General features: G+C 61.2%; 49 protein-coding genes and 8 pseudogenes. 25 read left to right on the forward strand and 32 right to left on the reverse strand.

Annotated features, from left to right (window positions below):
* Positions 1-62: 62 nt before the first annotated feature.
* A pseudogene (locus KHC19_RS07895) lies at positions 63-628 on the reverse strand (IS21 family transposase); the annotation flags it as partial.
* 1,034 nt (positions 629-1,662) lie between these two features.
* Between KHC19_RS07895 and KHC19_RS07900 the strand changes: the two are divergent.
* Entirely contained in the window at positions 1,663-2,427 is a 765-nt protein-coding gene (locus KHC19_RS07900; protein WP_213351824.1) for an acyltransferase, read from the forward strand.
* Positions 2,428-2,616: 189 nt separating this feature from the next.
* Here the strand turns inward: KHC19_RS07900 and KHC19_RS07905 are convergent.
* The 3 genes and pseudogenes from KHC19_RS07905 to KHC19_RS07915 form a co-directional block, all read right to left on the reverse strand.
* Positions 2,617-3,426: pseudogene (locus KHC19_RS07905) on the reverse strand (IS5 family transposase).
* 58 nt (positions 3,427-3,484) lie between these two features.
* Positions 3,485-4,472: pseudogene (istA, locus tag KHC19_RS07910) on the reverse strand (IS21 family transposase); the annotation flags it as partial.
* 549 nt (positions 4,473-5,021) lie between these two features.
* Positions 5,022-7,544 (reverse strand): glycosyltransferase, encoded by a 2,523-nt coding sequence (locus KHC19_RS07915; protein WP_213351825.1) that lies wholly within the window; start codon positions 7,542-7,544, stop codon positions 5,022-5,024.
* An 889-nt stretch (positions 7,545-8,433) separates the two neighbouring features.
* On the opposite strand from KHC19_RS07915, the gene KHC19_RS26430 reads away from it, so the two are divergent.
* The 5 genes from KHC19_RS26430 (at position 8,434) to KHC19_RS07935 (ending at position 11,458) form a co-directional block, all read left to right on the forward strand.
* A complete protein-coding gene (locus tag KHC19_RS26430; RefSeq protein WP_378297332.1) occupies positions 8,434-8,589 on the forward strand; it encodes a transposase in 156 nt (51 codons plus the stop codon).
* 272 nt (positions 8,590-8,861) lie between these two features.
* Positions 8,862-8,996: an IS66 family insertion sequence element accessory protein TnpB gene (gene tnpB / locus KHC19_RS26330; RefSeq protein WP_343207673.1), complete on the forward strand. Its 135-nt coding sequence runs from the start codon at positions 8,862-8,864 to the stop codon at positions 8,994-8,996.
* Between the two features lie 2 nt (positions 8,997-8,998).
* Positions 8,999-9,181 carry an IS66 family insertion sequence element accessory protein TnpB gene (gene tnpB / locus KHC19_RS26335; protein ID WP_343207675.1) on the forward strand — a complete coding sequence of 61 codons (183 nt, stop codon included), beginning with the start codon at positions 8,999-9,001 and terminating at the stop codon, positions 9,179-9,181.
* Positions 9,182-9,275: 94 nt separating this feature from the next.
* Complete coding sequence (gene tnpC / locus KHC19_RS07930) at positions 9,276-10,844, forward strand: IS66 family transposase (RefSeq protein WP_246548474.1); 1,569 nt, start codon at positions 9,276-9,278, stop codon at positions 10,842-10,844.
* Positions 10,841-11,458: a plasmid pRiA4b ORF-3 family protein gene (locus tag KHC19_RS07935; protein WP_213351828.1), complete on the forward strand. Its 618-nt coding sequence runs from the start codon at positions 10,841-10,843 to the stop codon at positions 11,456-11,458. Before tnpC ends, KHC19_RS07935 begins: the two co-directional genes overlap by 4 nt.
* Before the next feature lie 693 nt (positions 11,459-12,151).
* On the opposite strand, the gene KHC19_RS07940 is transcribed toward KHC19_RS07935, so the two are convergent.
* From KHC19_RS07940 to KHC19_RS07955, 4 genes and pseudogenes are all read right to left on the reverse strand, one after another.
* Positions 12,152-12,772 (reverse strand): Ros/MucR family transcriptional regulator, encoded by a 621-nt coding sequence (locus KHC19_RS07940; RefSeq protein ID WP_213351829.1) that lies wholly within the window; start codon positions 12,770-12,772, stop codon positions 12,152-12,154.
* Between the two features lie 881 nt (positions 12,773-13,653).
* Positions 13,654-14,355 (reverse strand): annotated as a pseudogene (locus tag KHC19_RS07945) (ATPase, T2SS/T4P/T4SS family); the annotation flags it as partial.
* Between the two features lie 1,058 nt (positions 14,356-15,413).
* Positions 15,414-15,683: a hypothetical protein gene (locus KHC19_RS07950; protein ID WP_213351830.1), complete on the reverse strand. Its 270-nt coding sequence runs from the start codon at positions 15,681-15,683 to the stop codon at positions 15,414-15,416.
* A gap of 104 nt (positions 15,684-15,787) precedes the next feature.
* Entirely contained in the window at positions 15,788-16,717 is a 930-nt protein-coding gene (locus tag KHC19_RS07955) for a LysR family transcriptional regulator (protein ID WP_246548493.1), read from the reverse strand.
* Between KHC19_RS07955 and KHC19_RS07960 the strand changes: the two genes are divergently transcribed.
* Positions 16,716-17,510 (forward strand): NADPH-dependent F420 reductase, encoded by a 795-nt coding sequence (locus KHC19_RS07960; protein ID WP_246548475.1) that lies wholly within the window; start codon positions 16,716-16,718, stop codon positions 17,508-17,510. The genes KHC19_RS07955 and KHC19_RS07960 overlap by 2 nt on opposite strands.
* 44 nt (positions 17,511-17,554) lie before the next feature.
* Positions 17,555-18,493 (forward strand): SDR family NAD(P)-dependent oxidoreductase, encoded by a 939-nt coding sequence (locus tag KHC19_RS07965; protein WP_213351832.1) that lies wholly within the window; start codon positions 17,555-17,557, stop codon positions 18,491-18,493.
* On the opposite strand, the gene KHC19_RS07970 is transcribed toward KHC19_RS07965, so the two are convergent.
* Complete coding sequence (locus KHC19_RS07970; RefSeq protein ID WP_213351833.1) at positions 18,440-20,164, reverse strand: M10 family metallopeptidase C-terminal domain-containing protein; 1,725 nt, start codon at positions 20,162-20,164, stop codon at positions 18,440-18,442. The two genes, KHC19_RS07965 and KHC19_RS07970, sit on opposite strands and share 54 nt — an antisense overlap.
* A gap of 729 nt (positions 20,165-20,893) precedes the next feature.
* On the opposite strand from KHC19_RS07970, the gene KHC19_RS07975 reads away from it, so the two are divergent.
* Together KHC19_RS07975 and KHC19_RS07980 are read left to right on the forward strand one after the other, a co-directional pair.
* A complete protein-coding gene (locus KHC19_RS07975) occupies positions 20,894-21,292 on the forward strand; it encodes a hypothetical protein (protein ID WP_213351834.1) in 399 nt (132 codons plus the stop codon).
* Positions 21,293-21,743: 451 nt separating this feature from the next.
* The gene (locus tag KHC19_RS07980; protein ID WP_213351835.1) at positions 21,744-22,058 is read left to right on the forward strand and encodes a WGR domain-containing protein; all 315 of its coding nucleotides are present in this window, start codon (positions 21,744-21,746) and stop codon (positions 22,056-22,058) included.
* 71 nt (positions 22,059-22,129) lie between these two features.
* Here the strand turns inward: KHC19_RS07980 and KHC19_RS07985 are convergent, their stop codons facing one another.
* The 4 genes and pseudogenes from KHC19_RS07985 to KHC19_RS08000 all read right to left on the reverse strand — a co-directional run bounded on the left by KHC19_RS07985 (position 22,130) and on the right by KHC19_RS08000 (position 24,124).
* On the reverse strand, positions 22,130-22,285 hold the full coding sequence (locus tag KHC19_RS07985) for a DUF736 family protein (RefSeq protein ID WP_213351865.1): 156 nt from the start codon (positions 22,283-22,285) through the stop codon (positions 22,130-22,132).
* Positions 22,286-22,483: 198 nt separating this feature from the next.
* Positions 22,484-22,883, reverse strand: a pseudogene (locus KHC19_RS07990) (HipA N-terminal domain-containing protein); the annotation flags it as partial.
* Positions 22,876-23,466 carry a helix-turn-helix domain-containing protein gene (locus KHC19_RS07995; protein WP_213351836.1) on the reverse strand — a complete coding sequence of 197 codons (591 nt, stop codon included), beginning with the start codon at positions 23,464-23,466 and terminating at the stop codon, positions 22,876-22,878. The gene KHC19_RS07995 and the pseudogene KHC19_RS07990, both read right to left, overlap by 8 nt.
* 238 nt (positions 23,467-23,704) lie before the next feature.
* Entirely contained in the window at positions 23,705-24,124 is a 420-nt protein-coding gene (locus KHC19_RS08000) for a hypothetical protein (protein WP_213351837.1), read from the reverse strand.
* 611 nt (positions 24,125-24,735) lie between these two features.
* Between KHC19_RS08000 and KHC19_RS08005 the strand changes: the two genes are divergently transcribed.
* The 5 genes from KHC19_RS08005 to KHC19_RS08025 are packed head-to-tail and all read left to right on the forward strand — an operon-like array spanning position 24,736 to position 29,245.
* Positions 24,736-26,055, forward strand: a complete 1,320-nt coding sequence (locus KHC19_RS08005; RefSeq protein WP_213351838.1) for an NtaA/DmoA family FMN-dependent monooxygenase — start codon at positions 24,736-24,738, stop codon at positions 26,053-26,055.
* Positions 26,056-26,102: 47 nt separating this feature from the next.
* Entirely contained in the window at positions 26,103-26,954 is an 852-nt protein-coding gene (locus KHC19_RS08010) for a transporter substrate-binding domain-containing protein (protein ID WP_213351839.1), read from the forward strand.
* Between the two features lie 25 nt (positions 26,955-26,979).
* Positions 26,980-27,711 (forward strand): ABC transporter permease, encoded by a 732-nt coding sequence (locus tag KHC19_RS08015; RefSeq protein ID WP_213351840.1) that lies wholly within the window; start codon positions 26,980-26,982, stop codon positions 27,709-27,711.
* Positions 27,708-28,484, forward strand: coding sequence for an ABC transporter permease (locus tag KHC19_RS08020; protein WP_213351841.1), 777 nt, complete (start codon positions 27,708-27,710; stop codon positions 28,482-28,484). Before KHC19_RS08015 ends, KHC19_RS08020 begins: the two co-directional genes overlap by 4 nt.
* Positions 28,481-29,245, forward strand: coding sequence for an amino acid ABC transporter ATP-binding protein (locus KHC19_RS08025; protein ID WP_246548477.1), 765 nt, complete (start codon positions 28,481-28,483; stop codon positions 29,243-29,245). The genes KHC19_RS08020 and KHC19_RS08025 overlap by 4 nt, the downstream gene beginning before the upstream one ends.
* Positions 29,246-29,263: 18 nt before the next feature.
* Here KHC19_RS08025 and KHC19_RS08030 read toward each other — a convergent pair whose 3' ends face one another.
* Both KHC19_RS08030 and KHC19_RS08035 read right to left on the reverse strand, forming a co-directional pair.
* Complete coding sequence (locus tag KHC19_RS08030) at positions 29,264-29,800, reverse strand: flavin reductase (RefSeq protein WP_213351842.1); 537 nt, start codon at positions 29,798-29,800, stop codon at positions 29,264-29,266.
* A 36-nt stretch (positions 29,801-29,836) separates the two neighbouring features.
* The gene (locus tag KHC19_RS08035; RefSeq protein WP_213351843.1) at positions 29,837-31,147 is read right to left on the reverse strand and encodes an NtaA/DmoA family FMN-dependent monooxygenase; all 1,311 of its coding nucleotides are present in this window, start codon (positions 31,145-31,147) and stop codon (positions 29,837-29,839) included.
* A 296-nt stretch (positions 31,148-31,443) separates the two neighbouring features.
* On the opposite strand from KHC19_RS08035, the gene KHC19_RS08040 reads away from it, so the two are divergent.
* Entirely contained in the window at positions 31,444-32,550 is a 1,107-nt protein-coding gene (locus tag KHC19_RS08040; RefSeq protein ID WP_213351844.1) for a LysR family transcriptional regulator, read from the forward strand.
* Between the two features lie 445 nt (positions 32,551-32,995).
* Here the strand turns inward: KHC19_RS08040 and KHC19_RS08045 are convergent.
* From KHC19_RS08045 to htpG, 5 genes and pseudogenes are all read right to left on the reverse strand, one after another.
* Positions 32,996-33,382, reverse strand: a pseudogene (locus KHC19_RS08045) (type II toxin-antitoxin system VapC family toxin).
* Positions 33,379-33,627, reverse strand: a complete 249-nt coding sequence (locus tag KHC19_RS08050) for a type II toxin-antitoxin system VapB family antitoxin (protein WP_213351845.1) — start codon at positions 33,625-33,627, stop codon at positions 33,379-33,381. Before KHC19_RS08050 ends, KHC19_RS08045 begins: the two are co-directional and overlap by 4 nt.
* A gap of 86 nt (positions 33,628-33,713) precedes the next feature.
* Positions 33,714-34,205 carry a DUF3363 domain-containing protein gene (locus KHC19_RS26435; RefSeq protein ID WP_213351867.1) on the reverse strand — a complete coding sequence of 164 codons (492 nt, stop codon included), beginning with the start codon at positions 34,203-34,205 and terminating at the stop codon, positions 33,714-33,716.
* Positions 34,136-34,573, reverse strand: a complete 438-nt coding sequence (locus KHC19_RS08060) for a DUF3363 domain-containing protein (RefSeq protein WP_213351868.1) — start codon at positions 34,571-34,573, stop codon at positions 34,136-34,138. Before KHC19_RS08060 ends, KHC19_RS26435 begins: the two co-directional genes overlap by 70 nt.
* 265 nt (positions 34,574-34,838) lie before the next feature.
* Positions 34,839-36,716 (reverse strand): molecular chaperone HtpG, encoded by a 1,878-nt coding sequence (htpG, locus tag KHC19_RS08065; protein WP_213351846.1) that lies wholly within the window; start codon positions 36,714-36,716, stop codon positions 34,839-34,841.
* A gap of 38 nt (positions 36,717-36,754) precedes the next feature.
* On the opposite strand from htpG, the gene KHC19_RS08070 reads away from it, so the two are divergent.
* A complete protein-coding gene (locus KHC19_RS08070) occupies positions 36,755-36,955 on the forward strand; it encodes a hypothetical protein (RefSeq protein WP_213351847.1) in 201 nt (66 codons plus the stop codon).
* A gap of 8 nt (positions 36,956-36,963) precedes the next feature.
* Positions 36,964-37,101 (forward strand): SDR family oxidoreductase, encoded by a 138-nt coding sequence (locus tag KHC19_RS08075; RefSeq protein WP_213351848.1) that lies wholly within the window; start codon positions 36,964-36,966, stop codon positions 37,099-37,101.
* A 241-nt stretch (positions 37,102-37,342) separates the two neighbouring features.
* On the opposite strand, the gene KHC19_RS08080 is transcribed toward KHC19_RS08075, so the two are convergent.
* Positions 37,343-38,296, reverse strand: coding sequence for a lipase family protein (locus KHC19_RS08080; RefSeq protein ID WP_343207674.1), 954 nt, complete (start codon positions 38,294-38,296; stop codon positions 37,343-37,345).
* A 558-nt stretch (positions 38,297-38,854) separates the two neighbouring features.
* On the opposite strand from KHC19_RS08080, the pseudogene KHC19_RS08085 reads away from it, so the two are divergent.
* Positions 38,855-40,027 (forward strand): annotated as a pseudogene (locus KHC19_RS08085) (IS3 family transposase).
* 50 nt (positions 40,028-40,077) lie between these two features.
* Here the strand turns inward: KHC19_RS08085 and KHC19_RS08090 are convergent.
* Positions 40,078-43,260, reverse strand: a complete 3,183-nt coding sequence (locus tag KHC19_RS08090; RefSeq protein WP_213351850.1) for an efflux RND transporter permease subunit — start codon at positions 43,258-43,260, stop codon at positions 40,078-40,080.
* The gene (locus KHC19_RS08095; RefSeq protein ID WP_213351851.1) at positions 43,257-44,483 is read right to left on the reverse strand and encodes an efflux RND transporter periplasmic adaptor subunit; all 1,227 of its coding nucleotides are present in this window, start codon (positions 44,481-44,483) and stop codon (positions 43,257-43,259) included. The genes KHC19_RS08090 and KHC19_RS08095 overlap by 4 nt, the downstream gene beginning before the upstream one ends.
* Before the next feature lie 649 nt (positions 44,484-45,132).
* Between KHC19_RS08095 and KHC19_RS08100 the strand changes: the two genes are divergently transcribed.
* Complete coding sequence (locus tag KHC19_RS08100) at positions 45,133-45,420, forward strand: FCD domain-containing protein (protein WP_213351852.1); 288 nt, start codon at positions 45,133-45,135, stop codon at positions 45,418-45,420.
* A gap of 145 nt (positions 45,421-45,565) precedes the next feature.
* Here the strand turns inward: KHC19_RS08100 and KHC19_RS25855 are convergent.
* Positions 45,566-45,753, reverse strand: a pseudogene (locus KHC19_RS25855) (LysR family transcriptional regulator); the annotation flags it as partial.
* 259 nt (positions 45,754-46,012) lie between these two features.
* Between KHC19_RS25855 and KHC19_RS08105 the strand changes: the two are divergent.
* The 3 genes from KHC19_RS08105 (at position 46,013) to KHC19_RS08115 (ending at position 47,847) form a co-directional block, all read left to right on the forward strand.
* Positions 46,013-46,276 carry a Rossmann-fold NAD(P)-binding domain-containing protein gene (locus KHC19_RS08105; protein ID WP_246548487.1) on the forward strand — a complete coding sequence of 88 codons (264 nt, stop codon included), beginning with the start codon at positions 46,013-46,015 and terminating at the stop codon, positions 46,274-46,276.
* Positions 46,277-46,417: 141 nt separating this feature from the next.
* Positions 46,418-47,266: an alpha/beta fold hydrolase gene (locus tag KHC19_RS08110; protein ID WP_213351853.1), complete on the forward strand. Its 849-nt coding sequence runs from the start codon at positions 46,418-46,420 to the stop codon at positions 47,264-47,266.
* 50 nt (positions 47,267-47,316) lie between these two features.
* Complete coding sequence (locus tag KHC19_RS08115; RefSeq protein ID WP_213351854.1) at positions 47,317-47,847, forward strand: VOC family protein; 531 nt, start codon at positions 47,317-47,319, stop codon at positions 47,845-47,847.
* A 148-nt stretch (positions 47,848-47,995) separates the two neighbouring features.
* On the opposite strand, the gene KHC19_RS08120 is transcribed toward KHC19_RS08115, so the two are convergent.
* The 5 genes from KHC19_RS08120 to KHC19_RS08140 form a co-directional block, all read right to left on the reverse strand.
* Positions 47,996-48,385 carry an acyl-CoA thioesterase gene (locus KHC19_RS08120; protein ID WP_246548489.1) on the reverse strand — a complete coding sequence of 130 codons (390 nt, stop codon included), beginning with the start codon at positions 48,383-48,385 and terminating at the stop codon, positions 47,996-47,998.
* Positions 48,386-48,457: 72 nt separating this feature from the next.
* Positions 48,458-49,960 carry a tripartite tricarboxylate transporter permease gene (locus KHC19_RS08125; RefSeq protein ID WP_213351856.1) on the reverse strand — a complete coding sequence of 501 codons (1,503 nt, stop codon included), beginning with the start codon at positions 49,958-49,960 and terminating at the stop codon, positions 48,458-48,460.
* Between the two features lie 3 nt (positions 49,961-49,963).
* Entirely contained in the window at positions 49,964-50,644 is a 681-nt protein-coding gene (locus KHC19_RS08130) for a tripartite tricarboxylate transporter TctB family protein (protein WP_213351857.1), read from the reverse strand.
* Positions 50,645-50,804: 160 nt separating this feature from the next.
* On the reverse strand, positions 50,805-51,785 hold the full coding sequence (locus KHC19_RS08135; protein ID WP_213351858.1) for a Bug family tripartite tricarboxylate transporter substrate binding protein: 981 nt from the start codon (positions 51,783-51,785) through the stop codon (positions 50,805-50,807).
* 47 nt (positions 51,786-51,832) lie between these two features.
* Complete coding sequence (locus KHC19_RS08140; RefSeq protein ID WP_246548491.1) at positions 51,833-52,948, reverse strand: 4-oxalomesaconate tautomerase; 1,116 nt, start codon at positions 52,946-52,948, stop codon at positions 51,833-51,835.
* A 93-nt stretch (positions 52,949-53,041) separates the two neighbouring features.
* Between KHC19_RS08140 and KHC19_RS08145 the strand changes: the two genes are divergently transcribed.
* Positions 53,042-53,944 carry a LysR family transcriptional regulator gene (locus tag KHC19_RS08145; RefSeq protein WP_213351859.1) on the forward strand — a complete coding sequence of 301 codons (903 nt, stop codon included), beginning with the start codon at positions 53,042-53,044 and terminating at the stop codon, positions 53,942-53,944.
* Positions 53,945-54,328: 384 nt separating this feature from the next.
* Positions 54,329-54,835: a DUF1993 domain-containing protein gene (locus KHC19_RS08150; RefSeq protein WP_213351870.1), complete on the forward strand. Its 507-nt coding sequence runs from the start codon at positions 54,329-54,331 to the stop codon at positions 54,833-54,835.
* Between the two features lie 138 nt (positions 54,836-54,973).
* On the opposite strand, the gene KHC19_RS08155 is transcribed toward KHC19_RS08150, so the two are convergent.
* From KHC19_RS08155 to KHC19_RS26175, 3 genes are all read right to left on the reverse strand, one after another.
* Positions 54,974-56,362, reverse strand: a complete 1,389-nt coding sequence (locus KHC19_RS08155) for an FAD-containing oxidoreductase (protein ID WP_213351860.1) — start codon at positions 56,360-56,362, stop codon at positions 54,974-54,976.
* The gene (locus KHC19_RS08160) at positions 56,359-56,820 is read right to left on the reverse strand and encodes a DUF4126 domain-containing protein (RefSeq protein WP_213351861.1); all 462 of its coding nucleotides are present in this window, start codon (positions 56,818-56,820) and stop codon (positions 56,359-56,361) included. The genes KHC19_RS08155 and KHC19_RS08160 overlap by 4 nt, the downstream gene beginning before the upstream one ends.
* Before the next feature lie 269 nt (positions 56,821-57,089).
* A complete protein-coding gene (locus KHC19_RS26175; RefSeq protein WP_281418554.1) occupies positions 57,090-57,221 on the reverse strand; it encodes a hypothetical protein in 132 nt (43 codons plus the stop codon).
* Between the last annotated feature and the right edge of the window lie 126 nt (positions 57,222-57,347).

Consider the following 57,347-nt stretch of genomic DNA (forward strand, 5'->3'; position numbering starts at 1 on the left):
TCGTCCGTCTCCATGATCGACGGACTCTACCTAAATCTGGAGGAAGATCAGGGTCTCAGGTCACCCGGTACCCGGAAGGCGTGGTTATGGGCGTCGAACAGCATCTCGTGGGTCTGCAGCGGGTGGGCTCGCAGAGTGAAGGCGCAGCTGCAGGACAGCTTGACGTGGGCGACCTGCAGCTTGGTGCGCTCGCCGGCGATGATCGCCCAGTCCTCAGACCAGTCGAATGGAACGCCTCTCCGGGCACAAAGGCCAGCGGCACGAAGGTGCCGCGGCCGCTGGTCTGCTGCTCGCGCAACCGGACAGCCTTCCAGTCGCGGGCAAAGAAGGCCGCCACCCTATTATACGACCCCTCATAGCCCAACGTCACGAGATCGGCGTGCAGCTGCTTGACGGTGCGCTTGTGCTTGCGGGACTTGCCGGCCTCGACCCGCAGCATCGCCGCGAGCTTGTCGGCATAGGGATCGAGCTTGCTCGGCCGGTCCGGAACGTGAAACCGGGGTTCGACGCTGTCCGCTCGCAGGTACTTACGCACGGTGTTCCGTGAGAGGCCGGTGCGGCGGGATATCTCCCGGATCGAGCTACGATCCCGATGATGCCAGCGTCGGATGACGCTCAATAACTCCATGTCGATCACTCCGCTGTCCCCCGCGTATGCCGCGTGAGACGTGGTGAAAACATGGGTCACTTCTCGATGGAAAAATCCGCTCCTGCAGGGTCAGATCTCAGTGGAAATCAACAGGTAGCTGTCATACGGCGTTTCCCAAATTTGCCCATCTGAGCACGATTTCGACAGAGGTCCGCTCGTCCTCTATCGCCTCGGCAGGCTTGTATCCACGTTCGCCAATAGGGACGAGCTCACAAAGAAACCTCCGCCATCAAGCCACGACGAGCAAATCATATTGAAGCGTGACGCTAGGTGAGACGCACCACAAGAATATGACCATCCCAACACGCGATGAGCGGCGAGCGGTGACGTAGCCGCTCCTCACTTTCCTGAACTCCACCGGGTACAGACATCCGCAAATTAGAAACTGGGTGCGAGCGCCGAATTGCGTTAACGTGCAATCTGCCCCCCGCTTCCCTCCAATAATGTCGAAAAATCTGTGTTGCTGAGTGTGTGAAGTCCTGATTCGGTCGTCCCTAGGATCGAGGACATGCTGGTGATAGGCAAACCGAACGGTGATCCAAGAGGCACTTTCCTACGAGTTCGATAGCGCCCCATGGAGCCCGAGATCGGGTCGGATGTAAGTGAGCAATCGCGAGCGCCACACGTCCGATCACTCGAAGCCAGCGAGCCAGACGACAAGCGGCGGAAAGCCGAATTTTCTTCATTACGGATGGCTGATCAGTGCCTTATTTCGTCATTCCATGTGGGGCTTTGCGAGCCCGACATGGCACCTGCTGGCTGTTCCGATGATCGTGCGTCATTCGCGGCCCCGCGGCATATGGCATTATGTTCGTCTAGGAATTTCACCCGCTACGGAACAGCTTATCCCTTTAATCCCCCGATAAGGATCGGGAAGCTCAGCTTTTTGTTTGTGGTATTGAAGCGAAAATTTTACATTTAACCCAATTGGATAGGTCCCGCGCGATACCGACTGGCCCGTGCGAGACGATCTGACTTGCGTTAATATAATCTTGAATAGGATATCGCACTGCATGACAGGCAATATAAAAACAGCAGAATTTATCGATAATAAGAATATGGGAAAGGAGCGGCCTATCTTCCGGAGATCAATACTACACGAATTTCCAGACATACCCCTATATGCAGCAAACTTATATAATATATATAAAAAATACGGAAACTCGAATGGCTTAAATTACGTATCAGAGGTCGGAAATAAAATTATTGTTAGTGGAAAGATTGATATCGACTCACTCAAAAGGACAACTATTTATTTAAATGGCAATAACAATTCAATGACATTTGATGACCTACGTAATGTTTTTAAATTAGACGTCGCATGCGTAAAAGAGTCAAATATTACTATAAACTCTCCAAACACAATCCGTGGGCTTACCATATTTTGCTCTCATGGCAGTAGCGTTGCTATGAGAGCCAATTGCATGGTAGCACGAGACGTACTTATATACTCGTCTAAAGCTCACGGACTATATAGCGTTGTAGATGGCTCCAGGCGCTTTAAGCAAGGAGTAGATATAGGCCAACGTGTTTGGCTCGGACAGGGAGCACGAATTCTAGCTGGAGCTAGGGTTGGAAATGGGTCAGTCATCGGCTCGTATAGTGTATTGGCCGGCCGCATCCCAAACAACTGCGCCGCAGCGGGGAACCCTTGCCGGGTTACAACAAAAGATATTTTCTGGACCGGAAAAGCCGTTCCGAACGACGGAAATTATTTTGAAATGCTCAAACAAATAAATAAAGAAATGCCGGAATTTATTAAAATGACCGAAGATTAAACATGTATAAACTTATAATGCAGCAAAATAGACATTTGTATACTATTTTCTTTAAAAATCGCATAATACCACCTATTAGACTGAACAATCATTCCCCGTCCATGAACGTTGGAGTAATTATTTATGCTATTCTCTACGAATTGACCGCTCAACTCACGGTCAATCATCGATGAGTTCCACCATCATCGGTCACCTTGTCTGGCACCATGATACAAATTGAGCGAGCATGAAATTGGTGAGCGCGTATTTCGCTAGGCAGCGGACCCATAACGCCTTGATCCAGATGCGTGTTGCGGCGAGCTTGAGGGGCGATCGTAGCGCGTGGCGAGCCCTCGCATCTGCTTGATGCGGTTGAAGAAGCGCTCGATCTGGTTCCTCTGGCGGTAGAGCCATGGGCTGAAGGCGAAGGTCCGCCTGCGGATGACACGTGGCGGCACATTGGCGAAGGCGCCACGTTCCGCCGTCTCGGCGCGGATGGCGTCGGTGTCGTAGGCCTTGTCGGCGAGAAGGATGCCTCCCGGGGCGAGACCGGCCAGCAGTTCCTGCCCTACAGGTACGTCGCCCGCCTGTCCGGCGGTCAGGGCGAGATGGTGGGCCTGCCGTCAGCATCAACCAAGGCATGAATCTTGGTGGTCAGGCCGCCCCGGGAGCGTCCCATGCAACGATCGTCGTCGCCCCCTTTTTGATCGCGGCACCGTGCTGGTGCACGCGAACGCAGGATGGGTCGATCATGATAATGTCGCCGTCATAGGCGGCCGGGACCACTTCCAACAGCCGGTCCCAGACCCCGGCGGCGCGCCAGCGCGCAAAGCGGTTGTAGAGGGTTGTGCGCGGGCCATAGCGCTCCGGCACATCCCGCCACGGCGCCCCGGTCCGAAAGCGCCAGAGGATGCCGGTGATCACCCGGCAGTCGTCCACCCGCGCCACGCCGCGCACCTTGTTCGGCAACAGTGGCGCGATGATCGCCCATTCTTCGTCAGTCAGCTCATGGCGGCGCATCTCTCGGGCGCCCGGTTCGGGAGCTTGAATCACGACACGCTCAGATGCGCAAATTTATACGTCGCCTGGTGGCGTCGGGTACTCTGTAGGCATTGCCGCCGACGCTGACCATGCCTTTCCGGGAGATGCGGCGCTCCAGGCGCAGCACGGCGCGGAATGGCGCCGTCGGTAGGGCCCGCAGATACGGCCGCTCCTCGACGAAGGCCTCGTTCACGATGTACTGGGTCGTGGCGTGCCGGCGCGGGTTGACAACGGTATCGAGCCAATGACGCAGTTGCCCATTGAGGTCGTCGAGATGGCGGAACGATCGAGCCAGAAGGAAATCCTCCCGGATGTACCGAAAAGGCCGCCCCACCTTGCCTTTGGTCTTGGCGCGATAGGGCCGACAGGCTCTTGGATGGAGGCCGAAATGGCGGGCAAGATCGATAAGGTTGCGATTATAGACGACGCTCTCCGCGCGTTCATCGCCGGTGACCGTGGTCTTCATCCGATCATAGAGAACCTCGCGTGGCAGGCCGACGATCGCGTCGAAAGCGGCGGTGTGGCAACGCGGCACTGTCGGCAGATCCTGGTGCAGGACGAAGCGCACCCAGATCAGGCGGCTATAGCCGAGCATCATGGAGAACAGCCAGACGATCCACGGCGTTGTCGGCTCATCGGCAAAGACGACGTGAAACTGGGCGAAGTTGACCTGAGCCTGCTCGCCAGGCGCAGTCTCAAACCAAACTTCATACCCGGGCGCCGGCGCCTCCCGCAGGAAATCCGTGACGGCGGTATAGCCGCCCTCGTAGCCACGGCCCTTCAGCTCCCGGAACAGGCGCTGCCCGGTCAAGCCGGGATAGGCAGCGACGCGCTCTCAGATAGATGGAGAAGGGCTCGTTCACGCTGCGGCGCGGAAGGCGAGGACCATAGGCCGGCCCCCCGCTGCGCTCAATGTACTTGCGCACGGTCTTGAGATCCATGCCGGTTAGCCGGACGATCGCCGACACCGACATGCCTCGCCGGTGCAAATCCAAGATCATCATCAACTCCCCGAGGTTGATCACCGAAGCTTCCTCCCGCCCATCGGGAGAAGGATCGATGACAGCCCGCCGCCGGTCTTCCGGGGGCGCGCCCCGGAAGACCGGCGCAACGCCTCAAACTGGGGAAGATTCAAACGGCACTTCTGGGGGAGCATTGAGCTGGCAGCTACAGCGCGGAGCAAATTTGACGTTGCCAAATCACCCACTCACCCTTTCGGATCACTAAAGGCCTAATCACAAGCGGGGCCTTTCATTTGGAAAATTCGATGAACACCACTACGAATGTCGCGGCGAACATCGCAACATGGCTACCCCGTCATTCGTGCTAGATTACGATAGAAGGTCTTTCCAGATACTTTTCTCGTCGCCGGACCCCATCGCTCGCGCGAGTCCCTTGTTTCCGATGGGAGGAGCGCTCTCGCGCACGCTGTACTGTTGGAATGGAAGAGAGTACCGCGGAGGCTCGACCATCATATGTATAAATTCATATATCATATCATTATATTGCATATTAATATTTAATACGAGAAATACTATAATTCATGATACCGATATATTATCATTTATATCAATTCATCTCTTCATGAATTCTGTGTTTTGCCAATTCATTGAAGTATGTTTATACGCCGCTCGACATCCACATGCACAAAATTCGTGCAATTCATGTTGATCAGCAATAAATATTTCATTTCCAAGCTTATCTATATTTTCTTTTGTTTTTGACAGATAATTCGAAACCGTTCGGGTAATCTGACCAGGCCCACTTCTTAACCAAATCGATTCTCGATCTCCTCTTTGAGATGACTCAACAATATTATTAAGTAATTTTTGTATTATTTCATTATTTGGAATAGTTGCTATAAAATTATTCCCAATTGTACCATAGTGCTCCTGACGGAGGACGAGCTCATGGCCGGCGATCAAAGCGTCGATTGGAGCTAGGCAGGCATCATCAGCATCCGCATATACCCCCCCTATCTCCAGCAAAACCGCCAGGCGAAATACGTCCGATTTTCCGGCAATGCTTTCCATCCTACGAAATGCTTGAAAAACACGCCGATCACATTTTTGCTGAATGAATGCACTAGCTTCAGAAAGAGAAAATAATTTATACTCCCATTCAGAATTTTTATCTTTCCACGTATTCATTAAATATCTTACATCATCTGGTATTTCATCAACATCCCAAAATTGAAATATTATTTTGGGAATTTTATTATTTTCATATGAAGAAACAGTTCGATTAAATTTACCCGTTCGACGAAGCGCTATCATGAAAGCCGCCGCGCATCCAGTATGACCTGGATGCTCAGAGACAATTTTCATCCATTCACTTATATCATCGGCCTCAGAATTGGATTTTCCATCCATTAGAGCTTCATTGTTGGTCCAATAGTCATTAATTATTTCTCCAATGAGACTTTGCGAAATATTTTTAACCCCCTTAAATTTATTAAGAGCCTTGGAGCTATATAAGCACTCACGTGCCCGTCGAACGTCAAGATTCATCGTATACAAATCCGCCAAATGCTTATAATCCTGAGAATTAAATTCGAATAATTTTCTATTCTCATATAAATTTATTGCTTGCGCAATTTTCCATTTTGCCTTCAGCAAATTTGCGGAAAATCGGCGGCGACGCTTGTAACTTTTCTCATCGCTGGCATTGATTTTTATCAACAACTCTTCGAACTCATCAAATTTCCCAAGGAATATCAGGATACGAAGACGTAAATCAACAATTTCTGAATTATCTGGCATCCTTTCAATGGCAGAAACCGAAATCTCATCCGCCTCCTTAACTCGACCTGATTTGAATAGAACAACACCAAGCTCAGCAATTAATCGAGGGCTATCGCCGTTAATTTGTATACTCCTGCGTAAATACTGCACTGCACGTTCTGTTGATATGAAACTTGCTGCGGCACGGGAGAGGTCGATCCATGCACCACTTGAACTCGGCGATAGATCCACGGCTTTCTGTAAAATATCTACTGCTTCTGGACGACGCGCTGCAGTCAATCGCCGGCCAAGAGAGATAAGTAGCATCACGTTATCGGGATACAGGTCCAACGCTTTTCGTATTACTGAAATAGCTGATTCAATATCTCCAATTAAGTTGAATAACTTCTCTAATCGAAGAGCGCCACTAACGTCTCTACTAAACAGATTTCTTATCTTGTTCAATATAAATACAACTTGTTCATATTCTTTCTGATCAATTTTTAATTCGGCAAGCCGGAGAGCTGCAATAAAATTGCCGTCAAGTGACAGCATCTCATCTGTAACAAACACTTCAGTATTGGACTTATCTCCGTTTGCATACAATAAAGCGGCCAATCGCAGCCTTATACGAAAATCCTTATTTCCAGAAATCCATGCATTATTTAATATATTATAATACTCATGTACACCATGAATTACTTTGTATAGTTCAGCAAGCTTAATTACTGCGACTGTATCGTTCGTATATCTTATAATATCGTGCAATATCGACTCGGCTTCTTTTATATTTCCTTTTTTTAATAGTATCTGTACTATGGCATGTTCTGTTTTCAAATTAAATGCATAAATGTTTCGAGATTCAATCAATAATCTCTCTGCCTCTTCTATATCATCAAACTTCATTAACTCTGATAATAATTGATACGCTAATATTTTATCAGATTTATTTGCTGATTCTTTTTTGTTATTAACAGCCTGATATAAATAATGCTTCGCGTTTTCGATGTTGCCTTTTTTGATAGATATCTTATATAGATCAATGCAAATTTTTATATTTGATCTCGATAAATCTAATGCTTCTCCTAGTAGTTTTTCCGCTTCATTTAAATTTGATTCCATAATATATATTTTAGACAAGGATCTTAGAGATCGAACCCTGTCAGAATTATTTGTATAATTAAGAGATTTTGACAGCTCTGAGATAAGCAACATTTTTGCATCGGTAACATGTCCCGAGCCAATCAATACATCGGCTTTGCGCCAAAGTGGGGTACTCTTGGGAGTCATGCTGATATCCGGGAATACGTTGCGACAGTGGCGGCAATTTGCCGGCCCCCGCGGGGATTCGTCAAGCGCCTTGCCGTTAGCCATGGGTGTCCTGGATATCGATCAAACTGTACAAACAGTGCGCGCTAGCGACCCGCCAAGCCTCTTGGGTCCTCCAGCTGATGCTACTCCGTCCCGCTCAAGAGCGCTTCTACTTCGCCACTCACAATCACAATCCATCGCTTCGGATGGTCAGGATGTAGAGACGTTACGCGACAATCTCATTGTTTTGCCCTCGCCCTTGATCGTGCCAGTGAACGTCCTCCCCGGTTGACCGGACACGTCCTCCCACTTCGCTAAGAGATAGAAGCAATGTCGTTTCTATGGCTAGTGCGGCCCTGACAGGACCTGAGCAACGACAGCGCTAGGCGCCGGCCGAGAAGGCGGCGATTGCTGCGGAGACTTAAGAGCCTAGGATGAGCGTCAACCTCGTCTCGTGGCAGCATAGCATCGCCCCTAATTAGGTGTTTTCCTGGCGGCGCCTCGCAAATCAAGTCGCGCTGACTGCGACGCATGCGAAGGAAGAGGTGGTTTCGGCATCTGGGTATCGGATGCCGCAGAACGAGATCCGCGATCTGCATCGGCTCTCGGCAAGGAAGACGCTCCAGGTGGAGATCCTGAGTGAGGCTCTCAACGCCACCACGGGCACTGCTGCACTCGCTGTCTTGGCCGAAGGCCGATTCTCGAGAAGGCCGTCCGCGCCAAGGTTCCCATCCACAGGCGCCGGCCCAGCCGGTCCGCGCAGCCTGACAGCGACATTAGGTCGTGGCTATCCGTGCGCTCATTCCAGCGATGCCGAGCGATGGCTAGCAGCGGGTCTGGGCGCTGCTTCGTCGTGCAACGGAGTCCGAGGGTACGCCTCCGGTGAGGGCCGCCTTGTTTGTTCGGGGTGATGAGCTGAAGTTCTAGGGATAATCCTGGGAGTAGCTCTATGATGTCGCGGATTGAGGTGATCACATCGGTCGAACGCCGCCGTCGGTGGCCGCGCGTGGAGAAGGAGCGGCTGGTGGCGGCCTCTCTTGAGTCAGGCGTGTCGGCGTCGGAGATTGCCCGCGGCGCCGGGATTCATGTGAGCCAGCTGTTTCGGTAGCGCAAGGAGCTGTGTGCCGTGTCGCCGGCGGCAGAGATCGGGTTTCTGCCAGTTGTGACGGAAGGCGCCGCCGATATCCGGCCCGACGATAGAGCACAGGCAGTTGTCGGGAGGCGTGGTCGTACTCGTGGATGCGGGCGGCGGGGGTTGATCGAGATCGAGCTGCCGACCGGCCAGCGGGTACGTGTCGACGGGGAGGTCGATGTTGCGACTCTTCGGCAGGTGCTTGATCTGCTTGGCGCACGATGATCCCGGTTCCGAGCGGAGTGCGGGTGTGGCTGGCGACCGGCCACACCGATATGAGGAAGGGCTTCGTGGGTCTGGCATTGCAGGTCCAGGAAGTTCTACGGCGCGATCCCAATGGCGGGCACCTGTTCGTGTCCGCGGTCGACGCGGCGATCTGGTGAAGATGATCTGGCATGACGGCCAGGGCGCCTGCCTGTTCTCGAAGCGGCTGGAGCGCGGCCGCTTCCTGTGGCCTTCGCCGGCCGACGGCGTGGTGACGATCACGCCGGCGCAGCTCGGCTACCTGCTAGAAGGCATTGACTGGCGGCATCCGCAGAGGACGTGGCGATCTGGCGCGTCAGGGTGATTTGGGCGTGGCACGGGAGCGGCAGATATGATCCTCTTCCTCTATGTCGAGCCCGACGGACCCTTTGCCGAGCGACCTTGCCGCGGCCCACGCCATGATCCTGGCGGAGCGTGCCGCGTGGCTTGAAGCTGAGGCGACTATCGCCCGGGAGCGTGCCGCAAGCAGCTGCACGGATGCCCTCATCGCGCGTCTGAAGCTGGAGATCGAGAAGCTCCGGCGCGAGTTCTACGGCACGGGCTCGGAGCGCAAGGCACGGCTGCTCGACCAGCTGGAGATGCAGGAGGAACTGGAGGCCGACGCCACCGAGGACGAACTGGCCGCGGAAGCCGCAACGCAAAAGGCCACCGTTGGGTCGTTCGAGCGCAAGCGGCCCGCACGCAAGCCGTTTCCGGATCATCTGCCGCGTGAGCGCGTCATCGTCGCCGCACCCGAGAGCTGCCCGTGCTGCGGCTCGCCCCGGCTGGTGAAGCTCGGGGAAGATATCTCCGAGACGCTGGAGGTGAAGATGATCCAGACGGTGCGCGAGCGCTTCTCCTGCCGGGCCTGCGAGGCGGGGAGCCCGCCGCCGGCGCCGTTCCACGTCATCCCGCGTGGCCATGCCGGACCGAACTTGCTGGCGATGGTGCTGTTCGAGAAGTTAGGTCAGCACCAGCCGCTGAACCGGCAGAGCGAGTGCTATGTCCGCGAGGGCATCGACCTGCCGCTGTCGACGCTGGCCGATCACGTGGGTGCCTACGCTGCCGCTTTGCGCCCGTTGCACGTGCTGCTCGAGCGCCATGTCATGGCGGTAGATCACCTGCATGGCGACGACACGCCGGTGCCGATCCCGGCGAAGGGCAAGACCGACACCGGACGGACCTGGGTGTATGTACGCGATGATCGGCCCTTCGGCGGCGCCTATCCACCGGCGGTGCTGCTCCAGACATCCCGCGACCGCTCGGGCGATCATCCGCAGCGGCATCTGACGCACTTCGCCGGCATCCCGCAGGCTGACGCCTTTGCCGGATACAATCGGCTGCTCGCGCCCGGCCGCCAGCCGGGACCGATCGTCGAGGCGCTGTGCTGGGCCCATGCACGGCGCAAGTTCTTCGAACTCGCCGACATCGCCGCGAACCGCCGGCGCGAGCGCGACGCCGCGCCGATTTCGCCCATCGCCTTCGAGGCCGTCACTCGCATCGACGCGCTGTTCGACATCGAGCGCGAGATCAATGGCGTGGGTGCCGATCAGCGCCGGGCCGTTCGCCAGGAGCGCAGCGCTCCTCTCATCGCCGAGCTTGAGGCCTGGATGCGCGAGCATCGCGCCAGGCTATTCCGCCATGCACCTGTGGCCCAGGCCATGGACTACATGCTGCGTCGCGGGGACAGTTTCACCCGCTTCCTCGACGATGGCCGTGTTTGCCTCACGAACAACGCGGCAGAACGCACGCTGCGCGGCATCGCTCTCGGCCGCAAGGCATGGCTGTTCGCCGGGTCCGATCGCGGTGCTGAGCGCGCAGCCGTCATATACAGATTGATCGGCACCGCCCGTCTCAATGACATCGATCTGCAGGCCTGGCTCGCGGACGTGCTCGCCCGCATCGCCGACACCCCGCAGAACCGGCTATACGACCTCTTGCCTTGGAACTGGCATGCGGCGCGAAAGTCGGGGAGTCTCGCGGCATGAGCCATGTCGATCGGATCGCTTGCCTGAAGATCGAACTGGATGATTGTCAACCCACCATCTGGCGCCGTGTCGAGGTGCCGCTAACCTCCTCGCTCAAGGCCTTGCACGATGTCATCCAAGCCGTCATGCCGTTCCAAGACTATCACCTGTTCGAGTTCCGCGCCGGCGAGCAGCGCTTTGCCATCCCCGATCCGGAGTGGGATAGCCTGCGCGACAGGACCTATTCCGCCAAGACTTTGAGGCTTGGCGCTCTCATCGACCGCGGCGTCACCGAGTTCAGCTACACCTATGACTTCGGCGACGACTGGCGGCACACGATCACGATCGAGACGACCACCGCAGCCGATCCTGCCAGGGATTATCCCCGCTACCTCGATGGCGCACGCCGCGCCCCACCCGAGGATGTCGGCGGCATCCCGGGCTTCGAACTATTCCTCGAAGCCATCGCTGATCCCAGCCATGAGGAGCATGACGAGCTCATGCGATGGTACGGTGCGCCATTCGATCCGGCTCTCATCGACGAGGACGCCATCCACACTCGTATTGCAAAGCTCGCCCGACGCCGCGCCATCGGCAAAGCTGCGTTCGCCAAAAGCCGTGGCCAGATTAGCTGAACAGACCGGTAACAGTCGTGGCCCTCGCCGGAGGGGTACGTCCGAGGGGTGGCCGTCTCCCAATCACAGACTGCTCCAGTGCCATACCGGTGGCACTGAGACACTTCGTCATGACGGCCATATTGCCGTCGATCACTCGAATCTGCGCTGGTGTTTCGGCGGCCTCAAACTCGGCTGTAACGATGGCGAGAAGTTCCGCGTAGCCTTCGTACTCGACGGTTGCGATCGGGAGACTATCAGCGTCGCCCCACGACCGAGGGCATCAAGGGTAAGGACAGCCGCGACCTCATGACGGTCACCGTCGAAATCTGCTTTGGGCCGGTCAACCACCTGCCTGCCGTCATCGAATGGCTGACTGACAACGATGCCGGCTATATCGTGTAGTGGTGCGCCGGTGTATCGAACTCGAGCCGCTCACGACGCCCGTCGAGAGCCCGCACTCCAACGGAACGGCCGAGGTCTTCGTGTGCAGGATAGAACACGACTATGCCTGCATGACCTCGATGCCATCAGCCGAAATCGTCCTGCAGCAGTTGCCCGGCCTATTTCGATCACTACAACCAGCTTCATCCCTACAATGCGCTGGGATACAGTTTTTCGAGAGAGTTCATCGCGCAAAGATCAACCCAAGAGGACGTGCTCGAGATTTAGGAGGCAATGAGCGAGCCTTTAACACGGTGTCACTCACCGTCGTCATTCGCCTTTGTTTTTCCCCAGTGGCTTTTTTACGGGCGTCGGTGCGGGCTCAACCTCGACAGTCGGCACGACATCTGCGTTGGTCTCGGTTGCGGCCTCTACAGCCAGTGAAGCATCTACTGCGGCCTCAGCGGTGGGCTCGTCCATAGTTGCGACCGGGGCGGGGTCCGCTACGGCCTCGAGAGAGGGCGCTTCAACCGTCCCAGCGTTGCGACGACGTTGCCCGAGACCTGCTTGCAGGGCAAGGGCTGACCTCTGCGCCGCGTAGTCGGGAGCTACCATTGGATAGTCGGACGGCAGACCCCATTTCTTGCGGTACTGTTCTGGGCTCATGCCGTAACGGGTGCGCAGGTGGCGCTTGAGGGACCTGAACTTCATACCGTCTTCCAAGCACACGAGGAATTCCGGCGTCACCGATTTCCGTACGGGTACAGCCGGCACCAGAGGCTCGGGCTCTGGGTCTGGCGTCGATGAAGCAAGTGCTTGCATCGCACTGTAGACGGACTCGAGTAGATCAGGCAATTGCGTAGCGGGCACGCTGTTATTACTGACAAAAGCGGAGACGACATCAGTCGTAGCGATGATGTAGTCTGCGTCTGAATAACGATCGTCGGGCATAGGTACCTTCCCTGATTCGACAATGTGCTTGTGATACATAAGAGTGGGGATCGCTTATCGCAAGCGACTACGCAGCGCGAAATGTGACAACCTCGCGTGTCCGAAGGATGGCCGTGACGTCAAATGGCCTGACCTTACACTGCCACGACAACACAACCTGTGCGAAGAAGGCCGGATAGGCCGCTTCTATGAGCCCGCCAATCGACAGAGGGAGGCCTAAGCGGGAATCCCGCTCATTAGCCTTGCGGCGATGCATCGTGTCTAACAGGAGCGGAAGGTAAGCTCTATCTCTTCGTCGCCGTCAACCGGATCTCGAAATACGCTTTCGCCCAGCTCATGCCGAAGGCGACCACGCGTGAGGCACGGGCCTTCCTGGAAGCATTGGTGCCGATTCCCTACGAAACCCGAACGGTGTTCACCGACAACGATCTATGTGGGGAAGCAGCTTTGGGCTTTGGGTAGCAGATTTCATCGCGTCGGCAACGCGCCGACGTCGGCAGTAAGCTGATCCAGATGATTTCCACCGTCAACGGGATCGCTCCCAGCCACAGCAAACACAGGATCCAGCGGCATTGACGTGGCCGCGGTCCTCACCGTACTCAAGACGACATACGCACGCAGGTGGAAGGCCCGAACATTACCTACAGGGTCGCATCTGGCGCCCTCACGGGCACTTTGCAGAGAGGGATCCTTCCACCTGGCATCCGACCGCTCCAGGGACGGCCGGTGGTAGCCTGTCCCCGTCTTGACGACGGCCTGCGCCACCCGCGCCATTTTGGCGGTAAGCGCGGTTATCGTCTTGCGACGGCGATTGGCATCATCCGCGTGGCCATCAATGTAACGGCCTGGCTTGTCGCGGAAGCTATTGTCGCGTTGGCGCGCGGCGACCGGCCAGCACGGCGACTAGCACTACTTTGGCAGATTGTCAGAAACTGAGCCGGCGGCGGCAATGCGGGCATCGCGTTGGGGGTGGCCGTTCGAGCCTGGCGATGATGGCCGCGCGGATCGCTGGCAGGGTCGGCTGGGGTGTCCTCGAGGATGATCACCCGTTCATTGGTTCGGGCGACTTCCGCGAGCAGGGCATTTAGTGAGCGTGGTCTTGCCAGTCGACGTGCCGCCGGCAACGAGGATGTTCGCGCGGGATGTCACGCCCTCACGCAGCGCCCCCGCCTGAGCTACAGACATGACCCCGGCCACGACATAATCATCGAGAGAGAACACCGCGACGGCGGGCTTGCGGATGGCAAATGCCGGGGCCGTGACGACGGGCGGGAGCAGGCCTTCAAAGCGCTCTCCTGTTTCGGGCAGTTCGGCCGAGACACACGGCGCACTCCAATGCACCTCCGCCCGACATGATGGGCCACCAGGCGGATAATGCGCTCACCATCGGCTGCAATCAGACGTTCGCCAGAATCGGACAATCCTTCCGACAGACGGTCAATCCAGACCTGTCCGTCCGGGTTGAGCATCACCTCGACGATAGAGGGCTCTTCCAGCAATCGGGAAATCGCCGCGCCGAGTGCGGTCCGGAGCATCCGCGTGCCACGTGCGAACCGCGCCGCATCCCGTTGAATTGCAGTCATTCCATCCCCACACCAGCCGGGCCCGTCGCCCGGGGTGGGGATGATTAAAAGAGCCAGATATCGGCCCGGCTCAACAGGATTCCATCAGAACGTAGCATGGCGTGCAATGACTGGCGGAATGCGGAGATGCCGTCTGGCTGCGGGCGGGGATGTCAGGTCTGAGCTGCGAGGTTGCGGGGTTGGAACGGAGCGGTTGAGGTCTTGCCTCTTGAGATCTCCAAGAAGCGAGAACCCCGCACGCACCCTTTGTGGATGGCAAATGACGGGTAGAGCGTGGCGACGTACCGTTGTGTCCGATCAGCTTCCTGACGCCGCGATGCTTAGCAGCCTGTGCCATTGCCGATTTATCCGGCTTGAGCTTTCCCGGCCTCACTGCCGTCGAAGGGTGCTCCAGCGTCTTTGTCGTGTTCGGCCAGATGATGGTCTCGACCACAAGCCCCATTTGCACTGGAAGGCCTTCACCGCCGCCCTCGTCCTCTCGCTTTGCCGTTGATCGGCCTACGCGCAAAGCTGAATGCCGTGAGCCGCGCCTGCCGCTCCCCGTATGCCCATTTTGATGCTCGTCGCGAAAAGGAGGCTCTTGCGGACGGCCGTGAAGAGACCGACCGTCGATTGTCTGGCGGGGCCCGCAACGCCCGCACAGGGTTGCAACCGGGCGCAGCAGCCCCACACGACTGCGCTCGGTTGCCCAACCGATAGACCGCCGCTCGCCTCTGGCGTTTTCCAGGTCAGACCAGGCGCCGGTTGCGAGAGTGAGCGCCCGGCCGCTTTTTCTGCCGCGTCGAGTGTGCTATCGGGTGAGCAGCCTTGGACGCTACCCATTGCGGTTGAGGTCAGGCCGGACGTGAGTGAGCAATCGCAAGCAGCCCGCGTCCGGCCGTCCAAGATATTGCGATTTCTCACACTGGCGCGGAGCGCGCGCACTCGGGCGCGGCGTTCGGTTCGGGAGCCGGACCCGGCAATTGCGACTTGGCGTCTCTGGTCGTCACTGTTGAGCTGGCATGTGCTTCAGCGCTGATTTTGCGCGCGTAGCCCGGAAATGCACGGCCTCCTGTCAGCTACGTCACAGCCTCTTCGACACGCCGGGCGATCGTGCGGACGAACGTCTCAGCGGCCACGCCGTCGATGCGCCCAATCCCGTCGACCCAAATCCCCAACGCCACCAGCGCGGACGACCCAGAAACATGCCAATAATCATTGATCAGGTGCCGAAGCTCGACCAAGCGACTGGTCATAACCCGCCCAGCACCATCGCGCCCATGTGGTACAAACCTCACATAGGCATGGCGGGACAGCGGAACCGTGTAGCGGTCAATCCGAGCCAGCATCTCCTCCCCCTGCCGAAGCGGATGCTTGATTAATTTATCGTTAACAAAAGGATTGGGGCACCCCCTTCCCAAGCGGCCGGAGGTTCGCGGTCGGCAGATCGTCTCTATGCCGCAACCTTCTGCCCGCTAGCGCCCGCCAGCGCTGTTACGAAATTCTTCTTCGCATAGTCCACGAAGGCTCGAATCTTCGGCGTCGGATACCGGCTCGAAGAAAATACGGCGTGGACGGGTACCGGCGGCTTCGACCAGCCTGGAAGGACCTCCTCCAGACGTCCTTCGGTCACGAGTTGCGCCACCTGAAAGCGCGGCAGCAGCGCGATGCCGAGGCCGGCCGCGACGGCGTCGCGGGCCGCCAGGTTGTTGTTGACGAGGAGGCGCGGCGCGAGGCGGAGGATCTCGCAATCCGAGCCGCGGCGGACTTCCAGTTCGACGGCGTGTCCGGCCGCCCCGAAGACGACGGTGTCGTGCCCGTCAAGGTCGCGGGGCCGTCTCGGTGCACCTCGATCTGCCAGATAGCCGGGGCTCGCGAACATCCCGTATTCGGCTTCCCCAAGCCGGCTCGCGGTCAGGTCTGCGTCGCCCAACGTCCCGACACGGATCGCGAGATCGAATCCCTCCTTCACGATATCGACGATGCGATTGGTGTAGTCGGCTTCCACGCGCACTTTCGGATAGGCCGCGAGATAGCCGGCGATCCATCGGCTCACGACGCACAGGCCGAACTCCTCGCCGCAGGTAAGGCGGAGCACGCCCCGCGGCTCGCCCTTGACGCTCTCGGCCAGTCGATCGGTGTCGTCCAGGGCATCGAGGATGGAAACGGCGCGCTCGAACACCTCCCGCCCGAATTCGGTGACCGTCACCGAACGCGTCGTCCGGCGCAGCAGCTGCCCATCCAGCCGCGCCTCCAGCCGGATCACCAGACGACTGAGATGCGACTTGCGTGTCGCGAGGGCATCGGCCGCGCGGGTAAAGGATCCGGCGCGGACCACGGCGACGAAAGCTTGTAACTGTTCAGGATCGATTGTCGCCTGCATGAGCGACAATGTGGTGCAGTCGGGCCAGTTTATCCATCCCCGCCCTCTTCCTAATTTCCGCTCACATCGTTCACGCGTGAATGCGGAGATCCCAGTGAAGATCGGTATCCTGAACACGGGCAATGTCGGCGGCCGCCTCGCGAGGGCCTGGGCCGCCGCCGGCCACGACCTCGTCCTCGCCAAGGACGGCGAGGACCGCAAGCTCGCCCCCCTGCTGGCGGAGCTGGGCGACCGAGCGCGGCTCGGCACGATCCGCGAGGCGGCCGAGTTCGGCGAGGCGGTGCTGTTCTCCGTCTACTGGCCGCGGGTCGAAGCGGTCGTCGCCGAGGTAGGCGACGCGCTCGATGGCAAGGTCGTCATTGAGACCATGAACCCGCTCGGCGTCACCGCCGAATTCAAGCACTTCCACGATCTCGATTTCATGCGCGACGGCTCGACGGCGGAGGATCTGCAGAGACGCCTGCCGGAAGCTAGGATCGTCAAGGCGTTCAGCACGCTGGCGGCGCCGGTGCTTGAAGCCGCGGCCTGGTCGACGTCGCCAGTGGTACCGGGCGTGCCCTATGCGAGCGACGACGCGGAGGCCGGGCGGGTCACGCGCGGCTTGATCACGGATGCCGGATTCAGGCCGCTGGCCGCCGGCTCGCTGCGGGCCGCCCGCCAGATCGAGCAACTCGGCGTGTTCCTGCACCACGTCGCCGATCACGAATATGGCGGCGACGCCGACCTCATCCGCCTGGCTCTCGCGGTCGTCGAGGCCAGCCCCGGCCCCATCGCGCGCGAACGCATCGCCTGAGGCGCATCGCCTCCCCCGCTACCGGACACAGCCGAGGAAAACACATGTCACAGTCGCTCAAGGGAAAGACCGCGCTCGTCACCGGCGGATCGCGAGGCATCGGCCGCGGGATCGCGGAGCGCCTCGCGAAAGGCGGCGCGACGGTCGCGCTGACCTACAATGCGGGTAAAGCCGGTGCCGACGAGACCGTCGCCGCTATCGAGGCATCCGGCGGAAAAGCCTTCGCGCTCCGGGCAGACCTAGCCGACGCCGGCGCCATCCCGGCCTTGTTCGACCGGCTCGACCGCGAGCTCGTCGACCGGAAAGGCAACGCGGCGCTCGACATCCTGGTGAACAATGCCGGCAATGCCGGCTGGGGCAGTCTCGGAGATGCGACACCGGACGGCTGGGACAAGATGTTCGCGGTCCATGCCCGCGCGCCGTTCTTCATGGTGCAGTCGGCGCTGGGACGGCTGCGCGACGGCGGGCGCATCATCAACGTCTCCTCCGCCGCCGGCACGCGGGCGATGGCGGCGGTTCCGATCTATTCCATGGCCAAGGCGGCCATCAACAACCTGACCCATGCGCTCGCCATCGAACTTGGGCCGCGCGGCATCACGGTGAATACCGTCGCGCCGGGCTGGGTGCGGACCGACATGAACGCCGCCGTCCGCGAGAATGCGGATATGGTGACGGCCATCGAGGCCGACACGGCGCTCGGCCGCTTCGGCGAGACCTCCGACATCGCCGCCGTCGTGGCCTTCCTCGCGTCGGACGAGGGCCGCTGGATCACCGCTCAGGTCATCGAGGCCAGTGGCGTCTCGGCAAAATCCTCCGGCCAGCACTCCAGCAGGAAACCAGACCGCACCTTCAACATCGGCCAAGGTGGTGCGCACGCTCTGCGCGCCACCCGAGACACGACCGGTCGATCTCTTACCGTGAGTGCCCAGTTAAGTGATCAGGAAATTGCTCGCCGTCAGATCAGTGACCTTGGCATTCTGTAGCACGATGCCGTCCTGGCCGTTCCAGATCACCACGTCGGTGCCGTTCTGGAATGCCGCCGTCAGCACCGCGCGGATCGAGGAGAAGATGTCGTTGTCGAACACGACACGGTCCTGCTTCGCGTTCCAGTCGACGAAGTAATCGACCGCGCCCCCCGTCTCGACGATGGCGTAGTCGTAGCCGGCGCCGCCATAATAGGCATCAGTGCCCTTGCCGCCGGTCATGTAGTCGTTGCCAGCCTCGCCAAACAGCCGATCGCTGCCGTCATGGCCATAGAGGCTGTCCGAGCCACCGGCGCCATAGAGATTGTTGTCAAGCTCGTTGCCGGAAACGATGTTGTCCTTGCCATTGCCACCCGCATTACGAGCGGTGTCAAACAGCACGATGTTCTCAAAGTTGCTGTCGAGGCCACGGCTGACGGCGGTCCATAGTGTATCCGTCCCTTCGTTCGCCGCCTCATAAACCACGTCGAACTGGTCATCGACAATATAGGTGTCGTCGCCAAGGCCACCAATCATTTTGTCGAAGCCAGGACCGCCGTCGAGATGATCGTTACCACCCATGCCGCGAAGGCGATCATCCCCGTTGCCGCCATACAGCGCGTTACGGGCGTCGTTACCGGTGAGAAGGTTGGCAAGCCCATTGCCTTCGACAGCACCCTCGCCAAAACCATCCTCGATCTTGCCGTTCTCGACATTAGCCGGCAGCACATAGCCGCTGACACGCAAATAGGCGGTGTCGATACCCTCGCCTCTCGCCTCAATGATGAAGTCATCCAGGTTATCGACGACATAGCTATCGTCACCGGTCAACCCAATCATGGTGTCGGCGCCGCCACCGCCGTTGAGCACGTTGTTTGCAACGTTGCCACGCAGCGTGTCATTTGATGCCCCGCCTATAGCATTTTCGATGAGCGAGGCCAAATTTAAGGAATACTGGTAGGCGTTATAGACATTTCCTTGGGCGTAGACCCCATCACCGAGATAAGCCCGCTGATCTTCCGAAATCAAGCTAAACCCACCAGGCGACAGGTCGATGGCCATCGGCCTCAGATAGTTGGAGAGATCGTAGGTGTCGATCCCTCCGCCGTCCCAGATGGTCATGAAAACTTTGTTTGCGCCGGGAACATCATATTTCTCTGAGTTCACGCTCAGCTGGCCGGTGCGTGCGTTCCAGCGGTAGGTTGTATCGGTGTTATTGTAGGAATAATCCGCGCCATAAAGCGTTTGCAGCGCCAGCACATCGAGCGCCATGTACGTTTGGGGAAAATTGAACCCTTCGACGGTGTAGTCGGGATCGATCGCACCCCCCACATGGCTGCGCTGGCTCATCACGGTGTATTCGATCGCGTCCCGATCTGTTGGCACGACCGCGCTGGAGAGGTCCCCCGCCAGGCTTGCTGATTTCAGGCCCAGCGCCTGTCCAATGGCCTGCATGGTCGTGAAATAAGCGAAATTTCCGGGCTGGGGATTGGTAAGATCGCGATTAGTTCCTTCGAAGGCTGTGCTGAAGGTAATATCACCACCGGTGAGCCAGCCCGGCTTATTTGCCTGGAAAGCACCTGCAACCGTATCGGCATAACTGATTGTAATGTCACCATCGTTGGCATAAATAGGAAAATAAAAATAAGGTACATATCCAATCGGATCTGAACGAGACAGGTCGCCGTTCACTATGTCATTTACACCCAAGTATGTCTTTTCTACTCTAATATATGGATCATCATCTCCAATAACTGTATATCGCTCCAAAATCAACTTACTAATATTAGTACTTTCGTAACCTCTTTCAAAACTAAAAGTAGGAGACCCTATCCAAGAAACGCCAGACAGCATTCCTTGTATATACGGGCTATAGGTTCCAGCGTTACTGCCGGATGTCGGCCCAATTTCCTCACGGGCTATTGAGAGAACGTCTCCACTATTGAGGCGTTTATCAGAAAAATATGTTATATCGCCTGTTTTTACATATTCGGCGAATATTCCATTATCATCATGACCTATATATTTATATCCAACTTCCCCGTATTCTGTGTTATATATCCATTTTCCTATGTAAAATTTACGTTCCGATGAAGACGCTGTCGCTATATATACATTATCTTTGACAACGTATCCGATCGTATATGTTCCATCCGGATTGAGTTGAAGTTCCTCGGAATAATACGAGCTAGAAAAGCCAACCATGGCGCCCTTCCTTTGTCATCTCCAAAGAACCTACCATACAAGGCGAGATGTTGAATGCGTTCCGCTGACGGCAACGGTGTCAACACGGAGCAGAAACGCACATTTCCTGCCGTTAGGGTAGTCGATGAATCCAGCCCGGAATCTGCGTGGCGTGTATGAGCGTTCTCACTCGACTCCCGTTACGGCTTTGCTACGTTTGTGCGACGAGGGCTACGAATGTCTGACGAAATGACGATCCATCCGGTTGAGGCCATGGTTGATGGCCAGATCAACACCGGAAACGGGAAGCTGATTTTGACGCTTCAGCTTGCCAGCGGGACTCAACTTTCGCTGGAGTTCACCCCGCCGCTGCTTACTGAGATCATCGCCATGGCAACGCAAATGGTGTCGGGTTCAGCGCCCGGTACCAGCCAGGATGGCGTAATGGCGATTCCAACAACGGCCACCGCGGCGCTACCTGTCCAAGACGCTGATACCGTCGTTGTCCAGATGCAAGACCGCATGGGCCTCGTTCACCAATTCGAGCTTCCCACTGACCTCTGCAACAAACTTCGCGTCCAAATACGGAAGGCCGAAGAGTTTCAAAATGCCCTTCGAAACCAGAAGCGGCAGTGAGCCGACCCAGTTCAACCGGTTTGCCGCATACGTCGTTGTAGCCACACCGGATAGGGAGCTGGCCGAGGAGACATCGCACACGACGTGATCGGGAATCGGCAAGACGCGAGTTCGAGGCGAGCCTTCCGCCTCGCGCAGTTTGAAATCCTCAAGCTGCGTCTCGGCCTGCCGCCACGGGACGCCAGCCCGCACCAAGAGTCCGTCTAGAAGATCAGGACTGGGCGCCGTGGCGGAGGAGATTTCCGTCCAGGACGGCGAGGATCATGGCCTTCGAGACGTAGAACCGAAGGAACATCGCCCCCTTGTGGGGCCCCCGACGCCCGGGAGCAACGCCTCTTCGAGCACGCGATCGGGTCCATGACCTGATCGTTCACCGAAATGAATCGGTCATCCTGAATCGATTCAAGAAAGTCGTTGGACGCAGATTCGCCGGAGCGCGATTCTCATCCCCATGCTCACTCAGCTCTATCAACTCTATGTCGAACGCACGGATGCATCAAAGAACATGGCCCGCTTCTACGCCATGTCGATCGAACCGACGCTGTTTGGACAGACCTGCCTGATCTGGCTCTGGGGACGAATCGGCGCGCGCGGCCAGATCATACAACACTCCTTCGATCGCGAAGACGAAGCCGTCGCGTTGTTCCTCGACCTGCTGTGCCGGAAGCGGAAGAAGGGATATCGCCCGAAATGGCCAGGGAGGGCGATGACGTCCCGCCATTCGCCGTCCCTACCGCTGCAGGTAGATGCTTGCACCAAGATGTAGCTGACAGAATTCCGGGCGCCACCGAACAAAGAACAACCGGCCCCGCCCTGTGAGCAGGGGCCGGTTTGGTATCAGTCTCGATTGGGGCGGGACCAGATCAACGAAAGACCGCCCTCGCCTTCGACCTGGTAAGCGTAGATCGGGACGGTGAAGGAGAACTCGTTGAGATTGATAGCGTGATAGCTGCGGTCGTCGTTCAACGTCCGACGCCAGGCGGCACCGATCATCGACACCGGAGATGAGGACGGGCCGACAGCAGGCGTCAAACGCCGTCGCGTCCGATCGATGATGTCGTTGAACGATGATTTTGGAAGCTCCCGGTAGGCCTCGTTGTCTCCGAGCTATCGGGGCTGGTCCGTCAAGCGGGTAGTGAGTTGGTCGCCCCGGCAATATAGCCGCATCCCCCACCTGCCTCACTACGGCTTGGGCTTGGCCGTTTCCGGCAGAACCTCATGGGCTCCCGGGGGCAGAGCTTCGCCGACCGCCGGATGGATCGACAGTGCTCCCGGCAGATCAAGGCCCAGCACCCAGAGGAGGAAGAATTCCCGCTGCCGGTTTACGCCAGCTCGCTCAGCGAGATAGCACTGTAGGCCGCCCTCGGGCAGCAGGTTCGAGAAGAACGGCGGCACGACCCGCCGGGTCGGTTGAATATGGGTGATGAGTCCGCCCAGATTGTCCTTGAAAGACAGACTCAGAGTTGGTCGATCCGAGTTCTCGACATAGTCCTCGTTGAAGGCAAAGATCGTCCGGTCACCCTGGGAGATGGGTCAGCGTCCCGATCGGCTTGTCATAGAGCCGCACATCGAGCACCGAAACATCAGGCATCGTGGTCTCCGTCGTCGAGCGAATAGGCAGGCCTTGGTTCAGACGGCCTGCCATGAGCGATAGAGTTGCGCAGTCGCTGCAGGTTCTGCGCGATGTCGCGGATAACGGGTGCTGCTTGTTCGCTCGCTTGATACCGCTCGAGCCGGGCGATCAGTTCGCGCGCAAGCTGCATCTCCTGAGCACTGAGATTCACCCGGCGCAGAAAGCGCAGCATCTCCTCGATGCGATCGAGGTCGACCGAGCTCCCGTGGAGCTGCTTCATTTTCTTCACCAGTCGTTCAGCGCGGGCGAAGCGTTTGTCATTGGGCTGACCGGCGTGGACGCGCATGTCGGGCGTCGCCTGCGCCTTGATCACCCCGAGCACCGCGGGCACGAGTTTCCTCGGCACGAGCACGAGCTCGAGATCGAGCGCACGGGTCAGGTCGATAAAGCTCGATAGCCCTGGCTCCATTTTGCCGCTCTCTATTTGCGAGATGTGACTCTGCGTGAGCCCTGTCCGTGCGCTCAGGACACGCTGGCTGAGGCCCGAGGCCTCGCGGACCTCACGCGCCTGTGCGATCAGGCCATCGCCCTTATAGGACATGATATATAATCCAGATCGAAACAGACAAATAATCAGTATACTATATCTAAAACATTGCGCGCGATCTGTCAACGATATTGATATATAATAATGATCGTCATATAATTTTGATATAATATATCTAATCTAGATCAGTGCACCATGGAATTACGCTACGCCTGAGGATCGCGGTTGCGTTACTGATGCAGGCCGAGAGCTCGCAACCAGCCCCTCCCCCCGCCTGCCTGATGGCCCCCTGTTAGGGCGAGCCTGCGTCGAGGATTGCTGTTTCGGTCACGCATTTGCGAACGCTGGTCGGGCTGCAACTTCCCGGAATATTGAACTTCTCAGCAATGAACTTGCAGTCCGGACACCACTTTGGTGCTCGAGCAGCGATTTGCAGATTTTCGCCAAGGCCTTGATCCCCTCCGGATAATTGCGGATGCACTAATAGATGTCCTTCTGATTGTCGGCCGTTGAGGGCATGTCCCTTCATCAGCAAGGCGGATATCGAGCACACATCGACGTCAACGCGATTGAAGCCACCTTCCGGCATGTCGCCGGAGATGGCGACGAGTTGACGGGACCGCAGGGCCAAGGCCACTCCATCCGCTCCGCCGGACGGCACATCACTCAGGATCGGCGGATTGTTGTTCATGATTTCCGCACGCCGCAGCATGAGGAAATCGACGACGATGCGATGCGCGCGCCGCCATCGGCAGGCACCTCGCGGACAAGCTGGAAGCGCCGGAGCTCCTTGCTCTGTTTGAAGCCATGGCCCATGGGCCTCAACGAGGGTGACGCAAAGATGGCCCTTGCAGCGTCGGCTCGGCATGCAGGACATGGCGTGCGGCCGCCCCCAAGAGATTGGCCAGGGGGATCGCGCAGAGTTTCGCGCACTCGTCATGAGGGAGCTCATAGGTCTCGCGCCAGGCATCGAGGAGATCATCGGGCGGTGACAGCCAAGCGCCGGCATCAGCCACCTCGACCCATTCGCGATCTACCAGCTCGCCGCGACAATGCTGACATGACCAAGGCCGCCATCAGATAGCTTTGCGAGATCGGCGACTTTCCATGCCCAGAGCGGGGCCACCGTCGGCTCGCGGAGAGCCTGCCCCCCGATCGGACGAACCTATGTACGTAAAATTGCTTATTATATAGGCTCGCCCATATCGAAAGCATGCCCGCCAAGCTTCGTGTGTTGGCGATATTTCCTGTCCTACAGGCCGCCTTACCTTCTTCCCCGTGCTGGCGACTCTCCGTCGCGGTCATAAGGAGTTAGGTGCGTTAATGCCCGCAAACCCGTTTCATCTCGCCTGGTTCCTCCAGGGCTCCAGCATTCAGGCGTGGGGCGAACCGTGGACCGGCAACATCGCCCAGGAATGGATGAGCGCCGACATGTTCCTCGACCTCGCGAGGTCGATGGAGCGGGCCTGCTTCGACTACATCCTCATCGAGGATTCGATCTATATCGGCCAGAACTGGCAGAATTTGCGCGACATTTTCCTGAAGGGCGGCATCTGTGCGCCGCGGCAGGAGCCCTCGGTGGTGGCAACGCTGATGGCCGCCGCCACCAAGCGCCTCGGCATCGTGCCGACGCTGTCGACCTTCGCCTACCATCCCTATCTGACGGCACGCATCGTCGGCTCGCTGGACCAGATCTCCGGCGGGAGGGCCGGCTGGAACATGGTGACCGGCTCGTCGGACCTCTCAGCGCAGAATTTCGGCCTGGAGAAGCTGCCCGAGCACGACCAGCGCTACGTGATGGCGCAGGAATACATCGACATCGTCAAGGGGCTGTGGGGCTCGTGGGAGCCCGGCGCCATCCTCGACGACCGCGAGAACGGCATCCTCATCGACCCCGCCAAGGTCCACACCATCGACTATGCCGGGCAGTATTACGCCTCGCGCGGGCCGCTCAATTCCGGTCCCTGCCCGCAGGGTCAGCCGGTGATCGCCCAGGCGGGCGGCTCGAAGAGCGGGCGCACCATCGCCGCCACCCATGCCGACACCATCGTCGCCGCCCCCAACGGCGTCGCTAGCATGAAGCAGTACCGCGACGACATCCGCGCCCAGATGGCGGCGATGGGGCGCGCCCCCGACAGCTGCAAAATCTTGTTCCTGCTGTCGCCGATCGTCGCCGAGACCGAGGATCAGGCCCGCTGGTACGCCGAGCAGCGCCGCGTCTCCGCCGCCGCCAATCTCGACGCCCGCTTGGCGCGCTTCGGCTGGAGCACCAATCTCGACCTCTCCAGCCTCGACCTCGACACGCCGGTGAGCCAGCTGAGTCTGACCACCAACGGCCACCAGTCGAGCCTCTCGCAGTTCCTCACCCGCGCCGGCGACAAGCCGCTGCGCGAGGCGATGATCGACCATGTGAGCTGCGGCTACTGCGTCGATGTCGTCGGCACGCCGGACAGCGCCGCCAGCCAGATGGAGGAGATCATGGCGGAGGTCGGCGGCGACGGCTTCCTGCTGGTGCTCGGCGACGTCAGCCGGCGCTCGGTATCGACCATCATGGATGGGCTGGTGCCGGCGCTGCAGCGGCGCGGGCTCACCCGCCGCGCCTACGCCCACGAACAGCTGCGCGACAACCTGCTCGAATTCTGACCCCCCGTCATTCCCGCGATCCTCCCCCTCAAGACAGGACGATGCCGATGACTTCGCTCCCCCCGCACTTCCTGCGTCGTCCCCTCCGCGCCGGCACCGGCGCGCTCGGCGTCCTCCTGCTCGCCGGGGGACTGTCGGCGGCCTCGGCCGAAAAGCTCCGGCTCGGCAATGAAGGGGTCTACCCGCCCTTCTCCATGGTGGACTCCTCCGGCAACCTCACCGGCATGGAACCGGAGCTCGCCCGCGAGATGTGCAAGCGCATCGGCGCCGATTGCGAGATCGTCGTCATGGACTTCAAGGCGCTGATCCCCTCGATGCTTCAGGGCAAGTTCGACGGCATCGTGACCCAGATCTCGCCGACGCCGGAGCGGGTCGGCAAGGCGCTGTTCGCCATGCCGATCGTCTACAACCCGGCCACCTTCATCGTCCGCAAGGACAGCGACTACACCCTCACCAAGGAGGGGGTGACCGGCAAGGGGCTGCGCATCGCGCTACAGCGCGGCGCGTCCATGGTGCCCTATATCCACACGCATTTCGGCAAGGACACCTTCACCGAGGTCTATTACGACAACCCGGACCAGATGAAGCTCGACCTGCTGGCCGGCCGCCTCGACCTCATCTTCGATTCCAAGATCAACTGGACGCTGGAGCTGATCGCCAAGCCCGAAGGCAAGGACTACAAGCTGGCCGGCGGCGACCACTGGCTCGGCGATCCCGCCATCCCCGAGGCCGAGCGCGGCTATAGCTGGATCTTCCCCAAGAAGAGCGGGGAACTGGTCAAGCGCGTCAACGCCGCGCTGACCGAGATGATCAAGGACTGCACCTACACCAAGATCCGCAAGAAATACGTGCCGGTCCAGACGCTCGCCTCGGAAGGCGCTTGCGAGAGTGCGAACTGAGCCCGATCCGCGCGGAGGCCGGCCGATGACCCACCTCTCCCTCGCCGACCTTGCGGGCTATATGCGCCAGCTCGGCGAGGGAGCCCTGATCACGCTGGAGCTGTTCCTCGTGAGCTTCGCGCTGGCCTTCGCCTTAGGCGTGCTGATCGGCATCGTGACGTTGTCGCGCAGCCGCCTCGTGCAGGCGGTGTGGCGGGTCTATGCCTCGGTCTTCATGGGCGTGCCCTCGCTGCTGGTCATCTTCCTGACATTCTATGGCGGCAGCGCCATGCTGGCGGCGATGTTCGGCGAATTCGGCGCGCGGATCGACGTCTCTCCCTTCGGTGCCGGCGTTACCGCCTTCACCATCGTCTATGCCGCCTATATCGCCGAACTGATGCGCGGTGCCATCGATAACCTGCCCAGAGGTCAGTTCGAAGGCGCCCGCGCGCTGGCGATCCCGCCGGTGGTCATGTGGGGCAAGGTGATCCTGCCGCAGGTGATGCGGCTGGCGCTGCCCGGGCTCGTCAATGTCTGGAGCTTCATGCTGAAGGAGACGCCGCTGGTCTCGCTCGCCGGCCTGCAGGATCTGGTGGCCGCCGCCAAGATCTCGGCGGGAGCGACCAAGGAGCCCTTCATCTTCTTCATCGCCACCGCCTTCGTGTTCATCGCGTTCAGCGCGGTGTCGTTCAAGCTGGCCACATGGCTGGAAATCCGCCTCGACCGTGGCCAACGCCGCGAGGCGGCCGGCGGCTCCCCCCCCGGGGCCGCGGCATGAACGGGCTGCCCATCGATCTCGATCTGGCCTGGGAGAGCCTGCCGGCGCTGTTAGACGGGCTGAAGGTGACGGCGATCCTCACCGCGCTGCCGTTGCTGTTCGGTCTCGCGCTGGCTTTTCCGATCTGCTTCGCCCGTATGTCCGATCGCCGATGGCTGGCCTTTCTGGCCGAGGCGTTCGTCACCTTCTTTCGCGGCGCGCCGCTGCTGATCCTGCTTTATCTGGTCTATTACGGACTCGGCCAGATCCAGGCGCTGCGCGAAGGCCCGTTCTGGATTCTGTTCGGTTCGCCCTTCGGCTGCGCCATCGTCGCGCTCAGCCTGAACCATGCGGCCTATATGGTCGAGGTGCTGCGCGGCAGCCTGCTGGCGGTGCCGCACGGCATCGTCGAGGCGAGCGAGGCGCTCGGCATCAGCCGGCGCAACGTCTTCATCTGGGTGAAGATGCCGCTGGCGATCCGCTACGGGCTGAAGGCCTACCAGAACGAGGTGGTGAGCTTCATCAAGGGCACCGCCATCGTCTCGGTGGTGACGATCACCGACCTGACGGCGGTAGCCAACACCATCTTCGAGCAGACCTATGATCCCTTCACGCCGATCCTGTGCGCGGCGGCGTTCTACTGGGCGTTCGTGAACGTGGTTCGCCTTTGCTTCAACCTGTGGAGGCGGTGGCTGAACCGCCACAACACCGAGGACGCCGCGGCCGATGCGGAGGCACCCGGAAGAGTCAACGCGCTGCGCCCCGCTTCCGATCTGAAACAGGTGATGCCTTGATCGTACAAGCTGATACCGCCGGGACGGGCGCTCCCGCCATCGCGATCGCCGGGCTGGTGAAGCACTATGGCAGTCATCGCGCGCTCAACGGCATCGATCTCGACATCCGGCGCGGCGAGAAGATCGTCATCTGCGGCCCTTCCGGCTCGGGCAAGTCGACGCTGATCCGCTGCATCAACGCGCTGGAGCATCACGATGGCGGCTCCATCATGGTGAACGGCATCAGGCTGAGCGCCGACGAGGGCACGGTGCAGGACATCCGCCAGGAAGTCGGCATGGTGTTCCAGCACTTCAACCTGTTCCCGCATCTCACGGCGCTGGAGAATTGCATGCTGGCGCCGCGCCTCAACCGTGGGATACCGAAGGCACGGGCCGAGAAGCTGGCCATGCATTATCTGGAGAGGGTCCACCTCGCCGACCATGCGCGCAAATATCCCGCGCGCCTGTCCGGCGGCCAGCAGCAGCGGGTGGCGATCGCGCGGGCGCTCTGCATGGAGCCGCGTATCCTCCTGTTCGACGAGCCGACCTCGGCGCTCGACCCGGAAATGGTCGGTGAAGTGCTGGGTGTCATGGAGGGACTGGCCATCAGCGGCGTCACCATGGTCTGCGTCACCCACGAGATGGGGTTCGCCCGTCGGGTGGCGGATCGCTGCGTGTTCATGGACCATGGCGAGATCGTGGAATGCGCCGAAGCCGAAGCTTTCTTCCAAGCCCCCGTGAGCCTGCGGCTGCGGAACTTCCTCGCCCAGATCCTGCGCTAGCCCAATGGGCTGTCGCATTCAGGTCAGATGGTGGAAGCGGCGGCCGAAATAGACCAGCCCCTCGCTGGCGTCACCCTCGCGCAGGCCCAGCACCTCGCAGAACATCACGTCGTGGGTGCCGATGCTGGCCACCTGCGTCACCCGGCAGTCGAAGGCAACGGCGGCCTCCGACAGCACCGGTGCGCCGGTGACCAGCGTGGTCCAGCCGGCGCCGGCGAAGCGCTCATCCATGGTCTTCACCCCGCCAGCGAAGCTCATGGAGAGTTCTTCATGATGCGGGCCGGCCAGGGTGTTGACGCACAGCACGCGGCTCGACGCGATCGCCGGATGCGACTGGTTGGAACGGTTCACGCACACCAGCAGCGTCGGCGGGCTGTCGGTCACCGAGCAGACCGCCGAGGCGGTGAAGCCGTAGCGTCCCTCTTCGCCGAGGCTGGTGACGATGTTCACCGCAGCGGGCAGCCGGGACATGCCGGCGCGGTAGCTGTCCCGGTTCACGGCTTCCGGCGCGGTGGTCGGGGCGGCGGTGGCTGCAGGGGAAGCGGGCGGATTCATGAGACCTCCGATCGGCACGGGAAGAGGGGACGGGGATCAGAACTCGCGCAGCATGTCGCGCAGGGTGGCTCCCTCGGCGTAGCTCGTGCGTGCCAGGCCGCGGCGCTGCAGCGCCGGCACCAGACCTTCGCAGATGTCGTTGATGTATTGCCGGCTGATATTGGTGGTGAACGGCCGGGTGATCAGGAAGCCGTCGCCGCCGACCTCCGCCATCACCTCGCCCATCCGCGCCGCCACCTGATCCGGCGTGCCGATGAGACCGTCGAGGCCGCGCCCGAGCTGGTCGGCGCAGAGCTGGCGCAGGGTCTTGCCGCTTCCCCATTGCTGGAAGGCGTCGAGCGAGCCCTGCTCGCCATTGGTGGTGAGGTGCGGCAGCGGCGCGTCGAGAGCGAAGGTGGAGAAGTCGATGTCGGTGATCGCGGCGATCATCGCAAGCGCCTTCTCGCAGTAGTCGGACGCTTCCACGATCCGCGCCGCCTTGGCCCGGGCCTCCTCCTCGGTTTCTCCAAGGATGGGGGCGACGACGAACAGCACCTTGATCTCGTCCGGGTCGCGCCCGCCGGCCGCCGCCCGGGCACGCACGTCGTCACGATAGGCCTTCAGGCCGGCAACGCCCATCGAGGGGGCTATGATGCTGTCGGCGGTCATGGCGGCGAACTGGCGGCCGCGCGGCGAGCCCCCGGCCTGCACGAAGGCCGGCCGGCCCTGCGGCGAGGGCACGCAATTGAGCGGGCCGCGGCTCTGGTAGTAGCTGCCCTTGAAATGGATCGGCTTCACCTTGGTGAAGTCGGCATAGGTGCCGGTCGCGCGGTCGCGTACTACCGCGTCCGGCTCCCAGCTCTCCCACAGCTGCTTGCACAGTTCGACATATTCGTCGGCCATGTCGTAGCGCGCCTGCCGGGGCGGCAGCTTGTCCATGCCGAAATTTTCGGCCGCCAGATCCTCTCCGGTGGTGACGATGTTCCAGCCGAACCGGCCCTTGCAGATATTGTCGAGCGTCGAGCACAGCCGGGCCAGCATGAAGGGCGGATAGGCCATGGTCGAGAAGGTGGCGACCACCCCGAGATGGGTGGTGCTGGCGCCGATCAGGGCGGCCATCGGCGAGGGGTCGGCCTTGGGCCCCATGATGTTGTGCTTCAGGTAGATCTCGTTGGTGCCGCCATAGGCTTCCGAGATCATCAGTGTGTCCTCGAGCATGATGTAGTCGAAGCATGCCCGCTCCATGGCCTGGGCCATCTCGATGTAGAACTTGCCGTCCCACGGATCACCATCGCCGGTGAACGTCTTCGTCCATTCGTCGACCGCGAAATTGGTGAACCATCCGAGATGGAATGGCCGTGCGCTCATAATTGCCCCGATACGCCTGATTGCCCACCGACTGAGTCAGCCTAGAGCGGGGTGTCGACGCGGGACCATCGCCAAAACACCATGTGATGTTCCCGCCAGGGAGCGGCGCCATATTGGGCATCGCGACTGCATCTGATGCACTCTCGATCAATCGACAGAAGTGATCAAAATCTGCTCATCATCGATTTGAGCCGCTCGCCGCGGAAACAGGGAGCGTAGCTTTGGGCGGCGCGCAATTTGCAATGACCACGTTCGTCCGGGGGGGGCGCAGGGAGGTGGTCAGGAGAGGTGCGGCGATGTCGAACATTAGCCAGATCTACGACGTAGACTTGAAGTTGCTCCGCTGCTTTTGCACCATCGTCGAGCAGCAGAGCTTCACCGCAGCGCAGGCGGCGCTCAATCTCTCGCAGTCGACCCTGAGCGAGAATCTCAAATCGCTGGAGATTCGACTCGGCACGCGACTGTGCCGGCGCGGCCCCAAGGGATTCAAGCTGTTCCGAGAGGGGGAAGCGGTCTATCAGGCCGCCAAGGAGCTGTTCGCCTCCATCGAGACCTTCAAGCAGAAGGCGTCCAACCTCAACCAGGGAACCGGCTACGAACTGGTCGTCGGCATCCAGGACGGCATCGTCGAGAACCCCTCTGCGCGCATCCACGACGCGATCCGGCGCTTCTCGGAATATTATCCTAATGTACGCTTTCGCATGGAAGTCATGCTTGGCTTCCAGCTGACCGGCCGCGTCGCCGACGGCATGGTGCATGTCGGCATCGGGCTGGTGAACGACCAGTTTCCTCAACTGACCTATGAGCACCTGTTCGATGAGCAGGGTTACATGTGCTGCAGCGACAAACATGCACTCTTCGCGGTACCGGATGACGAGCTGACGCTCGACGACATCGAATCGGCGGCCTACTGCAACCGGGGGCATCTCGAATATTATCACCCCGAGCGCACGCGCCACGGCGTCACCAGCGGCGACATCGGGCTCGGCATCCAGTCACAGCTGGCCCTCATCCTGTCGGGCCGGAACATTGGATATGTGCTCGACCACACCGCCGAGCCGCTCATTGCCGTCGGTTCGCTCCGCGCTCTGCGGCCGGATCTGGTCCGCATCGTCAACCCGGTCACAGCGATGGTAGGCCCCAGCGTGGCCGGCTTCAAGCTGGCGCGCCGGTTCGTCGACTGCCTGGTCGACGTGCATATGGAGCTTGGCCAAGGTAGGGTGCTGCCGCGGCCGGCCTTCGCAAGCAGCTGCGGAACGCTTGTCGAGCAGGATGGCGTTTGCGTGGTCCTGCCGTCGTCGAAACCGGCTGAGCGTTTAGCCCCTGATGCGCCCTTTTCGAGCCACAGGTCGGCTTTCACACGCGAGGGTCATGTCACCAGGGACGTGTCCCCACCATCATAGCTGTTGGCTGTGGGGCGAGAGTGCGGGTGGTCCTTAGAGACCGCGTTCCGGTGATTGCTCGGGTGGCTCGATTCTGGCGCTGTGCATCTACCTCCGCCGACCAGCCGGCCATAGTGGCGTCGGTTCTCGACGGCAGCACCAACGATTCATGTGATCAGCTCTTCACTGCAGTGAGGATCGCTTGGCGGTTTCGCAAGAACCTCTTCTCACGACGGAAAATGGGCCGACCACCTTCAGGACCAGCTCCCCAACTTCACCCACGCCAACACAATTCTCATACGGCTTTTGGAGCGACACCGACAATTGGCGACGCGCCCGAGACTCACAGCGTCGAGCCACTAGCGATCGATACAGCCGTGGAGCACCGGAGTAGGGGTTCGAGCCTTGCATGTGCGATGGCAATGTTGAGGGAGCAGCGGTTCAGTAGGTTTGTGCTTAGGGGTGGTCATGCCGCCGCGATGTCCGTTTGGCTAAAGTCGCTCCCCTTGAACAGGAGGGGCTCGCCTGTGGCCTTTGCCAATGCATAGGCGAAGCAGTCACCGAAGTTCAGCCCAGCCCTGTGCCGTCCCTTTCCGAAGTCGAGGAAAGCCTGACTGGCAAGTTCGCCGTGTTCGATCGTGACTGGTTCGATGATGATCCCGGCACGGCGGAAGAAAGCCTCGACCTGCCGCATGCCGCCCGGTCCGAGCTGGTTTTCGATCACCATTGAGAGTTCGACTTAGTTCGCTACGCTGGTGCGACAGACGTCCGCGTCGTGAATGAGCTGAGCAAACGCTTCGGCCTCATCTTCTCGATAGAGGATCGCCACCATGGCCGAGGTGTCGATAATCATTTCGGCAGGCCGTTCTCGTCAAAGAGAAGATCGGCATGATCGACGTAAGGCCGCTTCACATGCGCTGCGGCGCGATCAGCAATCGCCAGCAGTTCACGCACACTGGCCTTGCCTTTCCTCCGCTCGATTCGGGCATATCGCTCGCGTAGGGCCTCTGTGACGATATGCGTCATGCTTTCGCCAGTGATGCGGGCAATGGCTTGCGCCAGGCGGTGTGCTTCAGGATCCTTGATGTTGAGGCTCATAGGACCTCCGTTTCTAGATTAATAGATAGATTTCTACCATTCTACCTGACCGCTATTGACTCGGCAATCGTAAGTCTCAGCCCGCGTCAGTTTAGCCGTACCTTCTGGCTGAGACCGGCCGGTCTCAGCGAAAGGTCGAGGCGCTTCGCCTGGAAGCCGCGCGTTTTATGATTGATGAGGGGCGCCACTTCGGTACAAAATTGCGAGCGCCGTTCGCCGCCGCTCCTATGCTTGATGCGGCAGCGAGCGTGCGCAGCAGGTCCGATTTTTCCCATTAGCCGTATCTCTGACTTGCTCACCACCTCGACGCGTTGAGCGAGCGCACGCAGATGATCGCGGTGATATTCACCTGTCCCGGTACGTAGCTTGGCGCGGGCGACCTCGTCCTGGCCGAAGCCGTCGGGCGAACGCGGTGTCGGTGCGACGATCTCGCGGTCGAGCCAGGTGGCCCCTTCGGCACGGATCTGGCGGTCGAGCGAGAGCTGCGAGGCGATCTTGATGCTTGGGCCTACTCCGGCGAGCGAGCGGTCGTAGGCAAAGCCTCGCTCAGGCAGAACCTTCGGGATGGTCCGGTCCAGTGCTCGGCATGTACCCGCTGGACGTGGCCGGCGCGCCGGAGTGCCTCCAGTCGCCGGACATGCGAGCGGATATAGGCCTCGGGGCCCTTGCCCTGTTCGGTGAAGCGGTCACGGATACGGGCAAGGTGTGTGCTCGGGTTATAGATGCCCGTGCCATCGGTGTTCCCGAGGATGTTGAGATCGACCATGCGCGGCTGGGTGATTGGCGGCGTCACCTCGACGATCATACCACGCTGGAGGCCATCGAGCCGGGTGGCATCCGGGAACTCGACATGGTGGACGCGGGCATCGATGCCATCGACCACGAGATAGGTCGTCTCGCTCGGGCCGTTGCCGGCCAGTCCCTTGCCGAGTACCCGGCCGGTGATGCTGTTGCAGCATCACGATGCAACCGGCTTCACCGCTTCACGCACTACCCGCGTTGCTGACGCAGGAAGTGGGGATGCGGACGCTCGATCGTTCGTTACGCGGCAATGGCGCGTCCGCTCCGGTTGCTAAAGGCGCACACGCCACCGCCCACGCCGCCACGCAGGTGCTGTTCGAGATTCCTGCATGTCGGTTACCGCGATGAAAGCACGGTAGGCCTGAGAGAGCATCGGCGGCGGCATGCGCGGCCGCCGGTCAACCCTTGCTTCACGCACCGAAGCTGCGCGTCACCAGCCGGGTCATGCGCTCCGAAAATGCCTTCGCGTCGCCCGGCCGGTCGCCATCGAGCACGCGGGCGGTATCGAGCAGGAGATGCGCGACATCCGCGCGTGAAGCGTCATCAGAATGGCCGGCAAGGCCGACAATCATTGCGTGCTTCGGGTTGATCTCAAGGATCGGCTTTGCCGCACTGCCGAGGCGACCGGAAGCGGCGAGAAAGCGCTCATATTGCCGGTCCGGCCCGCTTTCGCTCGCCACAAGGCACACCGCGCTGTCGGTGAGGCGGTCGGAAGCGCGCACATCGGCCACCTCATCGCCGAGCACGTCCTTCATCGCGGCGATCAGCGCGACGATGTCCTCGCCCGCCTCACTGGAGGGCGCGGCATCGGTATCGAGCAGCGGGATCAGGCCAAGATCGGCCGTACCCTGTGTGATGGACTTGAACGGCTTACCCTCATAGTCGATCCCGCTCGCCACCCAGAACGCATCGACCGGATCCGACAGCAGCAGCACCTCAATGCCGCGGGCGCGGAAACCTTCGAGATGCGGCGAGTTGGCGATGCGAGTGGCATCGTCGCCGGCGATATAATAGATCGCGGTCTGGTTCTCTTTCAGCGCCGTCGCATAGTCCTTGAGGCTGCGCGTCGCCTCGCCGGACGCGGTGGTCTTGAAGCGCGCGAGGCTCAGCAACTGCTCGCGGCGCTCGAAGTCCTCATAGAGGCCTTCCTTCATCACCGCGCCGAAATTCTCCCACACCTTGCCGAACGCCTCGGCGTCGGTTTCGGCGAGCTTCGACAGTTCCGAGATCAGCCGATTGGTGACGCCCTTCTTGATGGCGCTGAGCAGCGGGCTGTCCTGGATCATCTCGCGCGAGACGTTGAGCGGCAGGTCGGCACTATCCACCACGCCGCGCACGAAGCGCAGATAACGCGGCAGAAGCTCGGCGTCGTCGGTGATGAAGACGCGCTTCACATAGAGCTTGATGCGCCCCTTGCGGTCGGCGTCAAACAGGTCGAACGGCCGCGCGCCCGGCACGAAGGCAAGCGCGGTATACTCGTGCCGGCCCTCGGCGCGGAAATGCACGGTGAGCGCCGGCTCGTCATACTGGCCGGCCACGCTACGGTAGAAGTCGGTGTATTCCTGCACGGTGATCTCGGACTTCGAACGCGTCCACAGCGCCGCACCATCCGAGAGCGAGGTGGCCTCCTCGCCGGGCTTCTCGATGAAGCTGATCGGCACCGGCACATGGCCGGACTGTTCCTTGACGATGCGCTCCAGCGTCCAGCGCTCGGCATAGGATTTCGCCTCCTCGGTAAGGTGCAGCACCACGCACGTGCCACGCGCCGGTGCCTGCTCAAGCGCGACCGGCGAGACCGAAAACTCGCCCTTGCCGTCGGAGGCCCACTGCCAGGCCTCGTCGCTGCCGGCGCGGCGGCTGATGACCTCGACCTTTGAGGCCACCATGAAGGCCGAATAGAAGCCGACGCCGAACTGGCCGATCAGTTGCGCGCCTTCCCTACCCTCGGCCTGCGCGATGCGGTCGACGAAATTGCGGGTGCCGGAGCGGGCGATGGTGCCGAGCGCCTCGATCATCTCGTCCCGGCTCATGCCGATGCCATTGTCGGCGATGGTGAGCGTGGCCGCCTCGGGATCGGCGGCGATGGTGATGTCGAGCTTCGCGTCGCCGCCGAGCAGTTCCGGACTGGTGATCGCCTCGTAGCGCAGCTTCTCGCATGCGTCCGCCGCATTGGAGACCAGTTCCCGCAGGAACACGTCACGATCGGAATAGACCGAATGCACCATCATGTGCAGCAGGCGGGAAACATCGGCCTCGAAAGGGCGGTTTTCGCTGGTCTCTGTCGTCATGGCATCCGGTCGCATCAATGAAATGTCCGGCGCGACAGATGGCAAGGAAGCCGGCGGCTTTCAAGATGGACAATGTCTCGGCGACCTCAGCAACGGGCACGCAGCGTCGATGTCGTCGAAAAAGTCGGCGTTACTGCGGTCGTGAAGTCCTGATTCTGTTGTCCGTCGCCAGCCCCGGCGTGATCGAGACGGCAGGCCTCAACGATCTGTTCGGCGGCGGGGCGCAGGCGAGGGTGTGAAGACCGGCATGGTCGCCTCCCTTCCAGGCGGCCGGGTTGGCAAGCCCGAGGACGTCGTCGATGCGGTGCTGTTGCTAGCCTCCGGCGCCGCGAGTTTGGTGAACGGTGCCGAGCTTTTCGTGGACGGCGGCATGACGCAGGTCTGACGAGGGCGACCGCTGGCCGGTTAGCGTCGCGAAAAACTGAAAAGGCGGTTGCGGCCGGGCATCCAGCGGCTCTGCTGGCCAATTCAAGCGGGAGGAAGGGCGGCTTCATGGCTCCCCCCCCTTCTTGCTATGGAAGGTTTGCGACGCCTCGGCGGGGGGTGAGCCCCTGCGGAGTCGGCTCGCCAACCCCGGCACACCGGAGAGGAGATACCCGTGGAGTACGAAGCGTTCGACTCGAACATCATTCGAGGGAGGTTGTGCAGGTCGTCGGTGGAGAACGGTCTGAAAATCGGCCGGCCAACCATGCAACGGCTTGGACCGCACTGGCCGCAGCGGCGCCTCCGTGGGACGCAAGCGGAATCTCGTGATAGACCACGTGCGTATCGGCCCGACATAGCTGACGGACGTAGTCGCGTGTGATTGTGGGCCTGACAAACATATCAAGCTGCCCCTGCGTCAAAAATACGGGCACGTGCAACACCGGCACGGAGTTGCGGGCGATGAGCGATTGCCAATCTCGCTGTTTGGCGACATTGGGCTTGAGAAACCCCTCGTCCTGGAATGCCAGCGCGTCGAGCCCTAAGGAAATGTCGTCGGCGAGATTGAGACTGCAGGTATGTGCGATCCGCCTTACCGTTGCCCGTGCATCGCTCTTCACGATGGCGCCGAGAGGTGCGTGGTAGGTCTTGCTCCATGACCAAGCGGCGTAGGACGCGATGACGTTTCCGCCGAGCGTGCCGATATCGGCCTTCATGAGGGGAAGCAGCTCCGTCGGCGCCGAGACGGCGGCGACGCCGACAAGATGCATGTCGGGCGCGTAGCGGCGAGCAATTGCGCCCGCGAATAAGGACGCATGCCCCCCTTGAGAGAACCCCCAAGTTGCGAAACGGTTCGAGGCGTGGGCACCCGGAATTCGCCGAACGGCACGCGCCGCGTCGATTAGTGCCTGTCCCTCGCTGGCACCCGCGAGATAGCCGGTCCGCCCGTCTTCTCCCAGCCCCTGATAATCAGTGGCGACCACGAGGATATCGTTGGTCAACAGCCCGTCCAGGCCGGCTATGTCTGCGAAGCCTTGCGCCGGACGGAAAGATGGCGCGCAGTCCGACGCGATGCCGGTGGTGCCATGCCCCCAAGAAGCGATCGGCCGCAAGGCAGCATCATTCCCAGCGCTTGGTATTGCGACAAGGCCGGACACGGCGATGCTTTTGCCGGCGGAATTTCGTGAGCGATAGATGATGCGGTAAGCCGCCGACGCCCCAGGGGGGCAGTCACGGCCTGCATCCGTAACAGCGTGCCGGGAGGGCCGGCGATCTCTCCCTTCGGTATACTGTAGAAGGTCGCCGAACCGGCAGCGTCAGCCATAGCGCCCATCGCCGGATAGCCGACGGCGAGCAGCACACCAAGGAAGATGGAAAAACGTCTACTTTTCGCTGCGCGGCGCGTCGACATCTGCATGGTCAGGCCCAGTTGTTCAGATGAAGCCAAGCAAGATCTTATGTAGACCCTAGGGAATCCGTGAATTTTTGCGATCATACGAGCGTATGGATGGTTTATATATTCGATGCTTCGAAACATCCTTCTCGTTCACCCGCGGGTATCGGACGCTGTCGGCCGAAGTGCCTGACCTATGAGCGGGGGTGCCTTTTTCTTCTGGCCGCCGCTGGAGGCTGGGCTTGCGGTGACGTTGTCTGGCCTGCCGCCTGAAAAGTGGTCCTCCTTGAAGTAGGCTTTCGAGCCCTTGGAGGATGGCGCCATGGCGCAGAAGAAGCACAAGCCGCAGGAGATCATCGGGAAGCTTCGGCAGGTCGACGTTCTGGTATCGCAGGGGCGCCCCGTTACCGAAGTGATCCGGGCGATCGGGGTGACGGCGTTCACGTATTACCGATGGCGCAAGGAGTTTGGCAGGCTGAAGAGCGACCAGGTTAAGCGGCTGAAGGAACTCGAGAGGTAGAACGAGCGGATGCGCAAGGCTGTCTCGGATCTGACGCTGGAGAAGCTGATCCTGAAGGAAGCTGCGGCGGGAAATTTCTGAGCCCCGCCCGGCGGCGGCGCTGTGTCGAACACGTCGTGAGCAAGCTTGGCGTGTCGGAACCGCTGGCGTGCCGGGTTCTGGGGCAACATCGATTGACCCAACGCAAGGTGCCGGTGGGCCGTGCCGACGAGGCGACCCTGACCGCCGACATCGTGGAACTCGCCACCCAGTACGGACGCTATGGCTATCGCCGGATCACGGCCTTGCTGCACGCCGCCGGGTGGGCGGTGAACGTCAAGCGGGTGGAGCGAATCTGGCGGCGGGAGGGGCTCAAAGTGCCGCACAGGCAGCCGAAGAAGGGCCGTCTTTGGCTCAACGACGGCTCCTGCGTGCGGCTGCGACCGGAACATCCCAACCACGTCTGGTCCTACGACTTCGTCGAGGATCGCACTCACAATGGCCGAAAGTTCCGCATGCTCGCGACAAACGCGCTGCGTTTGCGCTGACGTCATCGATGAGTTTACGCGGGAATGCCTGGCGATCCGCATCGACCGCAAGCTCAACTCGACTTCGGTCTTCGACGTCCTGTCGGACCTGTTCGTACTGCGGGGCGTGCCGGGACACGTACGTTCCGACAATGGCCCGGAGTTCATCGCCAAGGCCGTCCGGGACTGGATCGCCGCGGTCGGCGCCAGGACGGCCTTCATCGAACCGGGCTCGCCCTGGGAGAATGGCTCTTGAGAGAGCTTCAATTCCAAGCTCCGCAACGAGCTCCTCAACGGTGAGATCTTCTACAGCCTGGCCGAGGCACGCATCGTCATCGAAGGCTGGCGCCAGCACTACAACACCGAGAGACCTCACTCCTCGCTCGGCTACAAACCGCCGGCTCCAGCGGCCATCCTGTCCCTGAAGCCCTACCAATCAAGCCAGGCCGAAAGGCCGACTATGCATTAGAGTCCAACCGGACCGCTCAATAGGGGCAGGCCAGATTTTGATCTTTCCGTCTAGTGGCCAGCGACAGGCTCCGCCGCGATCGCGGGACGCTCCGGATTTGGCGGTGTCCATCTCGACCGCAGCGTTACGAAGAAGACCGGGGTGAGGAATAGGCCGAAGAACGTCACGCCCAGCATGCCGAAGAACACCGCCGTTCCCAGCGCCTGACGCATCTCGGCGCCCGGGCCGGTCGCGATCATCAGCGGCAGGACGCCGAAAATGAAGGCGAAGGCGGTCATCAGGATCGGGCGCAGCCGCAGCCGGCAGGCCTCGACCGCGGATTCGACGGCGCTCTTGCCGGCCTCCTGCGCCTGCCGGGCGAACTCCACGATGAGGATGGCGTTCTTTGCCGCCAGGCCGACCAGCACGATCAGGCCGATCTGGGTCAGGATGTTGTTGTCCTGGCCGCGCCAGTGCACGCCCAGCAGCGCCGCCAGGATTGCCAGCGGTACGATGAGGATGATAGCGATCGGCAAGGTCCAGCTTTCATACTGCGCCGCCAGCGCCAGGAAGACGAACACGACCGATAGGGCGAAGATGTAGTTCGCCGTATTGCCCGTAGTGGTCTCTTGATAGGCGAGCTCGGTCCACTGGAAGTCGGTTCCGGGCGGCAGGGCTTCCGCCGCGAGGTGCTCCATGCTTGCAATGGCGTCGCCTGTTGACGTCCCCGCCGCCGGCGTGCCCTGCACCGGCACCGACACGTACATATTGTAGTGCTGGACCAGCGTCGGCCCGTTGGTGTCGCGAATGACGACCAGCGTTCCCATGGGCACGAGCGCGCCCGTGGCCGAGCGGACCTTGAGATTCAGTATGTCGTCGCGCTCGCGGCGATATCGCTCATCCGCCGAGGCCCGAACTTGGTACACGCGCCCGAAGGCGTTGAAATCATTCACATAGGACGTGCCTAGATTGATCGACAGCGTGTCGAGAATGTCAGGCACCGACACGTTCAGCTTCCGGGCCTTCTCGCGGTCTATATCGATGAAGAACTGCGGCGTGTTGGCAGAAAAGGTCGTGAAGACACCCGTCAGGCCTGGCGTCTGGTTCGCCTTGGCCGAGATCTGCCGGGCAAGGCCGAGTACCCGGCGCAGATCGGCGCTGTCGTGGTCGACCAGCTGCATCTTGAACCCGCCGCCATTGCCGATGCCGCGCACGGAGGGCGGCGGGATGGCAATGATGAACGCCTCCTGGATCGCCTGAAGGCGCGTGTACATCTCGCCGATGATCTGGTGAGCGCTCTGATGGTGCTCCAGGCGATGCTCGAAGCTCTCGAACGGGGTGAAGATCACCCCGGCATTGGTCGCATTGGTGAAGGTTGCGCCGTTGAAGCCGGAGAAGGCGACCGCATGCGCCACGCCAGGCACCTCGTCGATGATCGCCGTCGCGCGCTTGACCACCTCGTCGGTCCGCCCGAGAGCGGCGCCGTCCGGCAGCTGGATGACGACGATGGCATAGCCCTGGTCGCTGTTCGGGATGAACCCGCGCGGAACCAGCGTAACCATGTAATAAGTCGCCCCGAGCAGGCCCGCGAATACAGCGAGCGCCGCCAGCCGCGAGGCGAGATTTCGGACCATGTGCCGGACGATCCAGGCATAGCCGCGGCTGACGCGATCAAAGCCGGCGTTGAAGCCATTGGCCATTGCCGAGAAAACACGCCCGACAATAGTGCGCGACGGCGTGCCGTGGGAATGCGGCTTGAGTACGAGCGCGGCAAGCGCCGGCGAAAGCGTCAGCGAATTGAACGCCGAAATGGCCGTCGCGATGGAAATGGTGACCGCGAACTGCCGGTAGAACTGGCCGGTAATCCCCGGCACGAAGGCGCTCGGCACGAAGACCGCGATGAGAACGAGGGAAATCGCGACCACCGCCGTGCCGACCTCATTCATCGTCACGCGGGACGCCTCCTTGGGCGACATGCCGAGCGACAGATTTCGCTCCACATTCTCGACGACGACGATGGCATCGTCGACGACGATGCCAATCGCCAGCACGAGACCGAACAACGTCAGCAGGTTCAGCGAGAAGCCGAACGCCAGAAGAAACGCGAAGGTGCCGACGAGCGATACCGGGATAGCTATGATCGGTATCAGAGCCGTGCGCCAGGATTGCAGGAACACCAGCACGACGATGGCGACCAGCAGGGCCGCCTCGCCGATGGTGCGGTACACCTCGTCGATCGAGGCAGAGATGAATTCGGTCGGATTGTAGACGATCTGGTAGGCGAGACCTTCGGGGAACGATGCCGAGGCCTTCTTCATCAGCGCGCGAATCTCATCCGCCGTCGCCAGCGCGTTGGTGCCCGGCCGCGAGAACACCGCGATCGCAACCGCCGAATTGCCGTCGAGATAGCTGTTGGTGACGTAGTCCTTCGCGCCAAGCTCGACGCGGGCCACATCCTGCAGCTGGACGATACGTCCGTCCGTCGTTGACTTGACCACAACATAGCGGAACTGGCGCGCATCCGCGAAGCGCCCCTGCGCCGTCACGGTATACTGGAATGCCTGCCCCGCATCGACGGGCGGAGCGCCGATCGAGCCGCCGGACACCTGCACATTCTGGTCGCGCAGCGACTGGACCACATCGGCGGCGGTCATGCCGAGCGCAGCCAGTTTTTCCGGGTCGAGCCAGACCCGCACGGAATATTCGCGTTCGCCGAATAGCGTGACGTCGCCGACACCATCGAGACGAACAAGGTCGTCGCGAATGCGGTTGCGAGCATAATTGGAAATGTAGAGCTGGTCGTAGCGCGCGTTCGGCGAGTAGAGGTGAACCACCATCAGGATGTCCGGCGAACTCTTGACGGTGGTGACGCCGAGGCGCCGGACCTCCTCGGGAAGGCGGGGTTCGGCGATGGCTACACGGTTCTGGACGAGGACCTGCGCCTTATCGAGGTTGGTGCCGAGCTTAAATGTCACCGTCAGGCTCATCGAGCCGTCCGCGCTCGAATATGACGACATGTACAGCATGTCCTCGACGCCGTTCACTTCCTGCTCGATCGGCGTGGCGACGGTCTTGGCGATCGTCTCGGGGTCGGCACCCGGATAGGAGGTCCGGATGACGATCGTGGGAGGCGCGATCTCCGGATATTGCGAAACCGGCAGCTGGAAATAGGCGATACTTCCGCTGAGCAGCAGCAGGATCGAGAGAACCGCCGCGAAGATGGGCCGGTCGATGAAGAAATGAGAAAATCTCACGGCGCCACCCCTACCATCGGATTGCCGCCCGACTGTTCTTCATAGCTCCGCGGGAGTTCGACCAGCTGCGTCGATACTTTGACGCCGGGACGCGCCCGCAGCAGGCCGTTGATGATGATGGTTTCGTCGCCCTTCAGTCCGTCGCGGACCACGCGGTAGCCATAGAGCCGCGGGCCGGGACGGATCGGCTGTGTCGACACCGTACCGTCTGCGGCCACGACATGCACGACACGCTGATTCTGGTCGGAACTGATGGCTTCGTCGGGAATGAGGATGGCGGTATAGCGGTTCGACGCCTCAACCTGCGCGCGGCCGAACAGGCCGGGCTGCAGCACCATTGATCCGTTCGGGAAGCGGGCGCGCACCCGCATTGTGCCGGTCGCGTTGTCGAAGCGGTTCTCCGCGAAATTGAGCTCGCCGACAAACGCGCCTTCCCTGGAGTCGGCGATCTGCACGCGCACTTTCACGGAGTCGTCGCCCTGCTGCAAGTCGGCCTTCCGCTCCCGTGCGGTACGAGCAAAATTCAGCAGGCGACGCTCGTCGACGTCGAAGTAGAAGTCGATGGGGTCGAGGGAGACGACGGTAGTGAGAATTGTACTATCCGCTTCCACAAGACTCCCGATGGACAGGAGCTTCCGGTCGACCCGGCCGGAGATCGGCGCGACGATCTTCGTGTACTCCAGATCGAGCGCCGCCCTATCTGCCGCCGCCTGCGCGCCGCGGACGCTGGCCTGCGCGGAGACCAGATCGCGCCGCCTGTCGTCCAGCGTCGATATCGATCCGGAACCGCTCTGGGCGAGGGACTCGGCGCGCTTGTACTGCGCCTCCGCGAGCGTCAGCGTCGATTTGGCGACTTCCAGCGCCGAATTCGCCTGCTCGAGCGCCGTGTTGAACGGTCGTTGGTCGATGACGAACAGGACGTCGCCCTTCTTCACGATGGCGCCGTCCCTGAAGCGGATCTCATCAAGATAGCCACCGACGCGCGCGCGGATCGCCACCTCATCCACTGCCTCGAAGCGGCCGATAAATTCGTCGTTCTCCACGACTTCACGCATCACCGGTTTGGCAACGGTGACGACCGGCGCCGACTGCGCGCTTGCTTCCGAGCTGAGTGCGATGCTGGCGATCGCAGCTATTCCAGCTACCAATAGGCGGATATGCAGCCCGGAAATCCGATGCCTCGAGGGAGAACATTGAACGGATACGCAATTGGTCGCCCGCATCGTTTCGGCCTTTTATCTATAAGATTTTGCTTGCAGAAAGCGTGGCACGACAATCAGGAATAGTGGATGCAGCAGGAATTTCTGGCATACCTGCTAGCTTATTTTCCATTCCTTCCGTCAAGAGGTTTTCAAAGATGCACGCCCCTCGGGTCAGGATTCGCAGCATTATCCGCTGCGGTCATTTCGGACGGGGTGGTGCCGGATCTGACAATCGCGAGTGGCGGTCTACGGACAGATATCCATCAGCCGCCATTTCCGAGCGGTGGCGAACCCATCCAAATCGTGAAGAACTTGTCCCGGATTAAAATCGTCGACCATGCGCCTGCTCCCGAGGGGTTGAGCGAAAACGCACGGATCGAGGTCCATCTCCTCCCAGCCACCTAGCAGGCTGACAGCGTTGTTAGCGGTCCGTCAGCGTACTGCCGATTACCACCGGCGTCGAATCGGCCGGGCTCTATTTGGGATTGTTGGGTGTTTCGCCATAGGTGAGCCGTGACCGCTCAATCGAGGGGCGCCTCGCCCACCAATTGGCCGCGACCTTCAGACCGCCGAGCTGTCCATATTCTGAAATACGGCCCGGTCACGCGCGTCGACGGTCGGGTTGCGGGGCGCAGAAAGCTTCAGTGCTCTGCGCCCGTCGCGAGGCTTGATGATCGTACCCGTCCGGGAACGGCGCCGTCATGACCAGAGGATCGGCCAACTGGCCTGGCGACCGGACGGCGTGCCGGGTGCAGCATCTTGGCCGTGTAGCCGTCCTGCACGCCCGACAGGCTCGCACCACGAGCACCAGATGATCCTCGACGCCCTCCTCGATGGCGATGGCGTTCGGGCCATCGCACTGATGGAGGACCATCTCGGCAATGTCGAGGACCGGCTCGATCTGGACCGCGACACCCGCAAGAGCGTTGACCTCGGCCGGCTGTTTACCGGCGGGTGAATGTGGTTTTGCGGGTGCCGCACCGCCATGGCGTCAGCTGTGGTCATCTGCGCCGGCATGAACGTATTTCCACTCGGCAATCGTGATGGCTGTGCAGCGCGAGGACGTGCTGTGCACATCGATGCCCACGAACCCGTCGCCAGTGCCGGCGTCCCATGGCCCGCACGCCTTCTTCCATCCGCTCGGCCAGCGCGAAAATCCCATGGCCTTCGGTCAGAACAAGAGCGTCCGCAGTGCGCTGGAAGAGCATGTGACCAGAAGCGGTCAAGTGCGGAGGCGCCGGCCGCCGGATCGCGGAACGGCGAGAAAGATTCTGACGTCACCCCATTCCACCGCAACCCGCACAAAACTGAACGACGAGAGTACAGTTATGTCACTTACAGAACAAATCTAACCACCTAGATTCCCGCTATCGTTTGGACGTGCATCCTTCTGCGGATAGGCCGGACCATGCGGCCGCCGCTTGGGTGAAGGAAAATGTGATCCTGGTTGTTGGAACCTGAGGAAGCTTGTCCGAACCGAACAGAGGGATTTTCCTGGGCGGTCGCTGAAGCGGCGGCCCGCCTCGATGCTCGCAATGAGGACTTCGACGATGATCACGATGCTGGTGACCAGGGCTGCCCTGCCCGTGCTGCGATGCTTGGCCGGAACGGAAGGGATTTCCGAAGTGCTCGCCGGTGAGCTGAAGCCTTTCGGCATCAACACTGATCGTCCCGGCCATTTCGCACCGATTCTTGGCCATTCGATCACAATGGCGGCCAACGAGATGCCGGAATACACCGCGAGCTCGCGCAAGCGCTATCGCGAAGCGAACGACGACAATCGGGCAGGTGATCCCGACAAGGCGATCCCGTAGCCGATCGCTGAACGAAAGCTGGCGGCCTTCCGCAGGGATATCGACGCCTGACGCGACATCACAATCGCCACTGATTTCGACCGGCCTTGAGCGCTGGTCGCGAGCTCTGTCTGAACGTCAACATTTGCTTGGAAAGCGATCATGATCGCATCTTTGAAGGGGTTTACCCAGCAACTGGTGCCTGCGAATGGCATCAAGATAAATGCCGTCACCGGGGGTTCCGGTCCGCCGATCCTTCTGCTTCACGGTTGGCCGGAGATGTGGTGGGAGTGGCACGCTGTAATGCCGGTCCTTGCCGAGCACTTCAGCGTCGTGGCCATCGATCTACGCGGCGCGGGCTTTTCCGACTGCCCACAGGATGGTTACGACAAGGCAACGATGGCGCGCGACGCGCACGAGGTCATGGCTTCCTTTGGGCATGAGCGCTACGCCGTGTGCGGCCATGACATCGGCGGAATGGTCGCCTTGCCACAGGCTGCCATCTATCGGGAGGCTGTTACCCACCTGGCCATCCTTGATGTGCCGCTTCCCGGCTGGACCGGATGGGAGGCGACAACTGCCAGGCTCTGGCACTTCAGCTTCCATATGAACCGTGATCTGCCCGAGCTTCTGATTCATGGCCGTGAATATGACTATGTTTCGACCTTCATGGCAGAGCGGTTCTACGATCACAGCACCTTCAATCCGGCGAACATCGAGGTCTACGCGAAAGCGATGGCGCTTCCTGGCCGCACGCGCGGCGGCATGGAATGGTATCGCACCCTTGCCGCCGATCATGCGGCTGCGCTCGAGTACAAGAAGCAACCGCTCGCGATACCGGTGCTTGGCCTGGGTGGGGATCAGCGCTTCGGCGCGCAGATGGTCCCGATGCTCAAAGAGTTCGCCACCAATGTGACGGGCGGTCCGATCGCTCGGTGCAGCCACTATGTCGCGGACGAGCGGCCGGATGAAGTCGCGGCCGCTCTGATCGATTTCCTCAAGATCAACTGAGCCCGGTGCCCGCGCCCTCGCAAATCGAATAAATAGCAAAGGAGACTGTCATGACCGCATCTGTCATTGGCGGGGTCAATCATATCGGCATCGTCGTGCCCGACATCGAAGCAGCAAAATCATTCCTGGTAGAAGCCTTCGGCGGCCAGGTGATCTACCAGTCCTTTGGACCGCTGGATCCGCCGCGGCAGGGCCCCGAATTCGAGCGGGCCACTGGCGCTTTCCCCGGTACGGTCGTGCGTGCGCAGGCAATGGTCAAGATCGGAACCGGGCCGGACATTGAGCTCTTCGAAATGCACGGCCCCGAACAAGCCCAACCGGCTCGAGCGAGCGACTTCGGCATTACACACTTCGGTCTTTACACCGACGACATCGACGCCTCAGTCGAGCGCTTCGAGAAGGCCGGAGGTACTGTTCTTACCGCGCCGCGCGCCATTCCCTATGCCACCGAGAAAGGCCCTGGAAATAAGGTCTGCTACTGCCGCATGCCCTGGGGCACGACGATAGAGTTTATCACCACCCCGGACCGCATGGCCTATCATGACCAGACGGATCTGCGCAGGTGGCAGGACGAGGATTGAGCAGGACGCGAAACGGAACCCGCAGCAGTTCGGTCGGGGTGATGCTGACATTGTGGGAAGGTTTGACGAATGCGCAGCCGCGACGGCTGTCGTGACCGATCGACCATGCCATGCGAGCTAGATGGGGATGGCCTTTACGATGACGAGGTTACGCCCCCTCAATTGGCCGCGGCCGGCGATCCATGCCGATCGCGACGAAGGTGAAGGTGGCTTCCGTCACCTTGTTCAAGGTCTCGCCCTCACGGGGGCGACGCCAAGCCTCGATGCGGATGCGCAGCGAGGTCCGTCCCAGCGACAGCACCTCGCCATAGAAGCTCACCTCGTCGCCGACCAACACCGGACTGAGGAAGCTCATGGCTTCCACGGCCACGGTGGCGACGCGTCCCTTGGCTCGGCGCGTGGCGACGTTGCCGGCGGCGAGGTCCATATGCGCCATCAGCCATCCGCCGAAAATGTCGCCCGCCGGATTGGTGTCGGCGGGCATGGCGATGGTGCGGATGACCGGCGAGTGCGATGGCGGTTCGGCAGTGGCGATCATGGTAACCATCCATGGGGAGATGCCCGCAGCCGGCATCTTGCGATGCCATGCTGGGCTCTCGGTGGTGACAGTCTATTCCGCGAAGACGTCCTCGCGCCCGCGGCGGAAGCTCGGCAGCAGCACCACCACCAGCATGATGACCGCGATGGCGAGAAGACCGGCGGAAATCGGGCTCTCTATGAAGGTCGCCATGTCGCCGCGGGAGACCAGAAGGGCACGACGGAAATTCTCCTCCATCAACCGGCCCAGCACGAAGCCGAGCAGCATCGGCGCCGGCTCGAAGCCGAATTTGGCCAGGAGGTAGCCGGCAAAGCCGAACAGCCCGATCAGCAACACCTGCACCGGCTCTGAATTGATCGAGAAGATGCCGATGGAGCAGAACATCAGGATGGCCGGGAACATGAGGTGATAGGGCACCTTCAAGAGCTTCACCCATAGGCCGATCATTGGCAGGTTGATGATGAGCAGCATGAGGTTGCCGATCCACATGGAGGCGATCATGCCCCAGAACAGGTCGGGCGAATTGGTCATGACCAGCGGACCCGGCACGATGCCATGGATGGTCATGGCGCCGACCATCAGGGCCATCACCGCATTGGGCGGGATGCCGAGGGTGAGCAGCGGGATGAACGAGGTTTGCGCGCCGGCATTGTTGGCGCTCTCGGGCCCCGCGACGCCCTCGATCGCCCCCTTGCCGAAACGGCTGGGATCCTTGGCGAGCTTCTTCTCCAGCGAGTAGGCGGCGAACGGGCCGAGGACGGCACCGTTGCCCGGCAAGATGCCGAGGATGGCGCCGATGATCGTGCCGCGCGCGATCGGCGCCGCCGACTGGCGCATCTCCTCGCGGCCCGGCAGCAGCCGGCCGATGGCCTGCTTCACCACGTCCCGCGTCTCGACATTGTCGAGATTGCGCAGGATCTCCGCGACACCGAACACGCCCATGGCGAGCACGGCGAAATCGATGCCGTCCGCCAGGAAGTCCATGCCGAGGGTCATGCGGGCCTCGCCGGTCTCAAGGTCGATGCCGACCGTCGACAGCAGGATGCCGAACAGGATCATGGCGATGGCCTTCAGGATCGAGCCATGCGCCAGCACGACGGCGAAGACGAGGCCCATCACCATCAGCGAGAAATACTCCGCCGGACCGAAGACCAGGGCAAGGCTGGTCAGAGGCTTGGCAAGCGCGGCGATCAGCAGGGTGGCGAAGGTGCCGGCGATGAAGGAGCCGATGGCGGCGATGCCGAGCGCGACGCCGGCCCGCCCACGCCGCGCCATCTGGTGGCCGTCGAGCGTCGTCACCACCGCCGTAGCCTCACCGGGAATGTTGACGAGGATCGCGGTGGTCGAGCCGCCATACTGCGCGCCGTAATAGATGCCGGCGAGCATGATGAGCGCCCCCACCGGATCGAGCCCGAAGGTGATGGGGAGCAGCATCGAGATCGTGGCGATCGGCCCGACACCGGGCAGGATGCCGACCAGCGTTCCCACCAGACAGCCCGTGAGGCACAGCACGAGGTTCTTGAGCGAGAAGGCGACGGCGAGGCCGAGGCCGAGATTGCCGATGAGATCGAACATGGCTCAGCCTCCCGCGGTCGCGTTCGGGGTCTTGGTGGACGAGGTCTTGGCGGATGCGCGGCGCCCGGTGAACAGCACGAGCACTCCGACGCCGACCATCAGGGCGGCGGCGAGCCTCAGCGCGCCGCGATAGCTCCAGCCCGCCAGCAGCACCTCCTGCACATAGCGCGGCATGATCGGGATCGGCAGGTTCAAGAGGTCGCCGAACAGCACGAGACTGAAGGGTGTGAGGAACAGCGCCAGGGTCACCAGCGGCCGCAGTTGAACGTCCGGAGACGCATAGCCGCCGACGATGATAGCGAGCGGACCGGCCACCACGAGGCCGAGTTCCGGCGTGCTCCAGCCGTCGAAATGCGAACTCTTGATCGTCAGGGCGAACAGCGCGGTGGCGGAGAGCACAAGGAACGGCCCGCGCAACGAGAAGGTGAACTCCTCGGATCCGCCATCACCGCGTCGCGCGCCGAGGAGAATCGGGATGGCGCACAGTCCGAGCAGGATGGAGAGCGCCTGCGGCAGCATGCCGGCGCCGACCGAGCGCAGCGTCCCGCGCGGCAGCTCGGAGGAGAGCGCGAAGCCCAATACGGCGAGCGCGATGAGAATTGCCGCCGCGCCCAGTTCCTTGGGGGAAACGGCCCCCACTTGTTTGCGCGAGCCCACGGTCCCGCGTGCGACATTGGTCATCATGCCCTCCCTGAGCGTTCGCCGGGTTGCTGCCCCTGGCGCGTGGTGGCGCTACGCCGGCCCGGTCTTTTCCGCCATGCGGGCCGGGCTCGTCCTTGGCGCGGCGACGTCGAGCCGCCGCACGGGGTGATCGCGCCCCGGTGCACGCCGGGGCGCGGAACGGTCAGTCGATGGAAATGCCGGCCTGCCCGAGGAACGTCGCCCAACGGGTGCTCTCCGACTTCATCATCGCGGCGAATTCCTGCGGGGTGTCGCCGACGATGGTGGTGCCCTCGGCGCTCAGACGTTCCTTGATGATCGGTGTGGCGAGCGCTTCGAGCGTCGCGCTACGCAGCTTGTCGATCACCGGCTGCGGCGTACCCTTGGGCACGGTGAAACCGTACCAGGCCGCGGACTCGTAGTCGGGGTAGCCGCGCTCGGCGACGGCGGGCACGTCGGGCAGCTTGGCGACCCGTTCCTTGGTGGTGACGGCGAGCGGAACCATCTCGCCGCTGTCGACCAGGCCCAGCACTGAGGGAAGCGTCGTCACCATGAAGTCGCCGCGTCCGCCCAGCATGTCGTTGAGCGCCGGGCCCGCACCCTTGTAAGGTACGTGCACCGCACTGATGCCAGCCTGCGAAAGCAGCAGCGCTGTCGCCAGATGGCTCGCCGAGCCATTGCCGGCCGACCCATAGGTGAGCGCGCCGGGGCTTGCCTTGCCGAAGGCGATGATGTCTTCGAAGCTCTTGAATTTCGAGTTCTTGGAGACGACCACCACGAGCGGCGTGCGCGCAATCAGCGTCACCGGATCAAAGGCGGTGAGCGGGTCGAGCTTCAAGCTCTTGAACAGATGCGGGTTGACCACCATGGGCCCCTGATTGGCCATCAGCACCGTGTAGCCGTCCGGGTCGGCGCTCGCCACACGCTGGGAGGCGACATTGCCGCCAGATGTGCCGTTGTTTTCCACCACCATGGCCTGGCCGAGTTTTTCACCCACGCCATTGGCAACAAGCCGAGCAATGGCGTCGGTGCCGCCGCCGGCGGCGTAGGGCACGACCAGCTTCACCGGACGCACCGGATAGGCGTCCTGCGCATGGGCGGCTGGAAGGGCGGCGACCAGGCAGCCGGTCGCGAGGAGCAGGGAGAGATGGCGACGGTTCAACATGACTTTCCTCCGGTTCTTGTGTCGTTGGTATTTTGGCAGATCTGCGTTCAGGCGCGGTGAGCTTGAGGCTCGCCGTCACCCGTTTGTTCCTCCATGGACACGATCACCGTCCCCTCGAAAATGCGGCGGGCGGTACGGATAAGGCTGGCGCGGCGCACTTCGCCGGCTGCGTCCAGTTCGAGATCGACATCGATCTTGCCGCTGGGGTGCTCGATGATGAGCGGCCTCCCGGCAGCCGGCAGGCGCGCCACGGCATGAGCAATTGTGCCGGGCGTGGCGGCAGCCACGGCAACGCAGAGTGCGCCGGTGACCGCATGGGCACGGTGGGTACGGTGAGGCACGAGGTAGCGTGAGGTGATCGTACCATCGGCGCGGACCGGCACGGCCATTAGCCCGATCTTCGGCACGACCGCATTGGAGACATCGCCGAGCCCCATGCGACGGCCGGCCTCGCGGCGGAGCGCCTCCAGTTTGCGGAAGAGCGGCCGGTTCGCGTCGAGCTCTTCTGGCGTTTCAGTGCCGATCAGCCCGAGCTCTGCGGCCTGGATAATCATCATCGGCATGGCATAGTCGATCAGGGTCACCGGCATGTCATCGATCGTTTCGACCGTGCATCCGGTGGGAAAGAGACTGCCGGTCTTCGAGCCGTTCGCATCGAGGAAAGTGAGCTTGATCGGCGCCGCGCGCCCCGGCACGCCGTCGATCTCGGTGTCGCCGCCATAGGTTACGTTTCCGTCAGGCGTCTGAACGACGGCCTCGATCGTCTTGCTGGTGTTCCGGTTGAAGATCCGCACCGTGGTCTGACCCGAGCCTGCGGGCAGCAGCCCGCTCTCGATCGCAAAGGGACCGACAGCGGAGAGCATGTTGCCGCAATTCGGCGTCATGTCGACGATGGGCCGATCTACCGCTACCTGAGCGAACAGGTATTCGACGTCTACTCCCGGCCGCTGCGACGGCGAGATGATCGCCACCTTACTGGTCAGCGGGTTGCCCCCGCCAATGCCGTTGACCTGCAGTGTGTCGGGCGACCCCATGATGGCGAGCAGGACGGACTCGCGCAGCTTGGGATCGGTGGGCAGATCGCTTTCGAGGATGAAGGGGCCGCGGGAGGTTCCGCCTCGCATCAGCACAGCGGGGATGCGCATGTTGGAACTCTTGTGCATCTGATGCGATCCTCGCATGAATGTTTGTCATTCATGCTTGTATCGACAGGCGAACTGTACATTAAATGCAAAGATCGTGAGGATTGATGCGCTTTGAATATCAATTGCGATATACTGGATCTGCGCGCCTTCCTCGCCGTCGTGGAGCTTGAGGGCTTCCACAAGGCGGCTGAGGCGTTGAATCTTTCGCAACCGGCACTCACCCGGCGCATCCAGAAGCTGGAGCAAGCTGTGGGCGCCGCCCTTCTGGAGCGGACCACCCGCCGCGTCGCGCCCACTGCGCTGGGACGGGAGCTTATCCCGCTGGTGAAGCGGATGCTGGAGGAGTTCGAGAGCTCGCTGTTCTCGGTGCGGGAACTCGGCCAGCGGCAGAACACCGTCGTCACCATTGCCTGCCTGCCGACGGCGGCATTCTACTTCCTGCCCGGCGTCATCAAGCGGTTTAACGAGATCTATCCGCAGATCCGCTTCCGCATCCTCGACCTCAGCGCCAATGACGGCCTCCAGAGCGTAGCGCGCGGTGAGGTGGAATTCGGCATCAACCTCATGGCTTCCTCCGATCCGCAGCTCCAGTTCACGCCGCTGATGGACGACCCCTTCGTGCTCGCCTGCCGGCGCGATCATCCGCTGGCAGTGGAGGGACCGCTACGCTGGTCGCAGCTTGAGCCGCACCGGCTCATCACCGTGGGGCGCACCAGCGGCAACCGGACCTTGCTCGACGCCGCCCTCGCCCGATCAAATCTGAGGCTGCAATGGTTCTACGAGGTCACTCATCTGTCGACCTCGCTCGGCCTCGTCGAGGAAGGTCTCGGCGTCTCCGTGCTGCCGCGTCTCGCTACGCCACGATCCAACCACCCCTTCATCATGACCCGCCCGCTGATCGAGCCCGAGGTTTCCCGTCCGATCGGCGTCGTCCAGCGCCGCAGCGGCCGCCTCTCGCCAGCCGCCCAGCGCTTCCTCGAAATGCTGCTGCGTGAATGGCGTGACGACGTCTAGGTAGTGTGAAGGAATTTGATGAGTGAAGCCGCCCCCTATTTGACGGCGCAGGTTCTCCCACTTCGCTAAGAGGTGGATCGGACGAAGCAAAGAATGCGGCGCGAGAGGCCGGCTTCCACGCGTTTTGAGGCATGGTTATGGCCGCCGGCTTTGCCTCCATCTGCGATGGGCTGCGACAAGCGTTGATATTGAAGCGGGCTATGGGCCATTGCATCAGCTAGAGGCGAGACGGCGACACTTCGGTGATCGACGGAACTTCCATGCTCGTGACAGGGAACGCCGGAACCGCACGCGTCTGCCGAAGGCTGGCGGTACCAGATCGCGCGCCCATATCCAGGCCGGCCACAACGGTCATCCGAAACGCCCGTGCCGCTGGAGATATGCATGTCCCTTTCCATCTTTGACGCCTCGATCCCCGTCTTTCTACGGGGCTTCGACAACTTCTCGGCGATGCTCGCCAAAGGAGAGGCCTTTGCCCAGGAGAAGGGCCTCGATCCCCGGACATTGGTGGAAGCGCGGCTGGCGCCGGACATGCTGTCTCTGGCCGGCCAGGTGCAGCGGGCCAGCGACACGGCAAAATTCTGTGCCGCGCGCCTTACCGCCACAGATGGCCCGAGCTTCGACGACAACGAGGCCAACTTCGCCGAGCTGCATGCGCGCATCGCCAAGACGGTGACCTATCTGAAGAGCATTGATGCGTCAGCATTCGACGGCAGCGAGGAGCGCCGGATCGTGCTGAAGCGCCGCCAGGGCGAAGTGACGCTCGACGGGCGCAGCTATCTCCTCACCTTTGCGCTACCCAACTTCTTCTTCCACCTCACCACCGGCTACGACATCCTGCGCCATGCGGGCGTGCCGGTCGGGAAGTCGGATTTCCTCGGTCCGCTGTGACCTCGGCGCGGGCAGGTACCAGAAGGGACGCGTGGTAGCGCGTCACGCAGGGCGGCCACTTGGCCGCCCTGCGGCGTAGCGCACGCTGGAGAGCGATGGCCGGCACGGCCGCTGGCTGAAGGACCGGCGCCGGCATTGTCACGTTGCCGGCTTCATCTCCCCCAGCAGCGTAGGGATCAGTTCCGACACCGTCGGGTGGATCGGTACCGCACGCTGGAAGACCGTGTAGGGGACGTTCGCATTCATGATGTCGAGCAGTCCGTGGATGGCCTCGTCACCGCCGGTGCCAAGTATTGCCGCCCCGAGGATGCGCTGCGTCTCGGCATCCACCACCACCTTCATGAAACCCAGCGTCTCCGCTTTTTCCACCGCGCGGCCCACCCGGCTCATCGGCCGCTTGCCGATGAGAAGGGCGCGATGGCTCTGGCGAGCCTGCGCCTCCGTCATGCCAACCCGCCCCAAGGGCGGATCGGTATAGAGCGCATAGCCGGGAAGCCGCTCGCTCACCTTCCAGCCCTGGCCATCCAGCAGGTTGGCCGCGACAATCTCGAAATCGTTATAGGCCGTATGAGTGAAGGCCCCTCTCCCGTTGCAGTCGCCCAGCGCGTAGACGCCAGGGACGCTCGTCTCGAGGAAATCGTCGACTGCGATATAGCCCCGCTCATCAGTCCTGATGCCGGCGGCTTCCAGCCCTAGATCGTCAGTGTTCGGCCGACGACCTATGGCGAGCAGCAGATGCGTGCCGACGACTTCCGGCGCACCTTCGGCACATCCGACCCGCACCGCCACGCCGTCGTCGTGCCGCGCGAGGCTCAGGCATTCGGCATTGGTTCGCACCTCGATGCCCTCCGCCTCCAATATCTCGCGTATGGCGGTCGAGACATCCTCGTCTTCGCGCGCGATCAGGCGCTCACTCTTCTCGACGACCGTCACGCGGGCGCCGAAGCGACGGAACATCTGCGCGAATTCGAGGCCGATATAGGAGCCACCGATGACCACCAGATGTCCGGGCACGGTGTCGAGCTCGACCATGTCGCTATTGGTGAGATAGGGCACATCCCCAATGCCGGGCAGGTCCGGCACCGACGCCCGGCCACCGACATTGATGAATATCTGCGGTGCGGTGAGCGCCGTGCCGTCGACCTCGATGTCATGCGGGCCGGTAAAGCGGGCATGGCCGCGAAACACCGTGCAGCCGTTCATGCCATCCAGCCAGTTCTCGATACCCGAGCGCCCGTCCTGGATGATCTTTTCGGCGCGCGCCTGGACCCTCTTCATGTCGATGCCGGGCGTGCCATCCAGCACCACGCCGTATTCCGCCGCCCTCTGCGCCATGCGGGCAGCGTAGGCACTCGCGACCAGCGTCTTGGTCGGCTTGCAGCCGGTATTGACGCAGGTGCCGCCGAAATGGCGCCGCTCGATCGTCGCGACGCTCCTGCCTGCCGCCGTCAGCCGCCCGGCCAGCGAGGGTCCCGCCTGGCCGGCGCCGATGATGATGGCATCAAAGCGACGTGCCGGGTCACTCATCTCGCCACCATGACGATAATGACAGCGCCGATGACGGCCACGGCGTCTTCGATCAATGCGGCAGGGCGATCTTGGCCGAACTTCTCGGCAAGGCCCGCACGCGCCAGACGTCCACCCAGCGTACCGATCACGGCGCCGATCACGCTGGCTACGGCGCCGATCGACAGGCTCCCCCCGGCGACGCCGAGGCAGGCACCGCAAAGCGCTCCGCTGATCAGGCGCGCCGCGAATTGCGGCGGCACCGTCCGACTTGGCGTCGTCGGCAACTGGTCGGTGACGAACTCGACCAGGGCCAGCGCCGTGAAGATCCAGGGCGTCCACGCATAGCCCATGAAGGCGAGCGGCGAGGCGGAAAGATCAATCCATCCGAGATGAGCTGCCCAGGCGACGGCAGCAGGCGCGGTCATGGCCCTTAGCCCGGCCACAACCCCTATAAGCAAGGCCAGCAAGTAGAACATACGCCCCCCCCCGATGAACCGATTGCCACATGGGGTGCCGCATGGCTCCGAATGGCCCCGTTGTGCTCCGCTTCTTCCATCAAGCGACGAACCAGGAATTCTGACAAGTGCGGACCCGCGCCCTGCCGACGAACCGCGGATCCTGGCGACGAAGCGAAAAAATTTTCGCCAAAGGAGTTCCTCCCCAATCCGCTAATCCAACATCCAACCGTCCGAGGCTGAGAACCGCTACTACGCGATGCTGGATGAGCCAGCCAGGGCGGCGTGACTCAAACGAAATGGCCTCCGGCAAATCCGGCGCGGTTCAACTCCGTGGCGGCCTCGATTTCGATGTCGTCCGAGAGGAGCATACGCCAGTGGGGTTCCGGCACGATCTGGCCGGTTCCTTCGATCACGTTCATGCAAAACACCCCTTTGGGGTGGCCCCAACTTTTTGTTCTGAAATTGGTCTCGGTGCGAATGTTCCGCCCCCGGCCGATCCGTTCCCCCAGGGCCTGGAGGTTTTGTCCCTCCCCTCCCTTGGGCCG

Origin of the sequence: Ancylobacter oerskovii, from assembly GCF_018390555.1 — a bacterium.
Classification (GTDB): domain Bacteria; phylum Pseudomonadota; class Alphaproteobacteria; order Rhizobiales; family Xanthobacteraceae; genus Ancylobacter; species Ancylobacter oerskovii.

Bases quoted from the DNA above. Each gene is read 5' to 3' on its own strand.
- KHC19_RS07965 (WP_213351832.1), top strand. From the start codon at position 17,555: ATGTCACAGTCGCTCAAGGGAAAGACCGCGCTCGTCACCGGCGGATCG.
- KHC19_RS08070 (WP_213351847.1), top strand. From the start codon at position 36,755: ATGGCAAGGAAGCCGGCGGCTTTCAAGATGGACAATGTCTCGGCGACC.
- KHC19_RS07980 (WP_213351835.1), top strand. From the start codon at position 21,744: ATGCTCACTCAGCTCTATCAACTCTATGTCGAACGCACGGATGCATCA.
- tnpB (WP_343207675.1), top strand. From the start codon at position 8,999: ATGATCTGGCATGACGGCCAGGGCGCCTGCCTGTTCTCGAAGCGGCTG.
- KHC19_RS08110 (WP_213351853.1), top strand. From the start codon at position 46,418: ATGATCGCATCTTTGAAGGGGTTTACCCAGCAACTGGTGCCTGCGAAT.
- KHC19_RS07995 (WP_213351836.1), bottom strand. From the start codon at position 23,466: ATGTCCTATAAGGGCGATGGCCTGATCGCACAGGCGCGTGAGGTCCGC.
- KHC19_RS07915 (WP_213351825.1), bottom strand. From the start codon at position 7,544: ATGGCTAACGGCAAGGCGCTTGACGAATCCCCGCGGGGGCCGGCAAAT.
- KHC19_RS08130 (WP_213351857.1), bottom strand. From the start codon at position 50,644: ATGATGACCAATGTCGCACGCGGGACCGTGGGCTCGCGCAAACAAGTG.
- KHC19_RS08140 (WP_246548491.1), bottom strand. From the start codon at position 52,948: ATGCACAAGAGTTCCAACATGCGCATCCCCGCTGTGCTGATGCGAGGC.
- htpG (WP_213351846.1), bottom strand. From the start codon at position 36,716: ATGACGACAGAGACCAGCGAAAACCGCCCTTTCGAGGCCGATGTTTCC.
- KHC19_RS08010 (WP_213351839.1), top strand. From the start codon at position 26,103: ATGACTTCGCTCCCCCCGCACTTCCTGCGTCGTCCCCTCCGCGCCGGC.
- KHC19_RS08100 (WP_213351852.1), top strand. From the start codon at position 45,133: ATGATCGTACCCGTCCGGGAACGGCGCCGTCATGACCAGAGGATCGGC.
- KHC19_RS07935 (WP_213351828.1), top strand. From the start codon at position 10,841: ATGAGCCATGTCGATCGGATCGCTTGCCTGAAGATCGAACTGGATGAT.
- KHC19_RS07940 (WP_213351829.1), bottom strand. From the start codon at position 12,772: ATGCCCGACGATCGTTATTCAGACGCAGACTACATCATCGCTACGACT.
- KHC19_RS07975 (WP_213351834.1), top strand. From the start codon at position 20,894: ATGTCTGACGAAATGACGATCCATCCGGTTGAGGCCATGGTTGATGGC.
- KHC19_RS07955 (WP_246548493.1), bottom strand. From the start codon at position 16,717: ATGCAGGCGACAATCGATCCTGAACAGTTACAAGCTTTCGTCGCCGTG.
- KHC19_RS08150 (WP_213351870.1), top strand. From the start codon at position 54,329: ATGTCCCTTTCCATCTTTGACGCCTCGATCCCCGTCTTTCTACGGGGC.
- KHC19_RS08020 (WP_213351841.1), top strand. From the start codon at position 27,708: ATGAACGGGCTGCCCATCGATCTCGATCTGGCCTGGGAGAGCCTGCCG.
- KHC19_RS08000 (WP_213351837.1), bottom strand. From the start codon at position 24,124: ATGCTGCGGCGTGCGGAAATCATGAACAACAATCCGCCGATCCTGAGT.
- KHC19_RS08050 (WP_213351845.1), bottom strand. From the start codon at position 33,627: ATGAGCCTCAACATCAAGGATCCTGAAGCACACCGCCTGGCGCAAGCC.
- KHC19_RS08075 (WP_213351848.1), top strand. From the start codon at position 36,964: ATGGTCGCCTCCCTTCCAGGCGGCCGGGTTGGCAAGCCCGAGGACGTC.
- KHC19_RS26430 (WP_378297332.1), top strand. From the start codon at position 8,434: ATGTCGCGGATTGAGGTGATCACATCGGTCGAACGCCGCCGTCGGTGG.
- tnpC (WP_246548474.1), top strand. From the start codon at position 9,276: ATGATCCTGGCGGAGCGTGCCGCGTGGCTTGAAGCTGAGGCGACTATC.
- KHC19_RS08005 (WP_213351838.1), top strand. From the start codon at position 24,736: ATGCCCGCAAACCCGTTTCATCTCGCCTGGTTCCTCCAGGGCTCCAGC.
- KHC19_RS07900 (WP_213351824.1), top strand. From the start codon at position 1,663: ATGACAGGCAATATAAAAACAGCAGAATTTATCGATAATAAGAATATG.
- KHC19_RS08030 (WP_213351842.1), bottom strand. From the start codon at position 29,800: ATGAATCCGCCCGCTTCCCCTGCAGCCACCGCCGCCCCGACCACCGCG.
- KHC19_RS08035 (WP_213351843.1), bottom strand. From the start codon at position 31,147: ATGAGCGCACGGCCATTCCATCTCGGATGGTTCACCAATTTCGCGGTC.
- KHC19_RS08115 (WP_213351854.1), top strand. From the start codon at position 47,317: ATGACCGCATCTGTCATTGGCGGGGTCAATCATATCGGCATCGTCGTG.
- KHC19_RS07960 (WP_246548475.1), top strand. From the start codon at position 16,716: ATGAGCGACAATGTGGTGCAGTCGGGCCAGTTTATCCATCCCCGCCCT.
- KHC19_RS08160 (WP_213351861.1), bottom strand. From the start codon at position 56,820: ATGTTCTACTTGCTGGCCTTGCTTATAGGGGTTGTGGCCGGGCTAAGG.
- KHC19_RS08155 (WP_213351860.1), bottom strand. From the start codon at position 56,362: ATGAGTGACCCGGCACGTCGCTTTGATGCCATCATCATCGGCGCCGGC.
- KHC19_RS26175 (WP_281418554.1), bottom strand. From the start codon at position 57,221: ATGAACGTGATCGAAGGAACCGGCCAGATCGTGCCGGAACCCCACTGG.
- KHC19_RS08040 (WP_213351844.1), top strand. From the start codon at position 31,444: ATGTCGAACATTAGCCAGATCTACGACGTAGACTTGAAGTTGCTCCGC.
- KHC19_RS08125 (WP_213351856.1), bottom strand. From the start codon at position 49,960: ATGTTCGATCTCATCGGCAATCTCGGCCTCGGCCTCGCCGTCGCCTTC.
- KHC19_RS08015 (WP_213351840.1), top strand. From the start codon at position 26,980: ATGACCCACCTCTCCCTCGCCGACCTTGCGGGCTATATGCGCCAGCTC.
- KHC19_RS07985 (WP_213351865.1), bottom strand. From the start codon at position 22,285: ATGATCGGTGCCGCCTGGCGTCGGACGTTGAACGACGACCGCAGCTAT.
- KHC19_RS08095 (WP_213351851.1), bottom strand. From the start codon at position 44,483: ATGCGGGCGACCAATTGCGTATCCGTTCAATGTTCTCCCTCGAGGCAT.
- KHC19_RS08105 (WP_246548487.1), top strand. From the start codon at position 46,013: ATGATCACGATGCTGGTGACCAGGGCTGCCCTGCCCGTGCTGCGATGC.
- KHC19_RS07950 (WP_213351830.1), bottom strand. From the start codon at position 15,683: ATGCTGGCTCGGATTGACCGCTACACGGTTCCGCTGTCCCGCCATGCC.
- KHC19_RS08135 (WP_213351858.1), bottom strand. From the start codon at position 51,785: ATGTTGAACCGTCGCCATCTCTCCCTGCTCCTCGCGACCGGCTGCCTG.
- KHC19_RS08120 (WP_246548489.1), bottom strand. From the start codon at position 48,385: ATGATCGCCACTGCCGAACCGCCATCGCACTCGCCGGTCATCCGCACC.